Annotated in this window: 50 protein-coding genes (1 of these 50 running past the window's edge); 24 read left to right on the top strand and 26 right to left on the bottom strand. The window is 67.1% G+C overall.

The genetic code is table 11. From position 1 onward, the window contains the following. The 4 genes from BMX16_RS13035 to BMX16_RS13020 all read right to left on the bottom strand — a co-directional run. Positions 1-305: the 5' portion of a sialate O-acetylesterase gene (locus BMX16_RS13035; protein WP_089904366.1), read on the bottom strand. The gene continues 1432 nt to the left of window position 1, outside the view; only the first 305 of its 1737 coding nucleotides appear in the window; it begins with the start codon at positions 303-305; its stop codon lies off the left edge, out of view. Next, on the bottom strand, positions 305-562 hold the full coding sequence (locus BMX16_RS13030) for a spike base protein, RCAP_Rcc01079 family (RefSeq protein WP_089904363.1): 258 nt from the start codon (positions 560-562) through the stop codon (positions 305-307). Before BMX16_RS13030 ends, BMX16_RS13035 begins: the two co-directional genes overlap by 1 nt. Before the next feature lie 258 nt (positions 563-820). Continuing rightward, the gene (locus BMX16_RS13025) at positions 821-2872 is read right to left on the bottom strand and encodes a hypothetical protein (RefSeq protein WP_089904360.1); all 2052 of its coding nucleotides are present in this window, start codon (positions 2870-2872) and stop codon (positions 821-823) included. Between the two features lie 455 nt (positions 2873-3327). Continuing rightward, positions 3328-4614 carry a response regulator gene (locus BMX16_RS13020; RefSeq protein ID WP_089904358.1) on the bottom strand — a complete coding sequence of 429 codons (1287 nt, stop codon included), beginning with the start codon at positions 4612-4614 and terminating at the stop codon, positions 3328-3330. 321 nt (positions 4615-4935) lie between these two features. On the opposite strand from BMX16_RS13020, the gene BMX16_RS13015 reads away from it, so the two are divergent. The 6 genes from BMX16_RS13015 (at position 4936) to BMX16_RS12995 (ending at position 9791) form a co-directional block, all read left to right on the top strand. Continuing rightward, a complete protein-coding gene (locus tag BMX16_RS13015) occupies positions 4936-5691 on the top strand; it encodes an amino acid ABC transporter substrate-binding protein (RefSeq protein ID WP_089904355.1) in 756 nt (251 codons plus the stop codon). 6 nt (positions 5692-5697) lie between these two features. Further along, positions 5698-6372 carry an amino acid ABC transporter permease gene (locus BMX16_RS13010; RefSeq protein WP_089904352.1) on the top strand — a complete coding sequence of 225 codons (675 nt, stop codon included), beginning with the start codon at positions 5698-5700 and terminating at the stop codon, positions 6370-6372. Further along, positions 6369-7121 (top strand): amino acid ABC transporter ATP-binding protein, encoded by a 753-nt coding sequence (locus BMX16_RS13005; protein ID WP_089904348.1) that lies wholly within the window; start codon positions 6369-6371, stop codon positions 7119-7121. The genes BMX16_RS13010 and BMX16_RS13005 overlap by 4 nt, the downstream gene beginning before the upstream one ends. A 66-nt stretch (positions 7122-7187) precedes the next feature. Continuing rightward, positions 7188-8150: a zinc metalloprotease HtpX gene (htpX, locus tag BMX16_RS13000; protein WP_089904345.1), complete on the top strand. Its 963-nt coding sequence runs from the start codon at positions 7188-7190 to the stop codon at positions 8148-8150. Positions 8151-8505: 355 nt separating this feature from the next. Continuing rightward, positions 8506-8628, top strand: a complete 123-nt coding sequence (locus BMX16_RS18210) for a hypothetical protein (RefSeq protein ID WP_281242598.1) — start codon at positions 8506-8508, stop codon at positions 8626-8628. Continuing rightward, positions 8625-9791, top strand: a complete 1167-nt coding sequence (locus BMX16_RS12995) for a nucleotide sugar dehydrogenase (RefSeq protein WP_089904342.1) — start codon at positions 8625-8627, stop codon at positions 9789-9791. The genes BMX16_RS18210 and BMX16_RS12995 overlap by 4 nt, the downstream gene beginning before the upstream one ends. Before the next feature lie 39 nt (positions 9792-9830). Here the strand turns inward: BMX16_RS12995 and BMX16_RS12990 are convergent, their stop codons facing one another. From BMX16_RS12990 to BMX16_RS12945, 10 genes are all read right to left on the bottom strand, one after another. Continuing rightward, on the bottom strand, positions 9831-11018 hold the full coding sequence (locus BMX16_RS12990; RefSeq protein ID WP_089904339.1) for an ABC transporter ATP-binding protein: 1188 nt from the start codon (positions 11016-11018) through the stop codon (positions 9831-9833). 121 nt (positions 11019-11139) lie between these two features. Next, positions 11140-12357, bottom strand: a complete 1218-nt coding sequence (locus BMX16_RS12985; RefSeq protein ID WP_218139885.1) for an extracellular solute-binding protein — start codon at positions 12355-12357, stop codon at positions 11140-11142. A 29-nt stretch (positions 12358-12386) separates the two neighbouring features. Continuing rightward, a complete protein-coding gene (locus tag BMX16_RS12980) occupies positions 12387-13325 on the bottom strand; it encodes a carbohydrate ABC transporter permease (RefSeq protein WP_245731543.1) in 939 nt (312 codons plus the stop codon). Positions 13326-13333: 8 nt separating this feature from the next. After that, entirely contained in the window at positions 13334-14221 is an 888-nt protein-coding gene (locus BMX16_RS12975; RefSeq protein WP_089904336.1) for a carbohydrate ABC transporter permease, read from the bottom strand. After that, positions 14218-15381 (bottom strand): Gfo/Idh/MocA family protein, encoded by a 1164-nt coding sequence (locus tag BMX16_RS12970; RefSeq protein ID WP_089904334.1) that lies wholly within the window; start codon positions 15379-15381, stop codon positions 14218-14220. Before BMX16_RS12970 ends, BMX16_RS12975 begins: the two co-directional genes overlap by 4 nt. A 174-nt stretch (positions 15382-15555) precedes the next feature. After that, positions 15556-16473 (bottom strand): ROK family protein, encoded by a 918-nt coding sequence (locus tag BMX16_RS12965; protein WP_089904331.1) that lies wholly within the window; start codon positions 16471-16473, stop codon positions 15556-15558. Further along, complete coding sequence (nagA, locus tag BMX16_RS12960; RefSeq protein ID WP_089904328.1) at positions 16470-17609, bottom strand: N-acetylglucosamine-6-phosphate deacetylase; 1140 nt, start codon at positions 17607-17609, stop codon at positions 16470-16472. Before nagA ends, BMX16_RS12965 begins: the two co-directional genes overlap by 4 nt. A gap of 9 nt (positions 17610-17618) precedes the next feature. Beyond that, positions 17619-18722, bottom strand: a complete 1104-nt coding sequence (locus BMX16_RS12955) for a D-TA family PLP-dependent enzyme (RefSeq protein ID WP_089904325.1) — start codon at positions 18720-18722, stop codon at positions 17619-17621. Then, positions 18719-20260, bottom strand: a complete 1542-nt coding sequence (locus tag BMX16_RS12950; protein ID WP_245731542.1) for a M81 family metallopeptidase — start codon at positions 20258-20260, stop codon at positions 18719-18721. Before BMX16_RS12950 ends, BMX16_RS12955 begins: the two co-directional genes overlap by 4 nt. Positions 20261-20263: 3 nt before the next feature. Further along, positions 20264-20770: a hypothetical protein gene (locus BMX16_RS12945; protein WP_089904322.1), complete on the bottom strand. Its 507-nt coding sequence runs from the start codon at positions 20768-20770 to the stop codon at positions 20264-20266. A 145-nt stretch (positions 20771-20915) separates the two neighbouring features. Here BMX16_RS12945 and BMX16_RS12940 point away from each other — a divergent pair, with 145 nt between their 5' ends. From BMX16_RS12940 to BMX16_RS12915, 6 genes are read left to right on the top strand one after another with little or no spacing between them, the layout of a single operon-like run. Continuing rightward, positions 20916-21830: a MurR/RpiR family transcriptional regulator gene (locus BMX16_RS12940; RefSeq protein ID WP_245731540.1), complete on the top strand. Its 915-nt coding sequence runs from the start codon at positions 20916-20918 to the stop codon at positions 21828-21830. A 36-nt stretch (positions 21831-21866) separates the two neighbouring features. Then, the gene (locus tag BMX16_RS12935; RefSeq protein WP_089904319.1) at positions 21867-22643 is read left to right on the top strand and encodes an SDR family oxidoreductase; all 777 of its coding nucleotides are present in this window, start codon (positions 21867-21869) and stop codon (positions 22641-22643) included. Positions 22644-22654: 11 nt separating this feature from the next. Continuing rightward, positions 22655-24556, top strand: a complete 1902-nt coding sequence (locus BMX16_RS12930) for a beta-N-acetylhexosaminidase (RefSeq protein ID WP_089904316.1) — start codon at positions 22655-22657, stop codon at positions 24554-24556. Between the two features lie 57 nt (positions 24557-24613). Next, entirely contained in the window at positions 24614-26047 is a 1434-nt protein-coding gene (locus tag BMX16_RS12925) for a M81 family metallopeptidase (protein WP_089904313.1), read from the top strand. Positions 26048-26050: 3 nt separating this feature from the next. Beyond that, positions 26051-27244 carry an MFS transporter gene (locus BMX16_RS12920; RefSeq protein WP_089904310.1) on the top strand — a complete coding sequence of 398 codons (1194 nt, stop codon included), beginning with the start codon at positions 26051-26053 and terminating at the stop codon, positions 27242-27244. Further along, positions 27241-28002, top strand: coding sequence for a copper homeostasis protein CutC (locus BMX16_RS12915; protein ID WP_089904307.1), 762 nt, complete (start codon positions 27241-27243; stop codon positions 28000-28002). Before BMX16_RS12920 ends, BMX16_RS12915 begins: the two co-directional genes overlap by 4 nt. On the opposite strand, the gene nagB is transcribed toward BMX16_RS12915, so the two are convergent. Then, on the bottom strand, positions 27948-28739 hold the full coding sequence (gene nagB / locus BMX16_RS12910) for a glucosamine-6-phosphate deaminase (RefSeq protein ID WP_089904303.1): 792 nt from the start codon (positions 28737-28739) through the stop codon (positions 27948-27950). The two genes, BMX16_RS12915 and nagB, sit on opposite strands and share 55 nt — an antisense overlap. Positions 28740-28743: 4 nt before the next feature. Next, positions 28744-29142: a RidA family protein gene (locus BMX16_RS12905; RefSeq protein ID WP_089904300.1), complete on the bottom strand. Its 399-nt coding sequence runs from the start codon at positions 29140-29142 to the stop codon at positions 28744-28746. A 197-nt stretch (positions 29143-29339) separates the two neighbouring features. Here BMX16_RS12905 and BMX16_RS12900 point away from each other — a divergent pair, with 197 nt between their 5' ends. Further along, a complete protein-coding gene (locus BMX16_RS12900; RefSeq protein ID WP_089904297.1) occupies positions 29340-30098 on the top strand; it encodes a DUF2793 domain-containing protein in 759 nt (252 codons plus the stop codon). A 77-nt stretch (positions 30099-30175) separates the two neighbouring features. Here BMX16_RS12900 and BMX16_RS12895 read toward each other — a convergent pair whose 3' ends face one another. Further along, positions 30176-31192, bottom strand: coding sequence for a replication initiator protein A (locus tag BMX16_RS12895; RefSeq protein ID WP_089904294.1), 1017 nt, complete (start codon positions 31190-31192; stop codon positions 30176-30178). A gap of 438 nt (positions 31193-31630) precedes the next feature. Here BMX16_RS12895 and BMX16_RS12890 point away from each other — a divergent pair, with 438 nt between their 5' ends. Beyond that, positions 31631-33016, top strand: coding sequence for an AAA family ATPase (locus BMX16_RS12890; protein ID WP_089904291.1), 1386 nt, complete (start codon positions 31631-31633; stop codon positions 33014-33016). Positions 33017-33106: 90 nt separating this feature from the next. Continuing rightward, a complete protein-coding gene (locus BMX16_RS12885; RefSeq protein WP_089904288.1) occupies positions 33107-34195 on the top strand; it encodes a ParB/RepB/Spo0J family partition protein in 1089 nt (362 codons plus the stop codon). Between the two features lie 112 nt (positions 34196-34307). Here BMX16_RS12885 and BMX16_RS12880 read toward each other — a convergent pair whose 3' ends face one another. Genes BMX16_RS12880 through BMX16_RS12865 form a run of 4 tightly spaced genes read right to left on the bottom strand, consistent with a single transcriptional unit; the run spans position 34308 to position 38552 of the window. Further along, positions 34308-34976: an ABC transporter ATP-binding protein gene (locus BMX16_RS12880; RefSeq protein WP_089904285.1), complete on the bottom strand. Its 669-nt coding sequence runs from the start codon at positions 34974-34976 to the stop codon at positions 34308-34310. Positions 34977-34986: 10 nt separating this feature from the next. Continuing rightward, complete coding sequence (locus BMX16_RS12875) at positions 34987-36348, bottom strand: KpsE/RkpR family capsule polysaccharide export protein (protein WP_245731538.1); 1362 nt, start codon at positions 36346-36348, stop codon at positions 34987-34989. 28 nt (positions 36349-36376) lie between these two features. Next, positions 36377-37381, bottom strand: coding sequence for a glycosyltransferase (locus BMX16_RS12870; protein ID WP_177174661.1), 1005 nt, complete (start codon positions 37379-37381; stop codon positions 36377-36379). A gap of 22 nt (positions 37382-37403) precedes the next feature. Next, the gene (locus tag BMX16_RS12865; RefSeq protein WP_089904279.1) at positions 37404-38552 is read right to left on the bottom strand and encodes a UDP-galactopyranose/dTDP-fucopyranose mutase family protein; all 1149 of its coding nucleotides are present in this window, start codon (positions 38550-38552) and stop codon (positions 37404-37406) included. A 227-nt stretch (positions 38553-38779) separates the two neighbouring features. Here BMX16_RS12865 and BMX16_RS12860 point away from each other — a divergent pair, with 227 nt between their 5' ends. The 4 genes from BMX16_RS12860 to BMX16_RS12845 all read left to right on the top strand — a co-directional run bounded on the left by BMX16_RS12860 (position 38780) and on the right by BMX16_RS12845 (position 43251). Continuing rightward, complete coding sequence (locus BMX16_RS12860; RefSeq protein ID WP_089904276.1) at positions 38780-39925, top strand: polysaccharide biosynthesis/export family protein; 1146 nt, start codon at positions 38780-38782, stop codon at positions 39923-39925. A gap of 266 nt (positions 39926-40191) precedes the next feature. Then, the gene (locus BMX16_RS12855; protein WP_177174660.1) at positions 40192-41769 is read left to right on the top strand and encodes a CAP domain-containing protein; all 1578 of its coding nucleotides are present in this window, start codon (positions 40192-40194) and stop codon (positions 41767-41769) included. Positions 41770-41842: 73 nt separating this feature from the next. Continuing rightward, positions 41843-42640, top strand: a complete 798-nt coding sequence (locus BMX16_RS12850; RefSeq protein WP_177174659.1) for an NAD-dependent epimerase/dehydratase family protein — start codon at positions 41843-41845, stop codon at positions 42638-42640. Further along, positions 42637-43251: a sugar transferase gene (locus BMX16_RS12845; protein WP_089904265.1), complete on the top strand. Its 615-nt coding sequence runs from the start codon at positions 42637-42639 to the stop codon at positions 43249-43251. Before BMX16_RS12850 ends, BMX16_RS12845 begins: the two co-directional genes overlap by 4 nt. Before the next feature lie 27 nt (positions 43252-43278). On the opposite strand, the gene BMX16_RS18205 is transcribed toward BMX16_RS12845, so the two are convergent. After that, on the bottom strand, positions 43279-46494 hold the full coding sequence (locus BMX16_RS18205) for a calcium-binding protein (RefSeq protein ID WP_089904262.1): 3216 nt from the start codon (positions 46492-46494) through the stop codon (positions 43279-43281). 253 nt (positions 46495-46747) lie between these two features. On the opposite strand from BMX16_RS18205, the gene BMX16_RS12835 reads away from it, so the two are divergent. Continuing rightward, entirely contained in the window at positions 46748-48652 is a 1905-nt protein-coding gene (locus BMX16_RS12835) for a polysaccharide biosynthesis protein (RefSeq protein ID WP_089904259.1), read from the top strand. Between the two features lie 20 nt (positions 48653-48672). Here the strand turns inward: BMX16_RS12835 and BMX16_RS12830 are convergent, their stop codons facing one another. After that, complete coding sequence (locus BMX16_RS12830; protein ID WP_089904257.1) at positions 48673-48948, bottom strand: hypothetical protein; 276 nt, start codon at positions 48946-48948, stop codon at positions 48673-48675. Between the two features lie 137 nt (positions 48949-49085). Here BMX16_RS12830 and BMX16_RS12825 point away from each other — a divergent pair, with 137 nt between their 5' ends. Further along, positions 49086-50462, top strand: coding sequence for a phosphohexomutase domain-containing protein (locus tag BMX16_RS12825; protein ID WP_089904254.1), 1377 nt, complete (start codon positions 49086-49088; stop codon positions 50460-50462). A gap of 61 nt (positions 50463-50523) precedes the next feature. Here BMX16_RS12825 and BMX16_RS12820 read toward each other — a convergent pair whose 3' ends face one another. The 3 genes from BMX16_RS12820 to BMX16_RS12810 all read right to left on the bottom strand — a co-directional run bounded on the left by BMX16_RS12820 (position 50524) and on the right by BMX16_RS12810 (position 54399). Then, positions 50524-51390 carry an ABC transporter permease gene (locus tag BMX16_RS12820; protein ID WP_089904251.1) on the bottom strand — a complete coding sequence of 289 codons (867 nt, stop codon included), beginning with the start codon at positions 51388-51390 and terminating at the stop codon, positions 50524-50526. A gap of 133 nt (positions 51391-51523) precedes the next feature. Next, positions 51524-52198, bottom strand: a complete 675-nt coding sequence (locus BMX16_RS12815; protein ID WP_218139883.1) for a YjbF family lipoprotein — start codon at positions 52196-52198, stop codon at positions 51524-51526. After that, positions 52195-54399 (bottom strand): YjbH domain-containing protein, encoded by a 2205-nt coding sequence (locus tag BMX16_RS12810; protein ID WP_089904245.1) that lies wholly within the window; start codon positions 54397-54399, stop codon positions 52195-52197. The genes BMX16_RS12815 and BMX16_RS12810 overlap by 4 nt, the downstream gene beginning before the upstream one ends. A gap of 278 nt (positions 54400-54677) precedes the next feature. On the opposite strand from BMX16_RS12810, the gene BMX16_RS12805 reads away from it, so the two are divergent. From BMX16_RS12805 to BMX16_RS12795, 3 genes are all read left to right on the top strand, one after another. Beyond that, positions 54678-55682 carry a glycosyltransferase gene (locus tag BMX16_RS12805; RefSeq protein ID WP_089904242.1) on the top strand — a complete coding sequence of 335 codons (1005 nt, stop codon included), beginning with the start codon at positions 54678-54680 and terminating at the stop codon, positions 55680-55682. Next, positions 55591-56982, top strand: coding sequence for a glycosyltransferase family 2 protein (locus BMX16_RS12800; protein ID WP_177174658.1), 1392 nt, complete (start codon positions 55591-55593; stop codon positions 56980-56982). Before BMX16_RS12805 ends, BMX16_RS12800 begins: the two co-directional genes overlap by 92 nt. Next, positions 56979-57671: glycosyltransferase family 2 protein (locus BMX16_RS12795; RefSeq protein ID WP_143058028.1), on the top strand; the 693-nt coding region annotated here is incomplete at its 3' end. The genes BMX16_RS12800 and BMX16_RS12795, both read left to right, overlap by 4 nt.

Below are 57671 nucleotides of genomic sequence, written 5' to 3'. Positions count from 1 at the left end.
CCAGTCACGACGCTCAGCAGGGCCTGCGCCAGACGGAACGACCGCGCAGGACAGTTCTGACCGGTGCCCGGCCAGACAAGGGGCTGCACGGCGGCATCGTCGCGGGCCGCCGTCGGGTTCCAGACGCGGATGCGCCCGCTGGCGTCCTGATCCAGCACAGGGTCGATGAAACTGCCGCTGGTCAGCGTGCTGCCCGCCTCGTTCGACTGGCCGTAGGCCAGGATCACCAGATGCTGCAGCCCGGGCGGACCGACGGGTCCCCGCATCTGGCGCAGCACCACGTCCACCGGACCCAGACCCAGCATCACAGCCAGCCGAACAGCGTGGCCGTGGTGCCGGCCGCCAGCACCCGCACGGGGGACAGCGGCAGGATCTGCCCCTGCACCAGCGCATAGCTCAGCGTGACGCCCGCCTCGCAGCGCAGCACCGCGGTGCCGGCCGTCTGGCAATAGATCACCCGCGGGCGCCGGGGCAGGTCGGCGCCGTCGCTGGGCTGGATCGCAAAGTGCTGGCCCGCCGGGCTGGACAGGCCGCGGGCATGGGTGGAAAAGGCATGTGACATGACGGGGCATCCTGTGCTGGGGCTGGCCCCCCGCGCCGGACCGGCACCGTCCGCGCTGACGCGGTCATGGTATGGCCTCGGGCGGGCGGACCCTGCCGCGACCCTGCCGCGGAAATGCTTACCAACGTGCATGACCGACGCACGCCTGGTCCGCAGGCCACGCAACACCCCTATGTCGGATAGGTTCCGCAGGACGGTGGCATGTCGGTCGTCAAGACCTATCCCGACGCAGCCCAACCGGGTCTGCCGGTGACATGGTCAGACCAAGGGTTCCTTGGCCGTATGGAAGGGGGGGGCCGGTTCCTGCGAGGCGGTCCTTGGTACTGCGTCCGCTGACCCACCACTGCCCCTGCGTACGGCGAATAGCGATTTCGCCGTTTGCGTCATCTCCAGCACGGGCAGAATGACATGCTTCAGGATCGGAAAGTGGCGGGATATGACACCCTCACGCCAGAATGCGCCCTTCAGGGTCGTGAGGATCTCCAGCTTCGACAGACCGGTGGTCGCAGAGTTGAGATCGACCTTGTCATCCCTGCCGAAATCGATGGATCGGGATCCCACGGACAGGATCCGCAGATCGTTTGCATCGGGACGTAGAATGGCCTTGCGCAAGCGGACCCAGGCGGGCCCCGCATCGGCCATGGCCTGGGCGCCGCCCGCCACGGCTGGCAGGTCGTCGATGTAGGACAGGGCGCCGCGCATCAAGGCGCCGAACATATCCTCCGCATTGCCATCGGGGTGCTTGCTGTTCGTCGAGACAAGCCCGTCGGTGCTTTTGGAAAAGTGCCGGACCGACGGGAGGTCGGGCTCGAAGACGGATTCGATCAGATGCCAGAACCGCAGGACGACCGTGGGGGCATCGAACGGATTGTAGCCATGCCCTTCGACGAAGAGGCCCGTCAGCCTTGGAAAGTGAGACGTGCTCTGGCGCTTGTAGTTGACCCGTGCAATCTGCAGACCTTCGAAGCGCTTGTCCGGAAACCCGTCCGACAGAAGCCGCAGCGTGCTTCCGTACAGTCCAGTATCGCACAGGATAACGCGATGCGCACCGGCGCAGACATCGTCCAGATGGCGCGCAAAGAGTGCGTCCTGCTGCATGATGTCGTCCAGGATGTCGTCACCTGTGGGAGAGTTCAGCAGGTCGAGGAATGTGGGGCCGTCGAAAGGCTGCGACCATGCGTCTGGCAGAGTGTAGGACCGTCCGCCGAGTGCGCGCGCAACCATGCTCATCGGCTGATCGCGAAACTCGTAGCCAATTTCCGCAAGTGCGGATGGACTCTCCTGCAGGATGGCACTTCGGGCCGCGATCAGCCGCGAGACATAGAGCAGACGGGTCGTGACATCCTGCGGCAGTGCCAGTCTGGCAACGGTCCGGTCAAAGGCCAGACGCATGCCCATGCCGCCGCGCATGCAAAACAGCAACGGCGCTTGTCCGGAGCGTTGGGCTTCGACTCCATAAAGCCAGATCAGCAGCGACATCTCGGCCATGATGGGCCCGAACACCGCGCGGCCAAAGGCGTGGGCACTGTCCGCAATCTCCATCGGTACGGACACGGACGGCCCTGTCCGCACGGCAGGACGGTTGCGCGCCGCCTTGCGGCGCAGCATGACCGCGGCTGCATTCAGTTTGCGGACATAGGCCAGGGCCCGGGGCCGGGGCACGTGACACGTGGCGATGCCAAGGGTCGCCGGAACTGCGACATCGGCCCTTGGATCGTCGCCGATGTGGAACATGTCGCCTGCCGCCACTCCCTCGGCGGCGGCCACGACATCGAAAAACTCACCGCGATGCTTCGTGCAGCCATGATCCGCGCTCGCATAGACTGCATCGACCAGATCACCGTGGAAGTGACGGATCAAGGTGGCGACCTGTTCCGTGGACAGGGTCGTGTCGCTGACGGCAACGATGCGGCGCCCCTTCTGCCGCTCTTGGCGCAGACGATCTGCCAAGGTGCGATTGGCCGACAGGGACTGCATCTCGACCTCGACCTCCATGCGCAATCGCATATCGGCAAAGCCGGCAGGCAAACCTAGAATAGCCAACTGCCGCGCAACGATGTCGGCCAGTCGCACCTCCTGCGGGATGGTACTGCGTCCCATGGCCAGAAACGCCAGCTTCTGTGCAGAGCGGCGCGCCCGGATCAGCAGGTCACTGGACACGTCATGACCGTGGTCCCGCAGGGACCGGGAAAACATCCGTTCTGCGATGTCGATCCGCGATGTTTCCGACCGGATGCTGCGCAACAAGAGCGTGTCGAAGACATCGGTCGTGATGAGGACAGTCTTATCGGGAACGACAATATTCGTCATGTTTCATTATCCGCGGTTTGGGTCGACCAATAAAAGCGACGCTATACGCTTGGACGTAGGTAATACTGCCTCGTGGACCGCGATAATAAGGTGTGCGCCAACGCAGATCTTGAAGTGCATGATTACATATTTTCCACCCTTTCACACATCACATGTTACAGGAACACCTGATTTTCTCAGACTTGAGCATATAGCCATGCATCCGGCAAACCCACAGGACGACACACTGGCGCCCCGGCAGGACTGGATCAGGTTTTCCTTTCGGTCATAGGTGCGCCAATTAAGGCTCTTGGGGAACCTAGCCAAAAGGCAGGTGGATACCGTCGATCGGGATGGACGAAATTACCGGGTCTGGCGCGCCCGGCGGTATCCTCGTCGGCACCCGCCATCATAGGATCGCAGGATCCGGTGAGTTGCGGACACACCGGGCGCGGCGCTTCGGGTGGCCCGCTACGTTACGTTCCCGATACCCGGGGCAGATGGGTAGTCGTATTTTCGTCATTTTGCAGCGCTGCTGCATCGACCAGGGTGATAGCCCGTGCGATTGCCATGCGGGCGCGCTCAGACCTTTCTCCACGCAGGGCGACGGCAGATCCAATGAAGACCCGGAGGCCGATCGCATCACCGGACGGATCCATCGGCGCTGCGAACCGGACGGCGTCCGCGATCCCCTCGATCCGTCCGGACCCCACCGGCGCGTCGGTCACCACGATCAGGTCGCTGTCGCCGGTATAGGCCATTACCGTCCGCCCGGATGGGGACAGCGTGGCCAGATTGCGGGACACCGCGCCTGCGATATCTTCCAGCAGGGCTGCGATCCGCGTGGGGGCATGACGGGCCTGCAGCGTCGCGATCCCGTCGATCCGGATGGCGAAGACGCGGACATCGGCCATATCCTCGGGTGCCAGCCGCATGATGTAGTGCGACAGGGACAGCCGGTCGATCAGGGCCGGCACATGGCCGCTGCGATAGTCCTGTGCAACGGCCGCACCCTGCGCCTGTGCCGCCTGCAGATCGACACCGGTCCTGAACACGTCATAGGCCATCTGCAACCGCTGGCGCAGGTCGTCCACGTCGAAGGGCTTGGTCGCATAGTCGCTGGCACCGGCCTGGAACGCCGCAGAGATGTGCTGCATGTCCCGTCGCGCGGTCAGCATCACGATGGGGACGTCACGGCAGGACGGGATCTGCCGGATCGCACGACACAGCGCGATGCCGTCCATGTCCGGCATGCTGACGTCGAGCAGAAAGTAATCGATGGTCCGGGACGGGTCGGACAGGATCCGCAGTGCCGCAGCGCCGGACGTGGCGGTGACGATCCGCAGATGCCCGGCATCCGCACCGACGATCCGCACGAGGTCGAGGATGAAGCGTTCGTCGTCGACGGCCATGACGGTCATCACGGGCCGGGTCGTGCCGTCGGCCTGCCGCACGACGGGCGGCGGGCGGCGCAAGGCACCTGCCCCCGCCTGCAGGGGTGCGCGACGGGCGATCCTCTGCCACGACAGGTGAAGCAGCGACAGCGCGAACATGCCGGTGACGCCGACGAGCGTGTAGACCCCCAGGATCGACCACCACGAGGCCCCCATCGCAAAGGCTGCGGCCCCCGCCACGAAGCCGGCGGCGACGCTGAGGAAAAGATATCCGACGATCATCGATCCGTATCCATCGTTGATAGACCTTTCGCGCAGCGACTCCGGCAGGGGATCCATCAGGACACCGACGTGCCGCCCACGTGCCATGCCAGATCCATTCAAGCGATCTTAATGATCGAGAGGTCGAAGAGATGGCCGAACTGTGGTCGAAATGCGAAGCCGTGCCGCGGCGGACGGCGGACGCGTCTTTGGCAAGCGTCCCGGCCCGGATGGCGGATCAGTCCCCCGACACGTGGCGGACGCCGTTCCGGCGATGGCGTCCGTCCCGGAACGCCTGTCCGGCAGGCGACCCCTGCCCCGCACATCGGTTCCTGACTGTCCCGCACCCCATTGCAGCCCCGCACGACCGCGTTACCTGATGGGAACGAACGGCCTTTTCCACCCAACCTGCCCAGATCGGACCATCCCATGACCCGCACCACGCTTGCCACCGCCCTGTCCCTGATCGTAGCCACGGCGGCGGCCCAGGCCGAGACGCTGCGGGTCGGCATGTCGGGGGGCTATTTCCCCTTCACCTTCGTGCAGCTGGACGAGCTGCAGGGGTTCGAGGTCGATGTGATGAACGCGGTCGCGGAGCGGACCGGCGACGAGGTGGAATTCGTCACCATGTCGTTTTCCGGCCTGATCGGTGCGCTGGGGGCGAACCGCATCGACACCATCGCCAACCAGATCACCATCACGCCCGAACGCGAAGCGCAGTTCGCCTTCTCGCAGCCCTACGTCTTCGACGGCGCGCAGGTTGTGGTGAAGGCCGGCAACGAGTCCACGATCACCGGCCCCGCGGATCTGTCCGGCAAGACCGTCGCCGTGAACCTCGGATCGAACTTCGAGGAACTGCTGGCCGACCTGCCCAACGCCGCCGAAATCGACGTGCGGACGTATGAGAGCAACATCGCGCAGGACACCGCCCTTGGCCGCGTCGATGCCTTCGTCATGGACCGGGTGTCCTCGGTGCAGCTGATCGCCGAGAGCCCGCTGCCGCTGGCGCTGGCGGGGGCACCCTTCAGCGAGATCCGCAACGCCCTGCCGTTCCGCAACGACGAGGCCGGCCTTGCCCTGCGCGACAAGGTCGATGCGGCGCTGACGGAATTGCGCAACGATGGCACGCTGGCCGAGATCTCGGACAAGTGGTTCGACACCGACATCACCGTCGTCGCGGACTGACGCGCGATGCAGCCGCTCGACCTGGGTTACATGTGGGCGCTGCTGCCGGTCCTGCTGGCCTATGTGCCGCTGACCCTGTTCATGGCCGCCGTGGCCATGGTCTGCGCACTGGTGCTGGCGATGTTCCTGGCGGTGGAACGGGTGGTGCGCGTCCCCGTGCTCGACTGGGTCGTGCGGCTCTTCATCAGCTTCTTTCGGGGCACGCCGCTGCTGGTGCAGCTGTTCCTCTTCTACTACGGCCTGCCGCAGGTGCTGACGTTCATGGGCGGCATCGACGGCGTCACAGCCACGATCATGGGCCTGACCCTGCATTTCGCCGCCTACATGGCCGAAAGCATCCGCGCCGCGATCCTCGGCGTGGACCGCAGCCAGTGGGAAGCGGCGCAATCCATCGGCATGACGCGCACCCAGGTCATGACCCGCATCGTGCTGCCGCAGGCGGCGCGCGTCGCCGCACCCACGCTGGTCAACTACTTCATCGACATGATCAAGGGCACCTCGCTGGCCTTCACCCTCGGCGTCACGGAACTGATGGGATCGGCGCAAAAGGAAGCGGCCGGCAGCTTCCTCTATTTCGAGGCGTTCCTCGTGGTCGCCGCGATCTACTGGGTGATGGTCGAGGTGCTGGCCTTCGGTCAGCGCCACCTCGAGGTCTGGCTGAACAAGGCGGTGGTGCGATGAGCGGTGCGACCAAGGCGGGCATTTCCGTCACCGGCCTGTCCAAGGGGTTCGGTGGCACGCCGGTGCTGCGCGACATCGACCTGACCATCGCGCCCGGCGAGCGGGTCGTGGTGATCGGCCCGTCGGGCACCGGCAAATCGACGCTGCTGCGCTGCCTGAACTTCCTCGACCGCCCCGATGCGGGCACCGTGCGCGTGGGCGATCTGAACGTCGATGTGGGGACAGCGACCACCGCCCAGATCCTCGCCCTGCGGCGGCGCACGTCCTTCGTGTTCCAGAACTACGCGCTGTTTGCCAACCGCACCGCGCGCGACAACATCACCGAAGGGCTGATCACCGTGAAGGGCCAGCCAAAGGCGCAGGCCCGCGCCCGCGCCGATGCGATCCTGAGCGAGATCGGCCTGGCGGACCGAGGCGACGCCTATCCCAGTGCCCTGTCGGGGGGCCAGCAGCAGCGGGTCGGCATCGGGCGCGCCATGGCGCTGGACGCGGACCTGATGCTGTTCGACGAACCCACATCGGCGCTGGACCCCGAATGGGTGGGCGAGGTCTTGGACCTGATGCGCCGCGTGGCGGGACGCGGCCAGACCATGCTGATCGTGACGCACGAGATGCAGTTCGCCCGCGAGATCGCCGACCGCATCGTGTTCATGGACGGTGGCCGCATCGTCGAACAGGGCCCGCCAGCCGACCTGTTGGGCAACCCTCAGGACCCGCGCACGCGCGATTTCCTGCGCCGGGTGGTGTGACCGCCGGTCTTTGAAATGGGACGACATGCCACCATATGACGGGGGGCAGATGCGCGGAGGGACGAGATGGGATACGCGAAGACGGCCATGCTAATGGCGGCGATGACGGCGCTGTTTCTGGGCGTGGGGTATCTGATCGCCGGCACGGGCGGCATCGCGGTGGCCTTTGCCGTGGCCGTGGCGATGAACGCCTTCACCTGGTGGAATTCCGACAAGATGGTGCTGCGGATGCATGGCGCCCAGCCGGTCAGCCCCGGCGACCGGGCCGGTTTGCACGCGATGGTGGCTGATCTGGCCCGCAGGGCCGACATGCCGGTGCCCGCCGTCTATCTGATCGACACAGCGCAGCCCAATGCCTTTGCCACCGGGCGCAATCCCGACAACGCCGCCGTGGCGGTCACGGCGGGCCTGCTGCGCACGCTGGACCGCGATCAGGTCGCCGCCGTGGTGGCGCACGAGCTGGCGCATATCCGCAACCACGACACGGCGATCATGACCGTCACCGCGACGTTCGCCGGTGCGATCTCCATGCTGGCGAACTTCGCGATGTTCTTCGGCGGATCGCGCGAACGGCTGGGACTGGTCGGCACGCTGGCGATGATGATCCTGGCGCCCCTGGCCGCAGCCCTGGTGCAGATGGCGATCAGCCGGTCGCGGGAATACGAGGCCGACCGCGTGGGCGCCGAGATCTGCGGCAACCCGATGTGGCTGGCAGGTGCGCTCGAGCGGATCCAGGCGGGGGCCGCGCGGATCGACAACCACGCGGCCGAGCGTCATCCCGCCACGGCGCACATGTTCATCATCAACCCATTGCATGCGCATGCCCACGACAAGCTGTTCTCGACCCACCCCAGCACCGCCAACCGCGTGGCGGCCCTGCGCGCCATGGCGGGCCGTCAGCATCCGGCGGCTCCCGTCACCATACCCGGCAGGGGCATGGGCATGGGCATGGGCACGCCCCCAGGCCCGACGCCCACAGGCTCCAGCCGCGTGCCCACCGTCCGCCGCAAGGACGGCCGCGGCCCCTAGCGCTGAGGCGCTGAGGCGCCGGGGCGCATAACAGCCGCGTCACGGCGACCGTTCGGCCATGCCGACGAGCCCCGGCAGCATCTGTCCACCGGCTTGTGTCCACCGGCAGGCGGTCCCCGCGCCCCGACGGCGCCTGCGCGATCACGGCGCGTCGGCTGCGACAGGGCTATCCGACGCCGTTCGACCCGGGATCAGCGGACCCTGACCGCATGGGGCGGTGCGGCCTTGCGCAGGTGGGCCGGCGGATGCCCGCCCGGGCCCGAAGACGGCGGGACGCCGCCGATCACGGGCTTTGCAAATCCGGTCCAGTCGAGGCACAGAAGGCCCGACGCAGGCGGACGACAGGAGACACGTCATGGCACGATACCAGCGCAGCATGAACGCCGTTGCGGTCGCAGGGGCGGGTGACCGGGCATCCGTCGGCGGACCGACGGGCCGCGCGATGCGCAACGCGCCGACGCAGGCGGTGTCCGCATGAAGATCGCGGTCGTAGGCCTCGGCTATGTCGGCATGTCGAACGCCGTGCTTCTGGCGCAGCACAACGCGGTCGTGGCCGTCGATCTGGACCCTGCCCGCGTCGATGCGGTGAACGCGAAGGTCAGTCCGATCGAGGATGCTGAGCTGTCCGAGTATCTCGCGACGCGGCCCCTCGACCTGAGCGCCACCACCGATCTGGCCGCCGCCGTGGCGGGTGCGGATTACGCCATCGTGGCCACCCCCACCGATTACGACCCGAAGGAGAACTTCTTCGATACTGGCTCCGTCGATACGGTTATCCGTCAGGTGCTGGCGGCGAACCCGACCGTCACAGTAGTGGTGAAATCCACGATCCCCGTGGGCTACGTCCAGCGGATGCGCGCCGCACTGCAGACCGACCGCATCCTCTTCTCGCCAGAATTCCTGCGCGAGGGCCACGCGCTGCACGACAACCTGCATCCCAGCCGGATCATCGTCGGCTGCACCACGCCCGCCGCCCGCCGCTTTGCCGACCTGCTGGTGCAGGGCGCTGTCCGCAAGGACGCCCCGATCCTCTTTACCGGCCCGGACGAGGCCGAGGCGATCAAGCTCTTTTCCAACACCTACCTCGCCATGCGGGTCGCCTATTTCAACGAACTCGACAGCTATGCCATGGCCGGCGGCATGGACACGCGGCAGATCATCGACGGCGTCGGCCTCGATCCGCGGATCGGGGCGCATTACAACAACCCGTCCTTCGGCTATGGCGGCTATTGTTTGCCCAAGGACACCAAGCAGCTCTTGGCGAACTACGCCGCCGTGCCGCAGAACATGATGCAGGCGATCGTGGACGCGAACCGCACCCGCAAGGATTTCCTGGCGGACCGCATCGTCGCGCTGAACCCGCGCGTCGTCGGCATCCACCGCCTGGTGATGAAGGCGGGGTCCGACAACTTCCGCCAGTCCTCGGTGCAGGGGATCATGAAGCGGATCAAGGCCAAGGGCATCACCGTCGTGGTCTTTGAACCGGAACTGGCCGACGACAGCTTCTTTGGATCGAGCGTGGTGCGCGACCTGGGCGCGTTCAAGGCCCAGTGCGACGTGATCGTGGCCAACCGCCTGACCGCCGATCTGGCCGACGTGGCCGATCGGGTGTTCACCCGCGATCTGTTCGGCGGCGACTGACGCCGCAGGGCGCGCACCGCCAACCCATCGGGCGGGTCTTCAGCCGCCTGTCGCAGGGTCGGCCATCGGCGGCAGCGTCAGCCCGGCCATGTCGATGCGGCGGGCAAAGGCGCGGCCCTGCGCGTCGAACAGGTGGCAGTCGTCCGTGGCGAAGGCCAGCGCGACGGGCAGATCGGGGCGGATGCTCTGCGTGCCGGGCAGCACGAAGCAGAAGCTGACCGCCTCGCCGCCGTCGCCCGCCACCGCGGTGTCGTCGGTGGCGTAACCGATGGTCTGCTGGCCCAGATGCTCGATCACCGAAGGCGTCACGCGCAGATGCGCCGTGCCATCCGCCGCTGCACCCTGCGCCAGTGCGATGTGTTCCGGCCGGATGCCCAAGCTCAGGCGCTGGCCGGGCAGACCCGCGCGGGCGGCGGCGGGCACGGTCACGGGGACATGCAGGTGCTGCCCCTCCAGATCGACGGTCACGCCCGTTGCGTCCACGCCCACGCAGGTGACCGGCAGCACGTTCATGCGCGGATTGCCGATGAACCCCGCGACGAACAGGGTCTGGGGAGTGTGATAGAGTTCCAGCGGAGCACCCACCTGCGCGATGTAGCCATCGTGCAGCACCACGATGCGGTCGGCCATGGTCATCGCCTCGATCTGGTCGTGGGTGACGTAGATCATCGTCGCACCCAGCTGCTTGTGCAGACGCGTCAGCTCGATGCGCATGTCGGCGCGCAGGGCGGCGTCGAGGTTCGACAGCGGCTCGTCGAAGAGGAATATTTCCGGCGCGCGCACGATGGCGCGCCCGATGGCCACGCGCTGGCGCTGGCCGCCGGACAGGTTGCCGGGCTTCTGCTGCAGGCGGTCCTCGAGGTGCAGGATGCGGGCGGCGGCACCGACCTTGTCGCGCACCTGCGCCTCGGCCAGCCCCTCGACCCGCAGGGGAAAGGCGATGTTCTCGAACACGGTCATGTGGGGATAGAGGGCATAGGACTGGAACACCATGGCGATGCCCCGGTCCACCGGGGCCATGTCGTTCACCCGCACCCCGTCGATCACGATGTCGCCCGCGGTGGTGTGTTCCAGCCCCGCGATCATGCGCAGGAGCGTGGATTTCCCGCAGCCCGAGGGGCCGACGAAGACCATGAACTCGCCCTCGACCACGTCGAGGCTGACGCCCTTGACCACGTCGATGGTGCCGAAGGATTTGGTGACGGTCTGAAGCGACAACTGGCCCAAGGCGGCGGACCTTTCTTCTGATCTGGATGAAAAGGCCCCCCGGCTGGCAGGATTGACCCGCAGGCCGGGGGGAGGTCACCCGGACCCCTGCGCATGCGAAGGGTCCGGGCGGGGAGGAAGGTTACTTGTAGTCCTCGATCTCGGCGGCCGCCGTCGTCAGCGCCTCCTGCGGCTCGGCCGCACCCGTGACGACGGACTGCACCATCTCGATCATCGCGTTCTGGAAGCCCTTGTAGTCGGTGAACAGCGGCTCGGGTCCGCCGAACGCGATCCCGTCCACGAAGGGCTGCCAGTAGGGCGCGCCTTCCAGCATCATGTCCACGGCGGGTCCGGGGCGCAGCGGCGTCAGGCTGGCGGCACCGGCGCCCTCGTAGGCTTCCTGCACTTCGGAGGAGGTGATGTATTTGGCGAACTCCGCAGCCTTCTCCTCGACCCCGGTGCCCGCGAAGATCGCGAGGCTGTCGGTGATCAGGAGCGTGCCGGGGCCCTGCGCCTGCGGTCCCAGCGGCAGGTCGGCCACGCCCCAGTTGATGTCCGTCTCTTCCAGCAGGAAGGCGGCACCGACCGAGGTCTGGATCATGCCCACGCCGCCGTCGAGGAAGATCGCCCGGATCTCGTTCTGCTCGTAGGCGGTGGCGCCTTCGACGGAATAGGGCGTGATGTCCTTGTAGGCCTGCAGCGCCTCCAGCACCTGGGGGCTGTCCATGGTGATGGTGCCGTCCGCGTCGATGATCTGGCCGTTGTTGGTGTACACCCAGTGCAGGAACTGGTGCATCGTGTTGTCGAACGTCTTGGCGGGCAGGCCGTAACCGGCCGCATCGGTGTTCTCGGTGATCAGCTTCGCGAAATCGATGGTCTCGGCCCATGTCGCGGGCGGCACTTCGGGATCGAGGCCGGCTTCCTCGAACAGGTCCTTGTTCCAGTAGAACGCCTTGGTTGAGAACGCGATCGGCACGCCCCACTGGGTGCCTTCGAAGGTCACCGTGTCGACGATGTTGGGATAGTAGCTGGCGGCCTCCTCTTCCGTCATCGGCACCGGCACGATCAATTCGTTCAGCGCGAATTCCTTCAGCGTGCGCGAGCCGACATAGGCCATGCCCACGGGGCTGCCGGCGGCGGCCAGCGTGGTGGCCTTGTCCTGGCACTGGGCCCAGCCCACGACCTCGGGCGTCACGGTCCAGCCTTCGTTTGCGGCCTCCCACTCGCCGATGTAGCGTTCGTGCACCGGGTCAATCTTGTCACCGCAATAGATCCAGCTGATGTCCTGGGCCATGGCGGGCAGGGCCGTCGTGCCGGCCAGCATCAGGCCGATCAGGCTTTTCGTCGCAAGGGTGGTCATGGGCGCGTCTCCTTGTTGATGGTGTGTTTTTATTTCACCGCACCGGCGGTCAGACCGCCGACGAGATGGCGTTGCAGGACAAAGATGATGACCAGCGCGGGGGCGATCCCCACGAAGCTGGCGGCCATCAGCTCGTTCCAGATGACTTCCTGCTTGCCGAAGAAGGCGAAGAGCCCCACCGGCAGCGGCATGTATTCGGTCTTGGAATTGAAGGTCAGCGCAAAGATGAACTGCTGCGCATAGGCCCCGATGAAGGTCATGATCGCGACCACGACGATGCCCGGCCGCGCGATGGGCAGGATCACCCGGCGGAAGGTGTAGAACTGCGACGCCCCGTCCATGTAGGCGGCCTCGTTCAGCTCCGGCGGGATGCGCATCATGTAGGTGCGCAAGAGCCAGATCGCCGACGGGATCAGGAACGCCGCACCGGGGATGATCATCGCCCAGTAGGTGTTGAGCAGACCCAACGTGCGCATCAGCCGGAACAGCGGAATGAGCAGCACCGCCCCGGAAAACATCGACACCGCCAGGAACGCCCCCAGCACCAGCGCCATGCCGCGGAACCTGAATCGGGCAAAGGCATAGGCGGCAGGCACCACGAGGATCAGCACGATCACCGTGGACACGGTGGCGATCAGCAGCGAGTTGAAGATGTAGAGCCCGAAATAGGGGATGCGCACCCACATGGTGCGATAGGCCTCGAACGACCCGCCCTCTGGCCAGAAGCTGTAGGGCGTGGAGAAGAGCTGCGACAGCGGCTTCAGGCTGACGAGGAAACCCTCAACGAAGGGCGCCAGCATGAAGAACAGGAAGAGTGCTATCCCCGCGTAGATCATGACGTATTCGGTCACGCTGTAGCGGTCGATCATGGCGCGGGTGCTGGCGCGGCGGGCGCGCGGGGCGACCTGTGTCTTGGTCTTGGCCGGTTTGGCGGGCACGTATGTGCCTGTGATCGCGGGGTCCGACATGGGGCCTCCTATGCCTTGTCCGCCGCAGTCCCCAGACGGCGGGTCATGCGGAAATAGGCGATGCAGAACAGCGACAGGAAGATGCAGATGACCACGGCGCGGGCGGCGCCTTCGCCGTATTTCTTGGACCCGATGGCGGTCTGGTAAGTGTCGATGATCATCGTGGTGGTGGACCCGGACGGCCCGCCCTGCGTCAGGATCCAGATGATGTCGAAGCTGTTGAAGGTGGCGATCAGCGACAGCATCGACATGGTGATGATCGCGGGCGCCATCAGCGGCAGGGTGATGCGGCGGAACCGGTACCAGCGGCTGGCGCCGTCGGTCCATGCGGCCTCGTACAGATCGCGCGGGATCGCCTGGATGGCGGCAAGGAAATAGATCGTCACCATCGGCACGCCGATCCACACGTCGGTGATGATCGTCGCCCAATAGGCGCTGTTGCCGTAGGCGAGGAACGCCACCGGCCCGTCGACCAGTCCGAAGCGCTGCAGCAGGCCCGAGATCATGCCGAACTGTCCGTTGTACATCCAGCCCCACATGAAGATGCCGATCGCCATCGGCACGATCCACGGCGGCATGGTCAGGATGCGGAACAGGTTGCGACCGGGCACGGCGCAGTTCAGCAGCACCGCCCCGCAGGTCCCGATCACCATCTTCAGCGCGACCGAACAGAAGGTCCATGTGAAGGTGCGCAGGATGATCTCGAGGAAGTCGCGGTCGAAGATCTTGGCGTAGTTGTCCCAGCCGACGTAATCGGCGGTCGGCCGCAGCGACGCATTGGTGACCGACAGCCGGAAGGTTTCCACGAGCGGCCAGGCCACGATCACCATGACATAGAGGATCGCCGGGGCCAGCAGCGCCCAGGCAAAAACCCATGCGGCGCGCGACTGGGTCATGCGACGGCACCGCGTTTCGTCAGCGCCGCGTCGTAGCGGTCCCAGATGGGCCGCAGATCGACCACCTGACGGCTGCGGCGCGCATCGTCCATCGACAGCGCCAAAATCCCCGCCTCCAGCGCATCCAGCGGCGACACGGGCAATGGGCCTGCGTGCATCACATGGGCCACCACCTCGGCGGCCATCGTCTCGTCCGCGCCGTAGTGCTGCGACAGGGCGGTGGCCTGATAGGTCTTGTCGATGCTCACAGCCTCGCTCAGCACATCCGTCACCTTGAACTGGGCGCGGATGAAATCGCCCTCGGCCTGCCCGCGTGTGCCGAACACGGCAAAGCGGCGGAACTGGTCGGGCGCGTTCAGGTTGGTGTGAAAGTTCAGGCCGACGCCGTTCGCGTATTCGACGATCGCCACCTGATAGTCGATGATGTCGCCGTCGCCGTCGAACACGCGGTCGGATCCGTTCCAGCCCGTGGGCTTGCGGTGGAACAGGCTCAGGTCGTTCACGCCGTCGTGGCGCGGGTCGTTTTCGGGGACGAAGGTCTTGCGCCCACCAAAGCTCGCCACCCGTTCGGGCCGCGCGCCGATCAGACCGTTATACAGGTCGAGGTCGTGGCAGCACTTTTCCAGCATGAAGCTGCCGGACCATTTTTCATATCTGCGCCAGTCGCGCATGAAGAACGCGCCGTGGTAGGGATAGATGTGTTCTGCCGCCTCGACGCTGACGATCTTGCCCAGAAGGCCGTCGTCACGCGCCGCGATCAGGTCGCGGTAAAGCGGCGCATAGCGCAGCACGAGGCCGACCAGCAGCCGGTCTGGGCCATGTTCCGCGATGAGTTTCGCAAGCTGATAGGTCTGCGCGATGGAGGAGACGATGGGCTTTTCCGAGAAGATCTTGTTGCCAGCCTCGAGCCCCAGACGGATGTGGTCGAGGTGCAGGTGATTGGGCGATCCGATCATCAGCAGGTCGTAGCCACCCGCCTTTACCAGCGCCTCGGGGCTGTCCCAGACGGTGCCGGGGTCGATGCCGTGTTCGGTCAGCGTGGCCAGACCCGCAGGGGCGGGATCGTAATAGCCGGTGATCCGGAAATCCGGGTCCATCTGGTCGAAGACATGGCCCAGATAGCCCAGACGATACCCCAGACCAATGATCGCGACCTTCATGCCCAGCCCCCGGATACGAAATTCATTTTCTGATGGTGGGCGAGGGTGGGGCGTTACGTCAAGGAATTTCGTTATAAATTCACATAAACACAACAATCATGTAATTCATTTTCAGGTTTGACCGATAAATCAGCGGGTCCGGCCCGGATGTTTTCAAGGCGTTCCGGGCGGGGCCTACCCGGCGTGCACCGGCAGCCGTGCCAGACCCAGGATCGCCGCACCGATCAGCCCCGGTTCCACCGCGCACCGGGCCGGCACCACGAGGGGGGCATCGAATCGCTGCAGGATGCGGGCACGCACGGCGACGTCGAGCGCGCTCACCAGCGGGGTCGCATTGGACAGCCCGCCGCCCACCGCGATCACCCCCGCGCCCAGCACGTTCTGCACCATGGCGAGCGGTCCGGCCAGCAGCGCCAGCCAGACGGCGATGGTCCGGGCGGCCGCGGGATCATGCGCCAGCCAGCCGCCCACGATGGCGCGGCTGTCGCGGGCGTCGCCGTGCAGATGCATGTGCAACCGCTCCATCCCGCGGGCGGAACACACCGCATCGAGGCATCCGGTCTGCCCGCAGCCGCAGGCAAACGCGGGCAGCGTCACGGGTGGATCGTCGAGGATGCGCTGCGCCACGGGGCCATGCCCGATCTCTCCCGCGAAACCCGCGCCGTTGATGAGCTGCCCGCGCACCACCACCCCGCCACCGACCCCGGTGCCGAGAATCAGGCCCAGCACCACGTCGTGCCCGCGCCCCGCGCCGATCGCGGCCTCGGCCAGCGCAAAGCAGTCGGCGTCGTTGGCCAGCACCACGGGCAGATGCAGGGCCGCTTCCAGCTCCGCGCGCAGCAGACGGCCCGACAGGCAGGGAATGTTGGCGATCAGCGCGCGGCCCGTGATCCCGTCGACGGCCCCCGCGATGGAGAACGCCAGCACGGCAGGGCGCGTGCTGGCGCCCGCGATGGCACCCCGCAGCACGGCCACGAAGGCGTCGAAATCATGGGCCGGCGTGGGCACGCGGCCCCTCACCACGATGGCGTCGGGGCCGGTCGCCTCCGCCACCTTGATCGCGGTGCCGCCGATATCAAAACACAGGATCATTGCCGCACACCGCCGATCCAGACCGCATCCGCGGTGATCCCCGGCCCGAGCGCAAAGAAGTCCGCCCGTGCGCCGGGGTTCAGGTGGCCCCGGTCGGACAGGCCCATGGCGGCGGCGGGGGCCGTGGTCGCCAGCGCCAATGCGTCGCCCAGATCGAGGCCCAGCGTCACATGCAGCCAGCGCACCGCGTCGATCAGCGCGATGTCCGCGCCCGCCAGCGTGCCACAGGCCAGCGTCAGGCGCCCCCCCTGCCGCAGGATGCGCCGCCCGTTCAGGTGAAGCTCATGCAGGCCAGTGCCCACGGTGGACATGGCGTCCGACACGGCGAAGAGGCCCGCAGGCCCCGCCTTGGCCCGCAAGGCGATGCGCAGGCTCGCCGCATCGACGTGGAACCCGTCGGCGATGATCCCGGCCCACAGTCGCCCGTCGTCCAGCGCCGCCCCCACCAGACCGGGCGCGCGGTGACCGAGCGGCGACATCGCATTGAAGAGATGCGTCACCATCCGGGCACCAGCCTCCACGCAGGCGAGTGCTGTGGCATGGTCCGCATCCGTATGCCCCAGACTGACGGTGACACCGGCCTGGGCCAAGGCTGCGATCTGGTCCGGCGTCACCGATTCCGGCGCCACCGTGCACACCAGATGGGCGAGGCCGGTGGTGGTCAGGGCCGCGAGGTCCGCGTCCTCCATCGCCCGGATCAGCGCCGGGTCGTGGGTGCCCTTGCGTGCCACCGCCAGATGCGGCCCCTCGAGGTGCAGGCCGAGAAAGCCGGGCACGTCGCCGGCCCCCCCCTCTTGCACATGCCGGCCTGCCGCGATGGCGCGGGCCGTCACGTCTGGGGTGTCGGTGATCAGCGTGACCAGCGTGGCGGTGGTCCCGAACCGGGCATGGGCGGCACAGATGGATTTGATCCCGTCCACATCCGTGGCGTCGTTGAACAGCACCCCGCCGCCGCCGTTCACCTGCAGATCGACCAGACCGGGCACCAGCGGCAGGTCCAGCACCTGACCCGCAGGTGCCGCCGCCCACGGCACGATGCCCGCCACGCGACCGTCTTGCACCAACAGCGCCGCGCCATCGTGCCAGCGGTGACCATCGAAGATGCGCGGCGCGTGAAGGGCTGTGACGGGGGCCATGAATCAGCGTTACCAGACGGTCCCGCGCGCCGCCACAGCCAGCACGCGGGTGACGCGGCCCCCGCGATGGAACACCATCCGGTCGCACAGGTTCGACACGACGCAGGTGTGGTTCGGCACCACCGCGATCTGGTCACCGACCTGCGGCAGGGGGCCGGTGCAGCCGGTCAGATCGACCACGCCATGCTCCTCTGACAGGGTGACGATCCGGGCCCCCGGCAGGGCCGGGATCAGGCCGTGGTCGGCGAACCCCAAGAGGTCCGATGTCAGCGCCTTGGACCCCGCATCCAGCACCATGCGGTCTGCCGTGGGGCGCGAGACGACCGTGGTCAGCACCTGCATCGCCAGATCGTCAGGGCCGCAGGCGCCCGCCCGCAGCATCGCGCGGTCGTTGTAGACGTAGGTGCCAGCGCGATGCTCGGTCGCACTGGGGACGAGGTGTGCGGAAAAGAGGTCCGGACTGCCGCCGTTCGACCGCACCGGACAGGGCAGCCCCAGATCCGCCATCCGCGCCATGGCGTCCTGCAGGAACGCCTCGACCGCCACGGCCCCGCCCACGGGGGGATAGGTCAGCAGCCCGTCGCAGCGCAGGCCGGGATGGGCCGCGATGCTTTGCGCCAGCGCCACTGCAGCCGCAGGCGTCTGCACGCCGCAGCGCGCAGCACCCGTGTCGCACTCCACCAGCACCCCCAGCGGGCGTACGGGGTCGGTAAAGGTCGCGGCCAGACCCGCCACCGTCACGGCACTGTCCGCCACCACGCGCAAGGTGGCGACCCGTGCGTGCAGCACCGCCAGCCGTGCCAGACGCACAGGGCCGAGGATGTTGTAGGTGATCAGGATGTCGGTGAATCCGGCATCGGCGAACACCTCCGCCTCGCTGATCTTCTGACAGTTGAGGCCGACCGCCCCCGCAGCTGTCTGCTGATGTGCGATGTCGGGGATCTTGTGGGACTTGATATGAGGGCGGAACGCCAGACCGTGGGCGTTCATGTAACTTTGCGTGCGCGCGATGTTGGCACTCAGCCGGTCCTCGTCGATCACCGCCATGGGGGTGATGATGTCGGACAGGGACGTGCCGGGGGCGGGCCACGGGAAATGGGGGGGGACACTCATTGCGCGGCCTCCACGGCGCCGAAGGGGTCGGCCACGCGCGGCCAGATGTCGGCGCGCACGTGGACGTAAGGCGTCGTTGCCGGATCGTTGGGATAGGGTTTGCCTGCCGCACAATAGATGATGTCGGCGGCGATCGGGTGGAATGCCGCATGGAAATGGTTGGTGGACTTGATCACCAGCAGGCGGCAGGCCAGCGGGTCGATCCCCATGACGGTAAAGAGCGAGGGATCGTAGCTTTGCGCGCGGACGGTGTTCAGGATCACCTCGATCCCCGTCTCGGCCCCCTGCGCGTCCAGCAGGGCGATCCGCGCGGCGGGCCCAAAAGGCACCACGCTTTCGCCGAACACCATCGCGGCATTCGCCACCAGTGCCTCGACGCGGACCAGCGCATCCACCGGATCGCCGGTCTGGGGTGCCGATTTCGCACCGAAACGCAGCGGGATCACGCCGCCCGTGCCCGCCGCCTCGCACAGGGTCACGGCGATGGGGTCCCAGATCGTGCCGAAGGCCACGCCGCGCAGCCCGCGCGCCATCGCGGCCTTCAGCAGCACCGTGGCATCCCCGGCGGTGCCGCCGCCGGGATTGTCCCACATGTCGGCGATCACCACCGGGCCCGTGACGCCACCGGGGGCGGTCACCGCCACGGCCAGATCCAGCGCCGCATCCTCGTCGAGGCTCGGCATCATGTGGCGGCCGCGGTTGGCGAACAGCTCCTGCCCCAAGCGCTGCGCCAGCGCCGCGCCACAGGCTGCATCGCCATCGGTCACGGCGATCATGTGGGTCCCCATCTCCGGCACGTCGCCGGCCATGAAGCCGTGGATCGCCGACAGCGACAGCACGCGCGGATCATCCGCCTCGATCGCGATCATCCGATCGACGAAACCCCGCATCGGCTCGCGCGAGGTCGGGAACACGTCGATCATCCGGCAATCATAAGTGGACATCACCGGACGCACGCGGCCTTGCAGCGTATCGACCACGATGGCCCACAGGTTGCGGGCGCAATCGACGAAATCCGTGTGCGGAAACTCCTTGAACGCGACGAAAAAATCCGCGGCCTGCACCCGCTGTGCCGTCAGGTGGCTGTGCGGATCGAGGCTGGCGCAGACCAGCACGTCGGGGCCCACCATGGTGCGGATGCGCGCCAGCAGATCGCCTTCGGGGTCGATGCAGCCTTGTGCCACCATCGCGCCATGCAGCCCCAGCACCACCGCATCGACGGGCAGCGCCGCCTGCAACTGCGCCAGGATCTCGTCGCGCAGCCCCTCGTGGGCCGCCTGCGCCACCAGACCCGCCGGATCGGCCCATGCGGCGGTGCCTTCGATCAGGGTCCAGCCGAGGGCCGCACAGACGCCGCGCCCCACGGGGATGGGGGCGGTGCACAGCGTCGCCGTGTCGGGATGCGTGCCAGGGGGGGCATAGAAGGAGTCGAGGAACGCCCGCCGGTCGATCACGATGGGCGAAAAGGTGTTCGTCTCGGTCGCCATGGCGGCCACGAAGATGCGCCTGTGCCCCGCCGTTTCCGTGTCCCGCATCATCCCTCAGGCGTCCTTGATATGCGGCAGGTAGCCTATGAACCCCGCGATCTTCCACTGCCCCCCCACCTTGCGGCACCAGTAGAGGGTCTGCCAGTTCATCCGCTCGTCCGGGCCATCGGTGCGGGGTAGATGGCCGTCGAACTTCTTGCGCACCAGCGCGGTATCCCCGGTGATCTCGATCTCTTCCAGCCGGGTGGCGGCATGGATGCCGCTGCGCGGATCGCCCGCATAGGCGCCCGCGTCGCGCTGACGGGCGAAATCCTGCGCCTGCGCCAGCCAGTCGGTGCGATAAGCGTCAAGGTTCGGATAGGCGAGGGTGTAGCCCTGCGGGTCGGGCTGGAAATGCCCGCTGATCCCGGTGAAGTTGTCCGCCAGAAAGTCGTCCGCCACCGCCGCCCAGTCGGCAGCCACAAAGGCGTCGATGTCGCGCGGCACCAGCATGGTCCAGATCGCACGGCGGTCAGCATCGTGGCTGGGAAACGGGCAGGCGAAGGGATCGCGAGAGGTCATGGGAGGGGTGGCCTTTCCTGCGGTCGTGAAATTCATTTAGAGGATTGCACATGAACTCTGGAAAAATCCAGATGAATGTGGCTGAATAAGCATCATAGGCGAAAATGAATTTCGTCCATGGTCCGAAAACCAGCACAGGACGGTCATGACCCAGTCGCCAGATCCCATCGCCACCCCAGCCAACGCCAATGGTCCCGCCGACCTGATCATGGCGCTGACCGACGAGGAGGGGCGCCTGTCGCCGCTGGAGAAGAAGCTGGCGGACTTCGTGCTGGCGGACGCGCATTACGCGACCAACGCCTCGATCACCGACATCGCCACCGGGGCGGGCGTGTCGCCGCCCACGGTGACGCGGTTCTGCCGCAGGCTGGGGTGTGCGTCGTTCTCCGACTTCAAGGTGCAGCTGGCGAAAAGCGCCTATGTCGGCCTGCGCTATCTGCGGCCCGACATCGTCACCGCGACGCCGCAGGAGGTGGCCGAGGACATCGTGACCAAGGCGCAGAACGCCCTGTTCGAGATGCACCGCACCCTCGATCTGGAGCGCGTGCAGGCGGCGGTCGATCTGCTGGTGGGGGCACGGATGATCCATGCCTTCGGCTCTGGCGGCAACTCCTCGATGATCGCGGCCGAGATGCAGAACCGCCTGTTCCGTCTGGGCCTGCGCATCGCGTCGTCCAGCGATCATGGCATGAACCTGATGCTGGCGGCGGCGGCGGAGCCCGGCACCGTGGTCTTCGGGTCGTCCTTCACCGGGCGCAACCGGGAACTGATCCACTGTTTCCAGCTGTTGCGCGACCGCGGCGTGCCGACCATCGCGCTGACCCAAGGCGCGTCACCACTGGCCGATGTGGCCCAGGTGGTGATCGCCGTCGATCTGCCCGAGGGGCGCAACATCTTTCGCGCGACCTCGACCCGCTATGCCTCGCTCGCGGTGGTCGACATCGTCGCCAACCTGGTGGCCTACGCCGACCGCCAGCGGTCGGCCCGCACCCTGCGCCGGATCAAGGAGGCGCTGATCACCCACCGCGACGGCGACGACAGCCAGATCCTGGGCGACTGACGCCATGACAGCCCATCAGACACCGAGGACCCCATCATGACTGCACGACTGGCGATCGTCACGGGCGGTGCTGGCGACATCGGACGCGCCATCGCATCGCGTCTGGCGCGCGACCACGACCACGTCATCCTCGCCGATCTGGACGAGGCGGCGGCCCGCCGGGCGGCGCGCGCGCTGGGGGACGGCTTTACCGCCCTGCCCGTCGACGTGACCGATGCGGACAGTTGCGCCGTGCTGGCGGCGACGGTCGCCACCTTTGGCGACCTCGCGACGCTGGTGAACAATGCGGGGGCTGCCCGGGCGGGCAGCCTCGCGGCCACCAGCGTCGCGGACTGGCAGGCGGACCGGGCGCTGAACCTCGATGCGGCATTCGTGATGTTCCACGCGGTGGCGGGCCAGCTGATCGCCGCGCGCGGGTCGGTGGTGAACGTGGCCTCGGTCAACGGGATGGGCGTCTATGGCCACCCGGCCTATGCGGCGGCCAAGGCGGGGATGATCCACCTCACGCGCCTGATCGCAGTGGAATACGGGCAATACGGCGTGCGGGCCAACGCCGTGGCCCCCGGCACCGTGGCGACCCAAGGCTGGTCGGCCCGCGCCACAGCCAACCCCGCGGTGTTCGAGGAGGCCGCCCGTCACTATGCCCTGGGGCGGATCGTGCAGCCCGTGGACGTAGCCGAGGCGGTGGGCTTTCTCGCCTCGCCACTCGCCGCGGCCATCACCGGCGTGTGCCTGCCGGTCGATTGCGGCCTGACGGCGGGCATCCCGGCGCTGGCCGCCACCTTCAGCCAATCCCCCGACTACACCGCCTGAGGAGCCGACAGATGACCCTGTTTCTTGAAAACGCATGGCTGCCGGACCCCGCGCCCGCCGGCACGTGGCAGCTCACGCTGACCAACCTGTCGGATGCGCCGCTGGCGGATTTCACCCTGTCGCTGACCTCGATCACGCGGATCATGCCGGATCACGACGTGCAGGGGGCGAGTTTCCTGCAGCGGGACGCGAACTTTCATCAGTTCGCACCGCTGGACGACGCCCCGCTCGCCCCCGGCCAGGCATGGACGTTCCGCATCACCGGGCTGAACCGACAGCCGTTCCACCGCAACGACGCGGCCAAGACGGCGTGGGTCACGACGGCGGACGGCGTGCATCATGCCGTCATGGTGGGCGACCTGACCCGTGGCGGCACAGCCCCCGTCCTGCCGCAACCGCGTCTGCCGGACGGAAAGCTCACCCTGCCCTTCGCCCTGCTGCCGTGGCCGAACGCCATCGACGCTGTCCCCGGCGACGCGCCCGTCATCCTGCACGGCGTGGATGCTGACGTGGACACGCTGCGCCTGATGCTGGACGTGGATGCGCTGCACGCCCGCCTGTTCCCCGCCGCGCGAAAACTGTTCCAGCTGTCACCCACTCCCGGCAGTCGTGCGTTGCGCTTTGCCACGGACCCGGGCCTGCCCGCCGAGGGCTACACCCTCGACTTCGGCACCGACATCACGCTGACGGCGGCGACAGAGGCAGGCCGCCGCTGGGGCCTGATCGCGCTGGCGCAGATGCTGCATGGCGCCTTCGCCGATCCCGCCTTCCGCTTTCCGGCGACGGGCCGGATCGCGGATGCGCCGCGCTATGGCTGGCGCGGCTGCCATCTGGACGTGTCGCGCCACTTCTGGCCGGTGGAGGACGTGACGCGGATCATCGACATCCTGGCCTGGCACAAGCTGAACCTGTTCCACTGGCACCTGACCGACGACGAAGGCTGGCGGGCCGAGATCAAGGCCTTTCCTGCGCTGACCGCCGCTGGCGCCACCCGCAGCGCCGCCCTGCCCGCCATGCTGCCGCAACTGGGCGACGGGCCTGAGGCCGCACACCAGTTCTACACCCAAGGTCAGATGCGCGCCGTGGTCGCCCATGCCGCACGCGTGGGCGTCGAGGTGATGCCAGAGATCGAGACGCCCGGCCATGCGGCCTGCGTGCTGGCGGCCCTGCCCGACCTCGCCGATCCCAGCGAGCGGCCCGACAGCTACTATTCGGTGCAGGGGTTCTTCAACAACGCACTGAACCCCGCGATGCCGGGCGTCTATGCGATGCTCGAGACGGTCTTCGACGAGATCACAGCGATCTTCCCCTCGCGTTACCTGCACATCGGCGGCGACGAGGTCGCGGCGAACGCCTGGATGGCCTCGCCCCGCGCCCAGCAGCTGATGGAACAGGAGGGGCTGGCGGGGACGTTTGAGCTGCAGAGCCACTTCATGCGCCGGATCAAGGCGATGCTGACCGCGCGCGGCCGCGTCATGGTGGGCTGGAACGAGATCGCCCACGGCGGTGGCGTGCCGCCCGAAGACACGCTGGTGATGGCGTGGGAAAATCCGGCGGTCGGCATCGCGCTGGCCCGCGAAGGCTATGACGTGGTGATGACGCCGGGACAGGCCTACTACCTCGACATGGTGCAGTCCGGCGACTGGCTGGACAACGGCGCGGGCTGGGCGGGGCCGGTGCCGCCCGCGCAGTCCTATGCCTTTGAGGCGGAGGGGGATTTCCCCGAAGAGTTGCGCCAACACATGCGCGGTGTGCAGGCCTGCATCTGGTGCGAACACTATACCACCCGCGCGTGGTTCAACGATCTGGTGTTCCCGCGTCTGGAGGCGGTGGCCGAGGCGGCGTGGACCCACACCGCGCACAAGGACTGGCTGCGCTTTACCGCACAGGTCCGCCTGCACCCCACCCTGTAACACCCACCGGGGGTGCGGATCGCGCACCCCCGCCGCCACCATCCGAAAGACAGGCCCATGCGCATCGCCACCGGCGGCATCCACACGGAATGCTCCACCTCCTCCCCCGTCCTGATGCAGCCCGCCGATTTCCGCGTGCTGCGCGGCGACGCCCTGATCGCCGATCCGCATTTCGCCTTTCTGCAGGGCGATGCCGCCGATGTGGTGCCGCTGCTGCACGCCCGTGCGGTCCCCGGCGGGCCGCTGGCGCGGGCCACCTATGACGCGCTGAAGGCGGAGTTCATGGAGCGTCTGGCAGCGGCATTGCCCGTCGATGCGGTCTATCTGGCGCTGCACGGCGCCATGCATGTGGACGGGATGTGGGACGCGGAGGGCGACTGGATCGCGTCCGTGCGCGATATGGTCGGTCCCGACATGCTGATTGGGTGCAGCTTTGATCTGCACGGCAACGTCTCTCAATCCATCGTGGACCGCATCGACATCTTCGCCGCCTATCGCACGGCACCCCACATCGACGTGGCCGACACGATGGCCGCCACATGGGCCATGCTGCGCCGGGCGCTGCACGACGGCATCCGCCCCGGCGTGGTCCGCGTGCCCGTGCCGCTGCTGCTGCCGGGCGAGCGGTCGTCGACCGAAGACGAGCCCGCCCGCAGCCTCTATGCCGCCTTGCCGGCGCTAGAGGGGCCGGACGTGTGGCGCACCGATCTGATGATCGGCTACGTCTGGGCCGACGAGCCGCGCGCCACCGCCTGCGCCGTGGTGACGGGCACCGACCGCGACGCGGCGATGGCGGCAGGCAAGGCCATCGCGCAGGCGTTCTGGGACGCGCGCGACGATTTCGCCTTCGGTCCCGTCACGGGGCCGCTGGAGGAGATGCTGGCGATTGCGGCACAAGCCACCACGCGGCCCGTGATCCTCGCGGACAGCGGCGACAACCCCACGGGCGGCGGCGTGGGCGACCGCGCCGACGTGCTGTCAGCACTGATCGCAGCCAACTGGCAGGACGCGCTGGTGGCGGGCATCACCGACGCGCCGGCGGTCGCAGCCTGCATGGCCGCGGGCGTGGGTGCCGTCCTGAAGCTGACCATCGGCGCCAGCCTCGATCCCGCTGGCATCCAGGTGCAGGCGGAGGCCACAGTGATCTCGCTGCATCCGGGTGGGGCCCCAGCCATGGCGCAGGCGGTGGTGCGGATCGGTGGCATCACGCTGGTGCTGGCCGCCCGCCGCCGCCCCTATCACGACATCGCGGATTTCACCGCACTGGGGCTGGACCCCGCAGGGGTGGCGCTGCTGGTGGTGAAGTCGGGGTATCTGTCGCCGCAGCTTGCGCCCTTGGCTGACCCCAACCTGATGGCGCTGACCGAAGGTGTGGTCAATCAGGACATCCCCCGCCTGCCCAACCGGCACCGCGCCCCCGGCACCCTGCCGTTCGAGGCCAATCCCGATTACCGCCCCGACCCGCAGCCCTCGGCCCGGTTCACTGCGTAACCCATGGGAGGATGGATCGCCCTGCTGCGCGGACACGCGATCCTGCGCACATCGGCGCTGGCGATCTTCCTCTATGGCTTCGCCGGCGCTGCGACCTCGCCCTATCAGGCGGTCATAGGCATCCGCGAACTGGGCCTGTCGGACGCCGCCTATGCCGCCATCAGTCTGATCGCCGCGGTGGCCAACGTCGCCATCGCGGTGGCGAGCGGCTTTCTGTCGGACCGCCACCAGCGCTACCGCGCGCCGCTGACCTTCGTCGCGGCCTTCGGCCTGCTGGGCTATGGGGCGGTCTGGCTGCACCCAACGCAACTGACCTTCGCTTTCGCCATGGTGGGGCCGCTGGCGCTGTTCCATGCCACGAACTCCATGCTGTTCGGCAACCTGCGCAGCCGCACCACGGATTTCACGGCCCCCCAGACCGCCATCGCCACGGCGTTGATGCGGATGATGATCTCGCTGTCCTGGGTGCTGGTGCCGGGCATCGTGGGCGTGCTGCTGCTGGGCCGCGACAGCCTGATCGGCGCCTACGGGATCGCCGCCCTGTTCGCCACGCTGTGTCTGGCCACGATCCTGACGCTGCCTCGTGACGCAAACCCCCTGCCCCGCACCGGCCCGCGACCGGGTGCGCTGAGCGATCTGTGGGGCGTGCTGTCGCGGGGCATGGCGGCGCGGATCATGGGCGTCGCCCTCATCACGCAGGTGCTGACCGTGAACGCCACGGTGCTGCCGCTGATCGTCACGGGCCGCGCAGGCGGGACGGCCGCCGACATCGGGATCCTCGTGGGGATGGTCGCCCTGATCGAGGTGGTGTTCATGGTCCTTTGGGCTATGGCGATCACACGAATACGGATCACCATGGCGCTATTCATCAATGCAGCACTCTATTTTGCCTATCTCGCGGCCCTTGCCGTGGCCACGGCGCCGTGGCACGTCTATGTGGCAAGCGTGGTGGGCGGCATCGGGGCGGCGGGGATCATCTCGCTCCCCATCAGCTACCTGCTCGACCTGATCCGCGACCGCCCGGGCCTGTCGGCGTCGCTCATCGCGGTGAACATGTTCCTGGGGGCCGCACTGGGGTCGGCGGTCTTCGCGCTGGGGACGCACGTGGCGGGCTATGGCACGGCGTCCGTGCTGGGCGGTGTGGCAGGGATCGCGGGGGCGGCGCTCTTGGTGATGCTGGAAAGGGACAGGACATGATCCTGCTGGAGATATGCGTCGACGATATCGCGGGGCTCAACGCGGCCCTTGCGGGCGGGGCCGACCGGATCGAGCTTTGCGCCGCACTCGCGCTTGGCGGCCTCACCCCGCCCCCCGGCCTGATGCAGCACGCGGGGCGTGGGCCACTGCCAGCATTCGCGATGATCCGTCCGCGTGCGGGTGATTTCGTCTGGGATGCGGCAGAGGTCGCGGCCCAGATCGCTGACATCGCAGCCGCCCGTGCGGCGGGGCTTGCGGGTGTGGTGATCGGGGCCTCGCACCCCGACGGCAGCCTCGATGCGGGCGTGCTGGCGCAACTGGTGGAGGCGGCCCGCGGCCTCGACATCACGCTGCACCGCGCCATCGACCTGACACCGGACGTGGGTCGCGCACTGGCGGTCTGCCGGGATCTGGGGATCGGCCGCGTGCTGTCGTCGGGGGGTGCGCTGACCGCGCTGGACGGCGGGGCGCGCCTTGCGGCGATGCAGGCGGCGGGCGGCGTCACGGTGATGCCCGGCGGCGGGATCACCGCGCAGAACGTCGCACGGCTCGCCCATCACCTGCATCTGGCCGAGGTGCATGCCTCCTGCAGCGCCCCCCTGCCCGCCCCCACGGACGTGCGCATCGCGGATTTCGGCTTTCAGCCGCCCGGTGCGCGCGGCACCGATGCCACCCGCGTGCGCGCCCTGCGACTGGCGCTGGATCAGCTGGGGGCCGGGTTCGACGGGGCCGGCACCACCGGGTGCACCAGCTCGTAGTAATCCCGCAGGGCCAGCGCACCCGCCGCATCCGCGTCCAGCACCACCGTGACCTTGGGGTGCATCTGCAGCACCGACGCCGGGCAGGCCGCCGTCACCGGCCCCTCGATCATCCGCGCGACCACATCCGCCTTGGCCGCCCCGAAGGCCAGCAAGACGATCTCCTGCGCCCGCAGGATCGTCCCGATCCCCATGGTGATCGCGAGGCGCGGCACGTCGTCCACATCGTCGAAGTAGCGCGCATTTGCGTCGCGGGTCGAGGCGGTCAGCGTCTTGATCCGGGTGAGCGAGGCAAGGCTCGACGTCGGTTCGTTGAACCCGATATGCCCGTTCGCCCCCAGCCCCAGCAATTGCAGCCCGATGTCGCCGGCGGCCCTGATCGCGGCCTCATACCGCTCGGCCTCCGCCTCTGCGTCGGCGACATCGCCGCGCGGCAGATGCGCCCGGGCGGGGTCCATGTCCACGTAACCGAACAGCTTTTCGCGCATGTAGGCCCAGTAGGAGCAGGGGTGATCCGGTGACAGGCCGACATATTCGTCGAGGTTGAAGCTGTGCGCGCCGGCAAAGCTGACGGCCCCCGACTGGTATCGCGCGATCAGCGCGGCATAGACCGCCTCCATCGTGCCACCCGTGGCCAGCCCCAGCACGGCGTCCGGTTGCCGCGCCAAATGGCCTACCACCAGATCGGCCACGCAGGCGGTGGCGGTGTCGCGGGTCTGGTGGATCAGCACCTTCATCGCATCACCCCTCCAGCGGCTTCCAGGCCAGCACGTCGATCTCGACCTTCGCATCGACCATCAGGCGCGATTCCACCGTGGACCGGGCGGGCGGATGCGCGCCGAAATGCTTGGCGAAGACCGCGTTGAAGGACGAGAAGTCGCGCGCATCGTCGAGCCAGCAGTTCACCTTGACGATGTCCTCGAACCCCGCACCCGCCAGGGCCAGCACGTCGCGGATGTTGGCGATCACCTGTTCGGTCTGCGCCACGATGCCTCCCGCGACGACCTCGCCGTCCACGGTGGGCACCTGACCCGAGACGTGGATGTAGTCGCCCGCGCGCACGGCGCGTGCGAAGGGGCGCCTTTGCCCCCCCGCCTGCGCGTCGGCGGTATCATAGCGGATCAGGGTCTGGCGGGGCATGGCAGGGGTCCGGAGCTGGAGATTTGGTTCGCGTCAGCCTGTCACGCCGCATGGGGGCGTTCAACAGCAACCACCCCGGATGCCGCACGGGTGCGTTGCGCAGGCGCACCTGTGGGCGGGCGCACCGGCAAGGGTCCGTTCACCGGACCCTGCACAGATCGCGGGCAGCCCCACCCGCCCCAATGAGGAGTGCCCCCATGACGACCCTGACCCCGCGCCTTGGCCTGCCGTTCATCGCGGCCGCACAGGCGCAAAAGCATGTGACCCACAACGACGCCCTCGAACGGCTGGATACGGTGGTGCAACTGGCCGTGCAGGCCTTCGGTGCCACGACGCCCCCCGCCAGTCCGTTCGAAGGCGACGTCTGGGCGCTGGGGGCCACGCCCACCGGGGTCTGGGCCGGACTGGGATGGCGCATCGCCACGTTTGCGGCGGGCGGCTGGACCCATCAGAGCCCGCGCCCGGGCTGGCGTGCCTGGGGTCTGGGCGACGGCGTGCTGCGGGTCTGGACCGGCAGCGCCTGGGACGCGGTGGGCGGGATGCCGGGCAGCGTGCCGCTGCTGGGGATCGGTGCCACGGCGGACGCCACCAACCGCCTCAGCGTGGCGGCGCCCGCCACGCTGTTCACCCACGCAGGCGGCGGCCATCAGATCAAGGTGAACAAGGCCGCGACCACCGACACGGGCAGCCTGCTGTATCAGACCGGGTTTTCGGGTCGCGCCGAGCTGGGTCTGGCGGGTACCGACGACCTGACCCTCAAGGTCAGCGCCGACGGAGCCACCTGGCGCACGGCGCTGACCGCACAGGGGGCGACGGGGGGTGTGATGCTGCACCAGTTCGCGCGGCTGGTGCCGGGGGCTGTGCCGGCGGTGCCCCTGCGCGGGATGGTGTATTACGACGACGCGACCAACAGGCTGCGCTGCTGGGATGGCACGGTCTGGCGCGACCTGTTCTGAGGGCCTACGTCGGAGGGGGCGCTGCCCCCCGGCTGCGCCGTCCCCCGGGATATTTTCGACCAGAAGAAGCCGGGGGGTCAGCGCGTAACGCGACCCTTGAGCCAGCCGAGGAAGGCGGCATCGGCGCTGCGCAGGACGGGACGGCCGGAGGTGACCCAGAAGCCGCGCCATTCCGCCTCGAGCGCGTGCACGTCCATGCCGGGGGCCATGCGGCGGGCGTCGTCCAGCGTGTCGGATCTCAGCGGTGCCAGGCCCGCCTGATCGGGGCCCATGCCGCGGCGGGTGACGCAAATGATGTCGCCCGTCTCCTCAGACAGCACGTAGTCCGGCAGGCCGTTCGTCTGAATCATCCGGCGCAGCGCGGCGCGGAACACCCGCAAGGGGGCGTCGGAGCCCGCCTTCTCGTGCAGGGTGGCGACGGAGGCGCGCCACAGGCGCTGCTGGCCGCAATGCTTGCGCGCGATCTCGTAGATGCGCCGCTCCAGCGGCTTGCGCAGGGTGAAGTAGTCGCGGCTCAAGGTCAGCACCGATTTCGCCTGCACCGCCCGGAACAGCCAGTCCGACAGGGTCACGCTGACGCTGACCATGCGGCCCGCCGGACCGCCCCTGGTGGCGCGTGACTTACGCACGATCTCCCACGCCTCGATCAGACCGAAGCCGCTGGTCGTCTCTTGATCGCCCGTGACGATGTTGGTGGTGATGCGTGTGCCGGCCAGCCGCTCGAAGGCCTCGACCAGCCGCACGTAGCTGTCGCCGCCCGTGTCGCGCCGGGTGGCGATCAGCAGGTCGTGGGCGGTCAGCGTCAGCTTGCGCGCGATGGTGCGGCCCGCGTTCAGCGCCGCCATCAGCTGGCTGATGCAGTAGATCAGGATGTCCTTGTCGTGGATGGTCGCCCGGCCCCGCACGCTCGGCGTCACGGTGATGCGAGTGTCGCCACGGGCATAGTGGCGGATCGTCCGGTCGGGCCGCGTGGACAGCGAGAACATCGGATGCTCCATGCCGCCCATGTCGGTCTTGGGTGCGGCATCGAAGATGTCGCACACGAAAAAATCCGCGGGATGGCCCCCGTGGGTGCCCTGTGCCAGTGCCGTCATGCCCGTGCCCGTATCTGTGCCCCATTCTGCGGGGGCCTGCTGCCCTGTCCGGTCGTTGCCGGACGCACCCGAAGTGACTTCGTGGTTTCACTGACACCCTAGAGTTATCCACAGGCGTCTGTAAAGAGCGCCAGATCGGAGGATCGGAGTCGCAGCCTCGTGGGATCAGAGTCGCCGCTTCGGGGTATCGGAGTCGCAACGGTGTTCCACCGACGCATTTATGCAGCCCATATCAGTGCTTTGCCGACAGGGCCGTATGACATAACGATCAACTAACCGAATATAACACACGCTCTATTTTTGCAGCCCTTCGCACACAGGCGCCGCATCCAGCAAAACCCCCATAAAATGCTGAGAAAAGCAGGTGATGTGCAGCTTTTCGTTTCATGTGCTGTGTTTTGTGGTATCTTGTAAAAAAGACCGCACAAGAGGCAGGCCATGAGCAACGCGATCCCCCTTCCCCCCTATTTCCGCATCATCCCCGATGCGGCGATGGCCGACCTCGACGATGCGGTGACGACCGCCGGATTCGCCGACATCGCGACGCGCGCACGGGCCGGTCGCGACGATCTGGCAGGGCGCGGTCTGGCCGAGGATGGCCGACGGCACCTGCGCCTCTTTTCCACGTGGGAGATCACGCGCTATCTGATCCCCGTCGCACAGGCCCATTTCCGTCGCGTGCTGAAGCAGCATCCCGACTGGCCGCAGGGCGCGAGCGAGACGGAGGGCGGTGCCAAGTGGTTTACCCTGGACGAGGTGCTGGTGCTGCGTGCGCGCTTCGGCGCCGAAGGGTCCAAGGCCAAGGAATACCAGCCGTGGCGGCCCAAGGGGCTGCCCGCGAAAATGGTCGCCGTCGCCAACTTCAAGGGCGGCGTCGGCAAGACCTCGACCGCCGCCCATCTGGCGATGTCGGCGGCGCTGGACGGCTACCGCGTGCTGGTGATCGACCTCGACAGTCAGGCGAGCATGACATCCGTGTTCGGCGGCACCGTGGCCGACGAATGGCAGACCGTGTTCCCGCTGCTCGCGCGCCACTATGCCCGCCACCTGCAATCGGACAACCAGCGCCGCCTTGACCGTGGCGACGCGCCCGTGCCGCTGGACGACACCCTGACCGAGGCGCTGGGGGTCACGGCGCAATCCTTGGTGCAGAAGACGCACTGGCCCAATATCGACCTGATCGGGGCGCAGCTGAACCTCTACTGGGCAGAGTTTCAGGTTCCCGTCTGGCGGATGCAGGGCCGCGGCTGGAAGCTGTGGGATGCGCTGACCGACACGCTGGAAGCGGACGGCATCTTGGATGCCTACGATGTCGTCTTCATCGACACGCCACCGGCGCTCGGCTACCTCACGATCAATGGCCTCGCCGCCGCCGACATCCTGCTGGTCCCGGTGGGCGCGAGCTTTCTGGAATTCGACAGCACGGGGCGCTTCTTCGACATGCTGGCGACCACGTTCCAGTCCATCGAGGACGGCGAGAACCTGGCGGCCCGCGCGCTGGGGCGACCCGAGATGGCGTTCCAGTGGGACGCGGTCCGCGCAGTGGTCACCCGCTATGACGGCAACCAGCAGGCGGAACTGGCGGGGCTGATGCAGGCCTACCTCGGGCGCACCCTGTCGCCCCACCGTCAGGACTTCACCGCACTGATCGGTCAGGCGGGCGAACAGGTGCAGGGCATCTACGAAGCGGACTACCGCGACTTCAACCGCGAGACCTACGCCCGCGGACGCGAGACGTTCGATGCGACCTATGCCGCCTTCAAGACCCTGCTTCTGGGCGCATGGCGGCGGGACGAGCTGGCGCAGCAGGCGGCGGCGGAATGATGGATGTATTACATAATATGTTTCGCGTGCGAAACCTGCGGGGTGTCGTCTGTGCGGCGTCAGTGCTCTGCGTTGTGAAAGGATCGAGCCATGGCCAAGCGTAAGCGTCTGATGCCGATCACGCTCGGCACCGAAGCGGTCGACGGGGGGACAGCACCGGAGGTGAGGTCGACAGCGCCGACCACGGCACAACCGGGTCTGACCAGGGGGTTCGGGTCTGTCAGACCCCCCATTGCGGACGTCGCCCATGACGCTGCCAGCAGTAATGCGCTGGCCGAGGTGACCCAGACCCTGACCGCCGCCCGCACCGAAGGGCGGCTGATCCAGCGCCTGCCGCTGCATCTGATCGACGAAAACCATCTAGTCCGCGACCGGATGGCGACCGACCCGGATGAAATGGCCGTCCTGCGCGAAAGCCTGCGCCAGCGGGGCCAGCAGACCGCGATCGAGGTGGTGGCACTGGACGGCGGACGCTACGGCCTGATCTCTGGCTGGCGGCGGTTGGGGGCGTTGCGAGGGCTTCAGTCAGAGTCTGAAAGCCCTGTATTTGACACTGTTCTGGCGTTGGTACGTACGCCTGCCGATGCGGCCGCAGCCTATGTCGCGATGGTCGAAGAAAACGAGATTCGTGTCGGCCTGTCGTTCTATGAACGCGCCCGCATTGTCGCCCGCTCCGTGGACCGTGGCGTGTTCCGCAGCGACCGGCTGGCCCTGACGCATCTCTTCGCCGCCGTGTCCCGCTCCAAACGCTCCAAGATCAATGCCTTCATCACATTGGTACGGCAGCTCGACGATGTGCTGCGCCACCCCACAGCGCTGACCGAACGCAGCGGTCTGGCCCTTGTGCAGGCTCTGGATGCAGATGCGGCGTTGACGGTAAGGCTGGCCATGGCACTGGCGGTAGAACCTGACAGGGACGCCGCACGCGAAGGTCAGATCATTCAGGGGTGCATGGCCGGTCCGGTGGCCACAGGCGATGCGGTAACCCCGTCGCAGGTTGACCCTGTTGTGGCCCCGCGCCCTACACCGATGCGATCCGCTCCTGTTTCAGAGCCTGAACCCCTGTGTCAGGGTCTGTTGCTGCGGATCGAACGGGATGGCAGTCTGCGTCTGACCGGCCCTGCCCTGCAGGACCAGGATTTCGTCGCACGCCTGACGGCTGCGCTGCGGGATCTATGACGATATAGAGCCTATTCAGGACATATAGTGTCTGAAAAATGCTGTGGCATCCATTTTATTTAACATAATATGTTTCGCATGCGAAACATGAGCAGCAGCGACAGGGCGAACATCAGTCCTCTTCGCCGGTGCCCATGTTGCGGTGATGTGCCTCGATCGCTTCCTCGATGTCGTCGAAGAACGTCAGGCGCCCATGTTCCAGGACGGCGCCCGCGTTGCACATCTGACGGATCTGACCCATGGAGTGCGACACCATCACGGCACCCGCCGTCATCATGCGGTGCATGAACACCAGCCGGCTCTTGCGCTTGAAGATGGCATCACCGACGGCCGTCACCTCGTCCACCAGATAGGTGTCGAAGGGGATGCCCACCGACACACCGAAGGCCAACCGCGATTTCATGCCCGAGGAATAGTTGCGGATGGGTTCGTGAAAATGCCCGCCGAGTTCGGCAAAATCCTCGACGAAGGCCAGCAGGTCATCGCTGTCCACGCCGTAGACCCGTGCAATGAACCGGGTATTCTGGGCGCCGGTCATGTCCCGGTGGAACCCACCCGACAGGCCGACGGGCCAGGACACGGTGCCGGTCGTGCGCACACGTCCGCGGTCGGGGTTCATCGTCCCACCGATCATGTTCATCATCGTCGATTTGCCCGCGCCGTTGCGACCCAGAAGGCCGACGATGCGCCCGGTGGGAAACGTCACGTTGATGTTGTCGGCGACGACCTTGCGCGTGTTGCCGGTGCGAAAGCTCTTGGTGACGTTCTGGAACTGGATCACCGGTCAGCCCTCAGCGCCGTTCGCGCAGTGCGTAATAGACCAAACTGCTGACGATCCAGATCAGCAGCGCGAACAGCGCTACGGTTCCGGTAAGGACCAGACGGCGTGGGTATTCCGCCTGCTGGGCCAGTGTCGGCGTGATGTAGGCGGCCAGATAGCGGCTTTGGCGGTTGGCCTCGGCCTTGGCGGTGTCGAACGCTGATAGTGCGGACGCATAGGCCAGTTCCGCGAATTCGCGGTCCACGCTCAGGCTTTCGAACTGGGCCACGGTATTGGCATAGCTTTCGCCGCTGGGGCCTGCACCGCCCGCACCGAACTTGCGGCGTTCCTCGGCGATGCGCTGCTCGATCACCGCCAGACGCCGCTGTGCCTGATCCAGCCGCGGATCGTCCGGGCGGGCGCTGTCGGTCAGCAGGTCGAGCTCGATCAGAGCCTCGGTTTGCTGGGTCTGCAGACCCGCCAGCAGACCCATCTGGCTCTGGATGTCGGCGTCCACGTCGACGATCTCGTTCTCCAGTCGGAACTGGGTCAGGGCCTCTCGCGCGGACTTGAGGCGTGCGACGGCGGTGTCGAGATCCTCCTGTGCATAGCGGGTACCGTCGATGCGGGCGATGTCCGACAGCTCGTTGATCATCCGGCTGCTCTCGGCAAAGATCGTCTCGGCGATGGTGCGCGCGTCCTCGGGGGTGAAGGCACGCGTCGTCACCTCCATCAGGCGCGAGGTGCTGTCGTAGGAGATCGTGACCATCCGGGTCCAGTAACCGGTCAGATCCTCGATCGTGCCGTCGGGATCGAAGGCAAAGACCGGATCCGTGTCCAGATGCACGCCGTAGACCTGCGGCAGGTCGACCTGTGTCAGGACCCTGCGCACCATGTCGGGGCTGTGCATGAATTCGTACAGGATGTCCGCATCGGTCCCCGTGGATCCGCCGACGCCGCCGGCCAGTCCCGCACCGATCCCGCCCAGCAGGTCCGCCGCAGAGGATGACACATCCTCGGACCGGACGGTAAAAGCCATGGTCGACGCATATTGATCCGCGGCGATCGCGTAGAGATACCCCGCGCAAAGGCCGATGGGCAGCAGGACGATCCCCGCAAAACTGGCCACCAAGCCATAGTGCCGCTTGCGCATCCTCACGGGGCGCGCGACTGGACGGACAACGGCCAGACTGTCCTTGAGGGTCTGGTCTGCCTCTGACACTTCATGTTTGAGGCGTTTAATTTCCTTCAGGTTTTCATAGTACGAGACGCGGAATTTCTCGATATGCTTCTTCTGCTTCTCGATGATGTCCTGCGCGGCCGCGAGCGAGTCATGCGACTTGTCGGACGTCTCGTTCTTGGCCATCTCGAAAGGGTCGAGGTCTTTCGACATACATTTTCCTCAAAGCGTTCGGCGCAATCTACGCCTTTGGTGCGGGTGCTGCCAGTGCCTGCGCCAGATCGTGAACCGCCGGGGCCCGGCCACGGCGACCCATCAGCCCGTCGCGCAGGCCCATCCGCATGAGGCGATAGTAGAGACGCCGTTCATCCCCGGTGCAGTGTCGCCCGCGCCGCCACCAGATCAGCGTGTAATAGACGAGTGCTGCGGGAAAGATCAGCGGGCCCGCCGCCTGTCGCGCGATGTCCACGCCGTTGCGGCAGTGGTAGTAGATCTTCCATAACGGCCGATAGACAAAGCCGTCGCCCATGGTGCCGCAGTCGTGCACGAAGCGGATCGCCGGCGTAAAGGCCATGGCGAACCCCGCCCGGCGCAGGCGCAGGGAATAGAGCACGTCGTCGCCGTAGATGAACAGCCCGCCTTCGGGCAGGCCGGCCTTTTCCCATGCCCGGGCGTTGACGAAATAGCCCACGAAGGACGCCACGTCGATCGGGATGGCAGGCGCGTCGGGGGCGAAGTCCGCATCGGTCAGATGGAACCCCGACCGCGTCCCGCGCAGCAGGGTGCGGGCGAACAGACGCGGGTGCCAGAACGGATTGCGTGACGGACGGTTCATCTCGCACAGGGTGCCATTGGGATAGAACACGCTGGCGACGACCACGCCGAGGTCGGGAAAACCAGTCTCTAATGTGGGCAGATCGTCTCTGAACCGGGCCATCGCACCAGCCTCTGGCCGGGCGTCGTCGTCCATCAGCACGACCCAGTCGGGCGAAAGATGGTCGCGGGCGTAAGCCATCCCCGCCTCGAACCCGCCGGCACCGCCGGTATTGGTGGGCAGGCTCAGCACATGGACGCGGGCGCAGGTCTGATCCGCCAGCCACCGGGGCGTGGCATCGGTGCTGGCGTTGTCCACCACGACGATATGGTCCACCGCCTGATCGCGCAGGGCGGGCAGGGTGATCTGCAACTGGTGCAGCCGGTTGTAGGTGACGACGATGGCCACGAGCGTGATGGGCTTGTGCGTCACGCAGCGGGATCCGTCGCAGCATTCACAGGGGGGCGGCCGAAAAGCGGGGTGGGGTTTCGCCATCAGCACGGGCGGCGACATAGGCGTCCGCCAGATCAAGCGCCTCTCGGATGGTCACGTCCATGTCGAGGTAGCGATAGGTGCCCAACCGCCCGACGAATGTGACGCCCGATGCCTGTTCCGCCAGCGCCACGTAATCCGCCAGCAAGGACTTCTCCTCGGCCAGGCGGATCGGGTAATAGGGGATGTCGTCGGGTCCGCAGGCGCGGGGGAACTCGCGGTACAGGACCGAGCCTGCGTGGCTTTCCCACGGCGCGAAGTGCTTGTGTTCGCTGATGCGGGTATAGGGCACGTCCGCATCGGGATGGTTCATCACCGCACAACCCTGCCAGTCGCCGTCCGCACGGAACGTCTCGAAGTCGAGGGTGCGGTAGCCGAGGCGGCCCAGTTTGTAATCAAAAAACCCGTCCAGCGGTCCGGCCCAGAACACGTGGTCCCACTGGTCCGTCTCGGCGGGATCGAAGACCGTGTTCAGGTGCACGGTGATGCCCGGATGATCCAGCATGGCGGCCACCAGCGCGGTATAGCCGTCCTCCGGCATCCCCTGATGGCGGTGAAAGAAGTAGTTGTCGTCGTAGTTGAACCGCAGCGGCAGGCGTTTCAGGATCGATGCGGGCAGGTTGGACGGATCGGTGCCCCACTGCTTGCGGGTATAACCCTCGAAGAAGGCGGCATAGAGGTCGGGCCCGACAAAGGCCAGCGCCTGCTCTTCGAAGGTCTGAGGATCGGGGATGTCGGCGGTGCGCGCCGCCACATAGGCGCGCGCCTCCTCCGGCCGCAGGGCGGTGCCGTAGAACTGGTTGATCGTGTGCAGGTTGACGGGCAGGGAATAGACGCGGCCCTCGACCGTGGTCTTCACCTGGTTCTTGTAGGGCCTGAAGGTCGCGAAACGCTGCACGTAGTCCCACACGCCGTCGTCGTCGGTGTGAAAGATGTGCGGCCCATAGGTGTGCACCATGACGCCGGTCTGCGCATCGCGCGCGGTGTGGCAGTTGCCGGCGATGTGGTCGCGCGCATCCACCACGGTGACACTGTGCCCCGCCTCGGCCAGTTGCCGCGCCAGTACGGCGCCCGACAGCCCCGCCCCCACCATCATCAGCCTGTCGCCCATCGCATCCGTCCTTGCATCTGTTCCGGGCATCTGTCCCGTGCATCCGTTCCGCGTGGGCCATAGCCTATAACCGCGTAAGGGCAAAGGGGGCAGGGGTATCCCGGCCCCTCGCGGGCTTGCACAGGAGGGGTCCGACCGGGTATGCGCAAGGGTGAAGATCTGGCGAACAGGCACCGAATCTTGTTGGTGACCGATCCGCCCGACACCGGATGTCCGGGGGGAACCGAATGATTGCACCTGTCCGCCGCCTTGTCCTGTTGGGCCTCTGTCTGGCTCTGGCCGCCTGCAACGCGCCACGGGGGGCCGGCTTTCGCAACGAGGTGCTGGCGGCCCGCACCCAGAGCGGCGCACCGGTCGCGGATTTCGCCGTCTTTGCCGTCAACCGCGCCAGCCTGCCGCTGCTGACCGCCTGGCCTGCGACGGGGGATGCACCGACCGGCTGGCCCACCCGCGTCGATCAGCCGTCCAGCCTGATGATCGCCCCCGGCGACGTGCTGAACATCAGCATCTGGGACGCCGAGGCGAATTCGTTGCTGATCGCACCGGGCCAGCGGGTGGCGAACCTGCAGGACGTACAGGTGGGCGCCGACGGGCGCATCTTCCTGCCGTTCGTGGGCAGCCTGCAGGTGTCCGGCCTGTCGCCCGACACCGCCCGCGCCCGCATCCAGGACGAGTTGCTGAACACCGTGCCGTCCGCGCAGGTGCAGGTCAGCGTCGCACCGGGGCGGTCCAACACCGCCACCGTGGTCTCGGGCGTGCGGCAGCCGGGCGTGTTTCCGCTGGCGGACCGCAACGTCAGCCTGCTGTCGCTGATCGGCGCCGGCGGTGGCGTGATCCCCGAGTTGTCCAATCCGCAGGTCCGCCTGTTCCGGGGATCGCAGGCCTATGGCATCGGTCTGGACCGGCTGTTCGAAGATCCCGCCCTCGACACCGTGGTGCAGGGCGGCGACCGTATCGTCGTCACGGCGGATGACCGCTACTTCCTCAGCCTCGGTGCCGCCGCGAACGAGGCGCTGCACCCATTTCCCAAGGCCAGCGTGACGGCGCTGGATGCCATGTCGATCGTGGGCGGCGTGGCTGAGGCGCGTGGCAATCCGCAGGCCATCCTGATCCTGCGCGAGTATCCGGCCAGCGCCGTGCGCGCGGTGGCCCCCGCCGACGGGCAGACCGGCCCCGTGTTCAGCAGTGCAGGTCCGCCGCAGGAGCGTGTCGTGTTCACCATCGACCTGACCAAGGCCGACGGTCTGTTCAGCGCCGGCACGTTCCAGATCCAGCCCGGCGATCTGGTCTATGTGACCGAAAGCCCGCTGGGCGCCGCCAACACCGTAGTCGGCCTGTTCGGCAACCTGATCCTCGCAAGCAACCGCCTGTAATCGCGGGACAGACGGCAGGGCCGGCCGCACCGGCCCGCCGGCCGTCCTGTCACCCGCAGACCTGATCGCTGCGGCGGTGGCGGATGATTGTCGCGATATCCACAACGCTGTGTTGTGACAAAACGCGCTCTATGCCGCGTCCCGGACCGTTACGTGCCACGGTGCCGACCCATTTGCGCCCAATCGTCGATCTTGACCGCACCATCCCCGTCCCGGCGCTGCACCGCAGGACGGAGGATGTGCACAGATCGACAACAGAGGCTGCCATGACTCTCACTGCCGGTGAACAATATCTGCTCGAACTCATCAACCGCGCGCGTCTCGACCCCGCCGCGGAGGCCGCCCGCTATCGCGTCGGTCTGAACGACGGGCTGGCGTCGGGCACCATCGACACCAAGGCCAAGCAGGTGCTGGCCCCGGATGCGGATCTGGAACAGGCCGCCGATGCCCACAGCCGCTGGATGCTGGATGCGGACACGTTCTCGCACACCGGGCAGGGCGGATCGAACGCGGGCGCGCGGATGCAGGGGGCGGGCTACCGCTTTGAAGGCAGTTGGGGGTGGCGCGAAAATCTGGCCTGGATCGGCAGCACCGGCAAGGTCGACATGGCCGCCGCGATCGAGGACCACCACGAGGGCCTTTATCGGTCGTCAGGGCACCGGGTGAACACCTTTGCCGCCGCGATGGAACAGATCGGCATCGGTCAGGTCGCCGGATCCTTCACCCATGGCGGCAAGACCTACAATTCGTCCATGCTGACCGAGAAGTTCGCCATGTCCGGGTCGAAGTCCCATGTGACGGGCGTCGCCTACCGCGATTCTGACCGCGACAACTTCTATTCCATCGGCGAGGGGCAGCGCGACGTCTGGGTCCGGTCCGGCAGCACGAGGGATACGACCGAAGCGGCCGGCGGCTATGGCATTGCGGTCAATCCGGACGACGCCGTGGCGGTCGCAGTCGGGCGTGGCGGCACGACGCTGGCCCAGGTCATGGTGGATCTGACCGACGGCAACGTGAAACTTGACGTGGTGACGCAGAGGGACGGCGCGCTGCGGCTGGATCTGTCCGGCGACACCCGGCTGGTGTCCGGCGTCGCCAGTGCCCGCCTGCTGGGTGTCGGCGATCTGGAACTGCATGGATCGGCAGCCGGAAACACGCTGACCGGCAATGCGGGACGCAACCGGATGGACGGCGGGGGTGGCAACGACCGGATGTTCGGCGGATCTGCAGCCGACAAGCTGTGGGGCAACACGGGCAACGACAAGCTTTGGGGCGATTCCGGCAACGATGCGCTTTCCGGAGGATCGGGCAATGATGCGCTTGCAGGCGGATCGGGCAACGACATGCTATGGGGTGGCAGCGGAAGCGACGATCTTTATGGCGGTAGCGGGAACGACCGCCTGTATGGCGACTCGGACAACGACAGGATCTGGGGCAGTAGCGGCAACGACAATCTCTATGGCGGCAGCGGGAACGACCGCCTGTATGGCGACTCGGACAACGACAGGATCTGGGGCAGCAGTGGCGACGACCAACTCTTTGGTGGCAGCGGGAACGACCGCTTAAACGGCGAAAGTGGCAATGATAGGCTGTGGGGCGGTACGGGGTCTGATCTGTTCGTTTTTACCGCGGGCCGTGACCTCGTGGTAGATTTCCAGAACAACGTCGATACCATCGGCATCGCCCGCAGCTTGGGTGGCGGCGACATGACCGTGAACCGCGCCATGGCGCTCGGTGAGATCGTAAAAGGAGATGCGGTCTTCGATTTCGGCGGCGGTCATGTGCTGACGGTCGAAAACGTGAACAGTCTGAGTCTGCTGGCCAACGACCTGATTATCGTCTAACGCCGCGTCCACCTGCGACGCTCGCAGGAGGGGCCGGAGGTGGTGGACTACGATGCATGATCCGGCCCCACAGATGGTTCGCGGTCCCCTGATCCTCGGGGCATCTGGTCGCCTCGGGCGCGCGCTGCGCCGCGTCTGGCCGGCCGATGCGCCACAACCCCTGTGGCAGACCCGGGACGGGGCAGGGGACACGTGGGCGTGGGACATCCTGAATGCCGCTCCTTCTCACCTGCCCCCCATCGACGGCATCGTCGTGCTGGCGGGCGTCACCCATGGCGATGCGACCGCCCTTGCGCTGAACACCGCCCTTGCCCGTGCCTGTGCCGACCTTGGCGCGGCCCTTGGGGTGCGGGTGCTGGTCGCCTCGAGCCAGGCCGTCTATGGCCCGCAACAGGGTCTGTTGCGAGAGGACACGCCCCCCGCCCCCGCCAGCCCATATGGGGCCGCCAAGCTGGCGATGGAGCGGGCGGTGACGGGCGCCCATGTGACGCATCTGCGGATCGGCAACGTCGCGGGCTGCGATGCGCTGGCCGAGGGCATCGCCCGTGGCGACGTCGTCCTCGATCGCTTTGCGGACGGGCAGGGCCCGTGCCGCGCCATGCTGACACCCGCCGATCTGGCACATGTCGTGCGCTGTCTGCTGGCGGCACCCACGCTGCCGCCCATTGTGAACGTGGCGCGGCCCGGGTCCACCGCGATGGCCGACGTGCTGCGGGCGGCGGACGTGCCCTTTGTCTGGCGCGATTCGGGTCCGGGGGCCTTGCCCGATCTGGCGCTGGATGTGACCCTGTTGCAGGACATCTGCCCATTGCCGTCCGGCGATGCGGCCGCCATGGCAGAGGCTCTGATCCAGCGGACGCGCCCCGCATGACCCTCGGAAAACGCCTGCTCGACGTTACGCTGGCGCTGCTGCTGGGGACCCTGCTGCTGCCACTGTTGGCGGTATTGCTTGTGGTCATGGCGGTAGCCGAAGGGCGGCCCCTGTTCTATGTCAGCGAACGGATGCGCAGCCCGACCCGCGCCTTCGGCCTGATCAAGCTGCGCACCATGCCGGTCGGCGCCGACCGGGTGGGCGGCGTCACGGGCGGCGACAAGCAGGCCCGGATGCGCCTCCTGCACCGTCTGCTGCGGCGCAGCCGTGCCGACGAGATCCCGCAGCTGTGGAACGTGCTGCGCGGCGACATGAGCCTCGTGGGTCCGCGCCCGCCACTGCGTCGCTATGTCGAGGATTACCCCGACATCTACGGTCCCGTGCTGCAAAGCCGTCCGGGGATCACCGGGCTCGCCAGCCTGACCTATCACGCCCACGAAGAGCGTCTGCTGGCTGCCTGCACCACGCCGGAGGCGACCGATGCGGTCTATCGCCGCCGCTGCGTGCCGGCCAAGGCGCGGCTCGACCTGATCTATGCACGTCATCGCAACCTGTGCTGGGATCTGCTGCTGATCGGGCGCACGGCAGCCCGGCCGTTCCGGCGGAAATAGGCTCTAAACTTAATATTATAGTATATCCTACATATAACCGATTCGATCTGCCAGAAGGTCCCAATCGATGATCCCGGTCAGGGTCAGCACGTCGCCGTTGCCGAAGTCGAGCACCGTCGACCCGTCCACCCGCGTGCCGTAGAGGAACAGGACATCCGCCGGGATCAGGTCGCCGTCCCATAGGTCGGTATCCAGTGTCAGGCGGTCTGCCCCGGTGTCGAAATCTGAGATACGGTCGAGGCCATCGCCGAAGACGAAGGTATCGGCCCCAAGCCCGCCCGTCATGACATCGTCACCTGCGCCGCCGTCCAGCGTATCGTCGCCAATACCACCGTCCAACCGATCGTTTCCACCGCCCCCCATCAGGGTATCGCGGCCTGCAGACCCTGCCAGTGTATCGTTGCCCGCTTCACCCAAGAGCGTGTCGTCGCCGTCGTCGCCGGTCACGGTGTCGTTCCCTTCTCCGCCCTGAAGGACGTCGTTATCCGCACCACCCTGCAACAGGTCGTGGCCGGCCCCCCCTTCAACCCGGTCCCGTCCAGCCCCGCCATAGAGCCTGTCCGCGTCGTCGCCGCCCCGCAGAGTGTCGTTGCCGTCGCCTCCGTCCAGCATGTCGGCGCCGCTGTTGCCATCGATCACGTCGTCGCCGGCCCCACCCCACAGCCTGTCGCTGCCGCTTCCCGTGCCGCCATAGATCTCGTCATTGCCGTCGTCGCCATAAACGGTGTCATCGCCTTCGCCGCCGTACATCCGGTCGCCGTCCAGCCCACCATAGAGCAGGTCGCGCCCGTCCTTGCCCATCACCTCGTCGCGTCCGGCGTCGCCATACAGGATGTCGTCGCCATCATTGCCGCTTAAGCGGTCGTTGCCGTCGCGGCCCCACAGCCGATCGTTGTCGGTACCGCCGTCAAGGCTGTCGTTTCCGGTGCCGCCCCACAGGCTGTCGGACCCCGCTTCGCCGAAGATCACGTCATCACCGGCGTCGCCGGCCAGTTGATCGTTGCCGGTTCGACCATACAGGATGTCGCGTCCTTCCCCGCCCCAGACCTTGTCGTCGCCATCACCGCCATAGAGCCGATCGTCGCCGTCCTCGCCCACGAGCCGGTCGTTGCCAGCCTTGGCCGCGAGGATGTCGTTGCCCGCGCCACCATAGAGACTGTCGGATGCGATTCCGCCGGTCAGGATGTCATGACCATCTCCACCATAGAGCCGGTTCAGGCCGCTGGGATCGGTCAGCCGGTCGCGGCCGGTGCCGCCCACCAGATGGTCGTCGCCGGACCCGCCGTCGATGACGTCGTCGCCATCGCCGCCATACAGGCGGTCTCGGCCAGCGGCACCGATCAGGCGGTCCTGACCCGTGCCGCCATAGAGGCGGTCGTCACCCTCCTCGCCGAACAGGGCGTCGTCGCCCGCCTCTCCGGCGATGGCGTCGTTGCCGGTGTCGCCATACAGGATGTCGGTGCCGCCCTTCCCCCAGATGCTGTCGGACCCGCCGCGTCCGTCGATCTTGTCGTTGCGATCGCTCGCAACGATGCGCTCGCTGCCGGTGGTACCGACGCGGAACAGGCCGTCACGTGTGCCCATGCGGTGAGTGAGGAACGTGATGCCGCCGATGACCAGCACGCCTGCCAGCACGGGCGGTGCACCCGGAGTGGCGCCCGCATCCGGAAGGCTGCCACCCGCCCCCTGGGTCACGGTCGCGCGGGGAAACACCGGTCCCGCGAACCCCGGCAGGATGACCTGCGGGATGCGGGCGCCGCCCATCAGGTCGGCGGTGGTCAGGGTGCGGTGGTCGATGGTGCGCCCGTCGGCGGCGTTCACCACCAGCACTTCGGTGCCATAGCCGATGGTGAACCCGGTGGCGGTCAGCGCCAGCGTCAGCTGGTCGCGCGACCGCAGCATCGGCCAGGCGGACAGGTCGATGCGGTCCACACCGACCTGAAAATCGGTGATCGTGTCGCGCACCCCGTCGCTGGCCAGCACGAAGATGTCGGCCCCGGTCCCCCCCGTCAGCGTGTCGCTGCCGCCGCCGTCGCGCAGGATGTCGTCGCCCGCCCCCCCCGCCAGCCGGTCGGGCCCCACGCCGCCGATCACCACGTCGCCCCCCGCCGTGCCGCTCAGGGTCTGGCCCGCGGCGGCGGCGACCAGCGTCTGCCCGGCAGGCCCCATGTCGTAGCGCAGCCGCGTCAGGCCATGTTCCGACGATGACGCGACGAAGATGTCCAGCCCGTCGCCACGCCCCAGGGCCGCGATGGCCGACACGTTGGCCAGCGTCGTATCGCGTCCATCCGCGAGCGTGGCACGCGTCACGAGCTGCCCGTCGGGCAGCAGTTGCAGCACGGTGATCCCGTCGTCGGCGCCGCCCGCGATGACATGCACGGTGCCCGCGTGTTCCACCACCGCCAGCGCCGCGACCCCGCCGAAGCGGGTGTCGCGGGTGTCGAGCAGGTGGTCCACGATGGTCAGCGTGCCGTCCGCCTCCGGGCGCAGGACGGTCAGGCTGTGGGTGCCCGCACTGGCCAGCACCAGATGGTCGCGTCCGGCCAGACGCACACCCTCCAGCGCGGTGGGGCTGGCGATCCACAGCCCGTCGGGGTTGCCCGTGGCCTGCACCGCCGTCAGCGCGCCATTGGCGGCCACCCGGTAGCTGGTGATCCCGTGTTCGGTCCCGGACGCCGCATAAAGCCAGGTTTGACCGCCGACCACGGCGCTGGCGGTGCCGGTGACGCGGGCCGCATAGGTCGTGGTCTGGTCTGCCACCGTCTGCTGCGACACCAGCGACCCGCCGGCATTGAAGGTCAGCTGCCCCAGCCCGTTCAGCCCCCCCAGCCCGCCATAGACCACGTGGCTGCCGTTCGAGAGGGTGACCGTCGTGGCGTGCTGCAGGGTCGCGATGCTGCCCGTGGTGCCCGCCAGCACGGTGCCGTCCGGCAGATCGCCCGCCGCGGTGGGCGCGCGCAGCACCAGCGCCCCTGTGCTGCCGCCCCCCCCCGTCAGCAGGCGCGTCCCCGCATCCAGATCCAGCACGGCGATCCCGCCGTCGCTGCCCGCGCGCAGGGGACCTGCATGATCCACGCTGTCGCGCAGCGACAGGCCGGATCCCGTGATGGTCCAGCTGTCCAGTCGCCCGTCAGCCCGCGTCGTGGCATAAAGCCGCCCCGCCACGAGGGTCAGGTCGGTCACGTGGGACAGGGCGGTGGCGCCGGGGGGCACCACGCTGGCGATGCGTGTCAGATCTCCCATCGGGGGCGGGCCTTGCGGTCAGGACTGGGTGGGTCCGGTCTTGGCGCGGCGGGCAGGCAGGGGGGCGGGCGGAATTGCGACGCCTGCGTGGTCCTTGGCGCGGATTAGACGCGAGTTCGTGGCAAATGCGCCGGATCGATGCCGCACCAAGGGCACACTGGAACAGGGATTGCGGGGAAAACCGGACCGTTGCCTTGAATTTTTGCGCTGTCCGGCGCACAAGGACGGATCACGCCAAAGGACCGGACCCGCGATGTACCGAACGATCAGCGCCCTGTCGCGCCGTGCCAAGCGGGTCGTCCTGCTGGCCGTCGATGTCGTGCTGATCCCGGCCGCCCTTCTGGGGGCCATCGCCCTGCAGGGTCTGCCCGCAGACGGGGCAGGACTGGGGGCCACCATCGTCGGTCACTGGCTGGCGCTGCCGCTGCTGATGGCGATCGGCGGATTGCTGTCGTCGGTGCTGGGCCTGCCGCTGATCCAGCTGAAATCCTACGAAAGCCATGCGGTCGCCCTGACCGGCCTGCATGCGGTGCTGCTGGGTCTGGCGGCGGCGGTGCTCGATGACATGGCGGGCTTCGGCACGCCGCTGGCCAGCTTCATCAATTTCGCGATCGTCTATTTCCTGCTGGCGGTGGCGGCGCGCATGGGGATGCTGCAACTGCTGCTGGGCATCTACCGGCGCGGTCAGGACCAGACGCGGGTGCTGATCTATGGCGCCGGCGCCACGGGCCGGCAACTGGCCGCGGCGCTGCGCACGGACGAGCGGATCTTTCCCGTGGCCTTCGTCGACGACAACGTGGCGACCCAGGGCACCATCGTGCAGGGCCTGACGGTCTATGGCCCGATGGCGGTCGAGGATCTGATCCGCAGCCACCACATCGACCGGGTCCTGCTGGCGATGCCGTCCGCATCGCGCCCCCAGCAGGCGCAGCTGTCCCGCAGGCTCGAGGATCTGGGCGTGGAGGTGCAGGCGGTGCCGTCCTTCGCTCAGCTGACGGGGCGCGTGCCGCTGCTGGATCAGTTGCAGCCCGTGGTGCCGGGGCGGTTCCTGGGACGCGAGGCGCTGGATGCGGCGCTGCCCGACGGCGGGACCACCTATGCGGGGCGCGTGATCCTGATCACCGGGGCCGGCGGGTCGATCGGCTCAGAACTCTGCCGTCAGCTCTTGGGGCGCAATCCCGCGAAACTGGTGCTGTGCGAGATCAGCGAACTGGCGCTCTATACCATCGACATGGAACTGCGCGCGCTGCTGCGGCGCCAGCAGACCGACATCGTCCCGGTGCTGGGGTCGATCACCGACGCGGGCCTGATGGCGCGGATCATGGCAGACCACGGCGTGCAGGTCGTCCTGCACGCCGCCGCCTACAAGCATGTGCCGCTGGTCGAGAGCAACCCGGTCGTCGGCATGTCCAACAACGTGCTGGGCACCCAGGTGCTGGCACAGGCGGCGGCGAATGCCCGCGTCGAACGCTTCATCCTGATCTCGAGCGACAAGGCGGTGCGGCCGCAGAACATGATGGGCGCGTCCAAGCGGATGGCCGAACTGGTGGTGCAGGATCTGGCCAGCCGCAGCGCCGTGACCGCGACCGGGCGGCGCAGCGTGTTCACCATGGTGCGGTTCGGCAACGTCATGGGCTCATCCGGGTCGGTGATCCCGCTGTTCCAGGACCAGATCGCCAAGGGCGGTCCCGTGACCCTGACCCACCGCGAGGTGACGCGCTATTTCATGACGATTCCCGAGGCGGCCAAGCTGGTGCTGGTGGCGGGGTCGTTCGCGTCCGGCGGCGATGTCTTCGTGCTCGACATGGGCGAGCCGATGCCGATCTACGACCTTGCGCGCCAGATGATCGCCGCCGCAGGCTATAGCGTGCGCGATGCGGCCGATCCGGACGGCGACATCGAGATCCGCATCACCGGCTTGCGTCCCGGCGAGAAGATCCACGAGGAACTGCTGATCGGTGAGGGTCAACTGACCACGCCGCACCCCAAGATCCTGCAGGCTAACGAGGCCGCCCTGTCGGAGCTGGAGATGGCATCGGCCATCAAGGCCCTGCGCCGCGCCATCGAGACCGCCGACGAGGTGGCCCTGCGCGCCGTCGTCGCCCGCTGGGTCGAGGGTGGCGCGCATTTCGCGCAGGGTGTCGAAGGACAGAGCTGAGATGCGTTAGCCTGCGGCGATCATCCGAACAGGCTGACGCAGGCAGGCGCAGAGATCGAAAACGATCCCAAGACGAAGATCAGCATGACTTCGGCGGCGCCGATCACGAAGAACAGCAGCAAAAAGATGTCCCGTTGCGCCGGATCGTCGTCCCAGTGGAGCAGGGCGATCACCTTCTGCCCAAACAGGATCATGATGAAGTCCCCCGTCGCGGATGCCCCCACCCTGATCATGATCGTGACGGCCAGATTGACGATCTGGAAGAGGATCAATCTGCGGGCCTGATCCGGTGTCATCGTGATATCGGTTCACCCGATCCGGCCGTTTGACACAAGGCGCATGACATCCGTGGCAGACCGGTCGCCACCAGTGTTTGCCGAGGGTCGGTGCGTCCGCTAAGACGGCGGAGATGTCTGGTGAAAGGACCCGCCCCATGCCCCCACAGTTCGGCACCTCCGGCCTGCGCGGCCTCGTCGTGGATCTGACCCCCGATCTGGTGGCGGATCATGTCCGCGCCTTCGCCGCCGCCTGCCCGATGGGCACGGGGCTGTTCGTGGCCCGCGACCTGCGGCCCTCGTCGCCCGCCATCGCGGACATGGTGATCGCGGCCGCCCGGGCCTGTGGGCTGGACGTCACCGATTGCGGCGACGTGCCCACGCCGGCGCTGGCGCTGGCGGCGATGGGGGCGGGGGCCGCGGCCATCATGGTGACCGGCAGCCACATCCCCGCTGACCGCAACGGGTTGAAGTTCTACGTCCCTCACGGCGAGATCGGCAAGGCGGACGAGGTGGCGATCCTGGCCAACCTCGGGCGTACGCCGGGGCAGGGGACCGGATCGCTGCACACGGACACCACCGCCGGGGCCGCTTACGTGGCGCGCACGCTGGACGCCTACGGGCCTGCGCTGGCGGGACGGCGGATCGGCGTCTACAGCCATTCCGCCGTGGGCCGCGACCTGCTTCTGGCGATCGTGGCGGGGCTGGGGGCGGATGTGGTCGAACTGGGCCGCTCTGCCACCTTCATCCCGGTCGATACCGAGGCGGTGGATCCCGCCGTGCGCGACCAGCTGACGGTCTGGGCGAAGACGCATACCCTCGATGCCATCGTGTCCACCGACGGCGACGGCGACCGGCCGCTGCTGGCGGATGCGCATGGCCGCGTCGTGCCGGGCGATGTGCTGGGGCAGATCACCGGGACGGCGCTGGGGGCGGATGTCGCCGTGACGCCGGTGTCGTCCAACACCGGGGCCGAGGCGCTGTTCGCCCGCGTGCGGCGCACCCGGATCGGCTCTCCCTTCGTGATCGCCGGCATGGCGGAGGAGGGGGGCCGCGTCGTGGGATACGAGGCGAACGGCGGCTTCCTGCTGGGCTTCGACGCGCAGGGCCCGGTGGGCCCGCTGTCCGCACTGGCGACCCGCGATGCGGTGCTGCCGCTTGTGGCGCCGCTGGTGGCGGCCTTCGATCAGGACGGGCCGGGGGGACTTGCGGCGCTGGTGGCGGGGCAACCCGCCCGCTTTACCGCCACCGACCGTCTGGTGGGGGTGCCCACGGCCACGTCGCAGGCGCTGGTGGCGCAGTTTGACGCGGATGCGGCGGCGCGCGCCGCGTTCCTTGTGGCCTGCGATGGAACCGAGGCGGGCGTGGACCGCACCGACGGTCTGCGGATCACCCTGACCGACGGGCGCATCGTGCACCTGCGCCCGTCCGGCAACGCGCCGGAACTGCGGTTCTATGCCGAGGCGGCGACCGAGGCTGCGGCGCAGGCGACGCTGGCTGCGGGGCTTGCCGCGCTGGCGCAGGCCCTGGTCTGATACGGGTCTGATACGGGTCTGATATGGGGCGGCAGCGGTGGCGCGCTGCTGCCGCGGTTGCCTACTGCTGCAGCACCGTCTTGTAATGGGCCCGCAGGAACAGCAGGCCCGCCGCGCACAGCCCCAGCCCGATGCCGAACCCGAAGACCAGCGACACGTAAGGGGCGTCGTAGGTCGGGAACAGACCCTTGCGCACCAGTCCGATCCCATGGACCAGCGGGTTCCACAACAGGATGCTGGTGATGTTAGGCGGCATCTTCTCTGGCACGAAGAGGACGGCGGACGCGAGGAACAGCGGTCGTGACAGGATCCCCCAGATGATCCCCCACACCGGATAGAGCCCGATCAGGACCGCATTCAGCATGCCAACGCCAATGCCGATGAACATGATCATCAGCAGTCCCACCAGTACCGGTCCGATGTCGAACTGCGCGCGCGTCTCGTAGAGGGCCATGATCCCGAAGATCACGATGAAGAACACGATGATCTGCGTCAGCCCGTTCAAGACCGCCCGCGCGATGACCGCGTCGATCCACGTCACCCGGGGATACGACAGCATGGGGCGCGAGTAGCTCAGCGCACCGCTGATCTTGGACGACATCGTCATGTAGATGTCGAAGGGCAGGAACCCCGTGGCGTAGAAGAAGATGAAGCTGACGCCCAGGGGTGGCTGGTGCACGATCATGGAAAATGCGACCGACAGGATCACGATCATGCCCATCGGTTTCAGGATCGCCCAGATATAGCCGCCGGGCTGGCGGCCATAGGTCGATTCCATCTCGCGCAGGGTCAGGGCGGTGATGCTGCGCAGGGACTTGAAGCGGGGCGGCTTCAGCGTCTGCGGCAGGGGCGCGTGGCGCCGCGCGCCCGGGGTCGCGGTATCCGTGTCACCGGAACGCGGCAGATCGTCGAGGGGAGTGGCCGGCATGCTCATGCGGTGATCAGAACCACAGCCTCTGCACCGGGGCAAGGGCAAGGGCTGTGTCGCGCATCAGGCCTGCGTGACACGGGGGCCACCCCCGCGCCATCCGTTCCAGGGCCGGTCGCGCTGCCAGAGGCCCTCAGGGCCGGTCGAGCTGGATGTAGCCCGAATCCGGCGCGATCGCCTGCAGGCTGCGCACCATGACCCCCGTGTCGTCGATCCAGTACTTGTTGTCGAAGGCCAGCATGTCCGACCGGCACGCCTCGCCGAAGCGTTCGGTGGGGATCTGGCGCCCGAGGATGCCGATCGTCTCGCGCCCCTGCGACGCCAGCGTGCAGGTAAAGCTCTGCGTCTGCACCTGATCGGTGTCCGACAGCACCTCGTGCACGCGGGTGGTGGTGCCGCCGCTGGCGATCAGCGCCTGCATCACGCCATTCACGTCGGCGGCCATCAGGTCGCGGGGAAAGCCGCGGGTGGCCACCATCACGCCGTTCTGCGTCGTCACCGACAGGCCCTGCGGCGACAGCCATGTGATGCGGTCGCCGTTGCTGCCGCCCTGGGCCAGGGCCGCGACCAGACTGCCGCCATAGGCGTTCATCACCAGGAAATTGCCCGGTGCCGCATCGACCTGCGCACGGGTCAGCACCGGGGCCACCGGGGCGGGCGCTGCCGCATCGCCACCGGCAAAGCGGGTCTGCAGGGCGGTCGCGGCGCCCTTGGCCACGCTGTTCTCGTTCAGCGGGCCGCAGGCGGTGAGGGTCAGCGCCCCCAGGGTGGCCAGCAGCGCCAGCCGCATGTTCAGTCGCAGGATCATCGCCAGAACCGTCCCCATGTATCGCTCAGATCGTTCAGCTGTCCGTTGCGGACCACGTCGTACAAGCGGCCCTGCACGTCCAGCGTGGCGCCGCCGTCGCGGGACAGGGACTGCACCGTGGTGCTGACCGATTTGCGCGACGGTGTGCCGATGAAATAGTCGTAGGGGATCGTGATGCGGATGCCCTTGTCGAAGCTGCCCTCGCCGAAGTCGTCGAAGGGCATGTCGGTCAGCGTGAAATAGCCACCCACCGACCAGCCGTTCTCGTAGGTGCGGTCCAGCGCGAAGGTGGCGCCCACGTCGCCGGCCAGATACTTGCCCACGCCGAGCGAGGCTTCGAAACCGCGCCCGATGTCGTAATAGCCGGTCAGCATGGCCGTGGTCACGCTGTAGTCGCCGACCTCGACCCGGTCGCCGTCCGCGTTCTTTTCAAACAGCGCAAAGCCGAACCCCATGTCCTGGTCGCGCAGCATGGCATAGTTGACCTCGGCCCCCACGGCCAGACGGGTCGCCTGCGGCTTCCACAGCACCTCGGTGGACACGCCGCCATACATCCGCTCCAGATAGCCCGCGGTGACGCGGCCATACACGTCCGGCGTCAGCCGGGTGTAGTAGGTGGCGGTCAGGTATTCGAGGGTCGGTGTCCCCTCGCGCCCGAAGAAGGCGGTGTCGGTGCGCACGTTGACGTAGTCGTTGGGGTTGTCGAAGAAATCCAGCGGCTCCTGCGCGCCCATCACGGTCTGCTGTACGCGGCCCGCGAAGGTCAGGTTGCGGCTGACGTCGTATTCCAGATCCAGCGCCAGCCCGGTATCGAAATCCAGCGGCTCGTTCTTGTTGAACAGGATCAGCGCGAAATAGGGGGCGATGCCCCATTTGAAGGCGGGTTCGGTGCTGGGCTGCAGCACCAGTCCCGCATCGGGCCCGGCCGGCGCCACGGCGCTCGCCTCCAGCAGTGCGTCGGCGCCGCCGATGCGGTTCTCGTACTGCTCGATGCCGGCGCGCGGAATGCTGACGGCGGACAGGGGCAGGCCGTTCTGCACCGGTTCCATGACAAAGGTCTGCACCGAGGGCGGGATGATCTGCGTCATCATCCGCGCCGCACGGCCCATCGCCTGCGCCTCCGAGCGGAAGCGGGTGTTCTGATAGCGCAGGCGCGCGGTGCGATCGGTGATTTCCAGACCGATCAGATCGATGCCCTCCACGGCCAGCAGGTCGGTCAGCCCCTTGCGCACGGCGGGTTCGGGCTGGCGCATCTGGTCCCAGGTCTGGGCCGCGCGCTGGTCGGCGGTGCGCACGCGCACGGGCGCGGGTGCCGGATCGAGGCCGGTGGCGTTCTGCCGGTCGGTCGGGTTCAGGATATAGGTGCCGCGCAGGCTGAGTTCGGTGCCGTACATCCACGCCGCCCCCAGCTCGATGTTGGGGCGGATGCGGTAGGAGGCGCCGAAATTGAACGGCGAGCTGTAGTCGATGGCGGGGATGAAGGTGCCTTCGGGGTAGTTGATCGACGAATATTCCGCCTTGAACCCCAGCGTGTCGCTGTACTGATACTCGACGCCGGCAAAGAAGGCCGCATCGCCGCGGAAGAACTGATTGGTCGACAGCTGCCCGCCGTTGCCGTCGCCATCGGCGTTCTCTGCGGCGAACTCGCGGTCGACAAAGGCGGGGCGGGTGTCGAAATAGTCGCCCAGGACCCCCAGCGGGTTGGAAAACCCGTTCTGCTGGCCCATCCGGCCCCAGCCGATGCCGGCGGTGGCGATGAAATCGGGGCCGAAGGATTTGGACGCCACGACGTATTCGGAACTGAACCGCCCAGTACCGAGGAAGTCGCGCAGACCGACCGCGATGGCGGGCAGATAGCGGCCTTCGTCGGTTAGGCGGAACTGCAGGTCGAAACTGCGGTCGAACGTCTCGAAGGTGCCGCGGTCGCCGTTCGCATCGGCCTGGGTGTATTGCTCGAAACTGCCATAGCGGAAACTGCCGGACAGGCGCGGCGTCACCTGATAGGTGAAGGTGGTGCGCACCCCGCCCGTGTCGGACCGTGCGATGGTTGAGGCGATGTCGTCGGGGGCGGCACTTTCGGCGGTGGGCATCTCGAGCAGGCCGGTGGTGCCGAAGACCGTGTAGGACGGCCCGTTGTCCTGGGCCGCGGCCTGACCCGCCAGCATGGCCAGCATGGCCGCATGGCCAACAAGATTACGCATCACAACCCCCAGAGCATTCGCTTTCTGCTTAGCGTTTCCGTGGGGCGATTGGAAACGTCAATTTGCGAATGGCGCGGCGTGCTGCCGATGGGCGGATCCGCCTCGTAACGACCCTATCCCATCACCGATCCTGCCCGGTATCGCCCGTGGCGGCATATGCGGCGCATGCTCGCTTTGCGTGAAGGTTTTCGTATCGATTTAAGTCAATCCTAACGATTCTGGTTTCGATTGAATGTATCGGGACCAATCCCGCGCACCAGTCCTGCAAGAGGGGTTCCATGCCTGATCTGTCCGTCATTGTGCCGATCTATGATGTCAAAGCCTATCTGCCAGCCTGTCTGTCCAGCATCGCCGCAGCCCTACCCGACACAATCACGGCAGAAGTGGTATGTATCGACGATGGCAGCCGCGACGGATCAGGGCTGATCGCGGCAGATGTCGCGCGCCAAGATGGCCGGTTCCGTGTCATCGCCCAACCCAACGGTGGCTATGGCAAGGCGATCAACACCGGTCTGCATGCCGCGCGGGGCCGTTATGTCACCATCGTCGAATCCGACGATCTGATCGTGTCGGGGGTGTATCGGACGCTGCTCGATCTGCTGGATCGCGATCCAGGTCTGGATTTCGTCAAGACGGCCTACCAACCCTTTACCGACGCAGGACCGCTGCCGGTGATGGCAGTCCCAGCAGACAAACAGTCGGCAGCTGATCTGATGGCGCTGTCGCGGGATGTGCTGCGGCACCGTACCTTTGCCGGCGACACGGCGATTTTCCAGGCGCCGGCGATCTGGGCCGGGGTTTACCGCAAGGCGGCGTTGGACCGCTACCGGATCGTGTTGCCGGAGACGCCGGGGGCGGGGTATCAGGACACCTGCTTTTCTGCGATGTGTTTCCTGAATGGCATGACCTATCACTGGGTCAGCGATACCTATTATATGTATCGCGTGGACCGCGATGCAGCCTCGCGCCATGTACGCAACCGCCGCAGCGAGATCGTGACTCTCTTCGGGCATGTGCGGGACAATCTGGATGCCAACGGCGGGTTGTGCGATTGCACGGCGACCTATTTCTATGCGGTCTATTTCCGTCGTCTGATCTGGTTCATGCAGCGCGTGCGCCCAGACCACCGGTTTGCCCTGTTCATCGATGCCTATCGGGCTTTCGAGGGAGCGTGGCGCGATCCTGGTTTGCGTGGCGCTGTGCAAGCGCTGTTGCCCGGACAGGAGGCCGTGCAATTCGACCAGTTCTGGCAGGGACGCGCGGGTGCATTGTATGCCGCGTGATGTGATGTACCATGACGCGGCGCTTGAAGGCGTATGCCGCGTTTGCGACACACGACAAATGCGCCTCTCCATCGTGATTCCGTCCCGCAACCCCGAAGCACTGTTCTTGTGCCGGGTGGCGGCGCTGTGTGCAGACCAACCCGACTGGCAGGTGATCGTCGTTGACGATGCCTCTGACATCGACCTGCAGACCCTGCTGCCGCAGGCGGGCAATCTGATCGTGCACCGCAATGCGCGACAGGTTGGTGCCGGAGCTGCGCGCAACGTGGGACTTAAGGCTGTGCGCGGCATTTATACCGTGTTCCTAGATGATGACGACGTCATGGACTGGAACGTGGTGACCAACCTGATGGCATCGATGGACGCGCAGCCTGACATCGATATGGTGGTGTCGTCCTACCGCTTTTTGCGCGATGGCCGCATCCAGCCGCCGCATGCCAGCGACCAGCGGATCATCGACGCCATTCTGCGGGGACAAGACAGGCGTGTGGTTGAATTGGACGGCCACGAGGATCTGCTGCGTGTGACGAACTTTCCTTGGACCAAGCTCTATCGCAGCGATTTCATCCGGCGGATCGGATTGCGGTTTTCGGACACTGTCGTGCAGAACGATGTCCTTGCCCACTGGCATTCCCTCCTGCAGGCCACACGGGTCATGGTAACTGGGAGCATCCAGTGCACCCAGACGTTCGATACCCGCAGCGGCCGGATCAACGGCATCACGGATGATCGGCGGTTGCAGGCCTATGACGCCCTGCGCGAGACTTACGATCTGGTACAAGCAAAGGGGCAGCCGCAGGTCGAACTGACGTTCTGGCGCTTTTACCATGACCTTGTGCGATGGATGATGGACCGGTCCGCGCCGGCACAACGCCCCGCCCTGATGCGCCAACATGTCAGGTTCGCGGGCATGATGCCTCCAGACGTGTCTGCTGCAGGTGCAGGGTTCAGACAGTGGGAGATTTGGGACATGACGCATCTGACCGACCGCGTATCAGAGATGACGTCCGCATGGGATGCCGTGCAGCAGGACATCTGCCTGACAGAGATGTCGCGGCTGAAGCACCTGGCGGTGGCGCTGCGCGCTGACAATGACCGCCTGAACGGCGAATTGCGCCAGCGTCAGGTCGCTTTGGAGGCCGCGCGCAAGGAGAGTGCCCAACGCGATCTCCGCATGGCCGATATGGATGCGCAAATCGTGAAGCTGCAGCGTCACGTGAACTCCAAAGCTGCGCAGATGGCGTTTCGCCTGCGTAAGATCTATCGCAGCATCCTGCCGCCCCGTGGCCCGAGACGATGACGGCATCCACAACGGTACACCGGCCGGAAGAGGTCATCGCGGGTCTGCGTGCCGCGCTCTTGCGAGCCGAGCGCAACGGGCCCGACGCAGCGCGGCTGTTTGCACACGAGGCCGAATATCTGGCTGCCCCCGACGGGATCAGCATCGTCGTGCCGGTCCATAATGGTGCAGCAGAGATGGGCCCTCTGCTGCTGTCGCTGCGCAACCAGTCGCTTGCCCGTAATCGTTTCGAGGTCGTGTTCGCGCTGAATGGCTGTACCGACGGCAGCCGGGCCATGGTCGACGACTTTGCCGCGATCAGTGGCGTGGCGACCGTGGTGCTGGATGATCCTGTGCCCAGTGTGGCCCGCGCCCGCAATGCCGCCCTACAGCGGGTGCGGTTCCGTCAAACCACCTTCGTCGATCACGACGACCACCTGTCGCGCGATTATCTGGCGGAATGCGTCGTACTCGGCGACTGCCGGTCGGTGGTGGTGGCCAACATCGTCAAGCTCGAGGGAGGAAATCTGGTCGAGGATTATGCCCAGACCGTAGTGGCCCACGGGTTCGAGACATCGCATGTGCATGGTCCCCACGACATCGATCTGTGCTACCGCACGGCTCTGTTGCACAAATCCGAGAGGGATTCATGTTGTGAATCCAGTGTGGTAGCTGGCCCGCATGAGCAAACCGACATCACTTACCTACAA

This window comes from Loktanella fryxellensis, assembly GCF_900110065.1.
Taxonomy (GTDB): Bacteria; Pseudomonadota; Alphaproteobacteria; order Rhodobacterales; family Rhodobacteraceae; genus Loktanella; species Loktanella fryxellensis.
Note: the sequence above shows the minus strand (reverse complement) of the source record. Positions and strands in the feature narration are given on the sequence as shown.

Coding starts and splice junctions, on each gene's coding strand:
- BMX16_RS13030 (WP_089904363.1), bottom strand. CDS start 562: ATGTCACATGCCTTTTCCACCCATGCCCGCGGCCTGTCCAGCCCGGCG.
- BMX16_RS13025 (WP_089904360.1), bottom strand. CDS start 2,872: ATGACGAATATTGTCGTTCCCGATAAGACTGTCCTCATCACGACCGAT.
- BMX16_RS13020 (WP_089904358.1), bottom strand. CDS start 4,614: ATGGCACGTGGGCGGCACGTCGGTGTCCTGATGGATCCCCTGCCGGAG.
- BMX16_RS13015 (WP_089904355.1), top strand. CDS start 4,936: ATGACCCGCACCACGCTTGCCACCGCCCTGTCCCTGATCGTAGCCACG.
- BMX16_RS13010 (WP_089904352.1), top strand. CDS start 5,698: ATGCAGCCGCTCGACCTGGGTTACATGTGGGCGCTGCTGCCGGTCCTG.
- BMX16_RS13005 (WP_089904348.1), top strand. CDS start 6,369: ATGAGCGGTGCGACCAAGGCGGGCATTTCCGTCACCGGCCTGTCCAAG.
- htpX (WP_089904345.1), top strand. CDS start 7,188: ATGGGATACGCGAAGACGGCCATGCTAATGGCGGCGATGACGGCGCTG.
- BMX16_RS18210 (WP_281242598.1), top strand. CDS start 8,506: ATGGCACGATACCAGCGCAGCATGAACGCCGTTGCGGTCGCAGGGGCG.
- BMX16_RS12995 (WP_089904342.1), top strand. CDS start 8,625: ATGAAGATCGCGGTCGTAGGCCTCGGCTATGTCGGCATGTCGAACGCC.
- BMX16_RS12985 (WP_218139885.1), bottom strand. CDS start 12,357: ATGACCACCCTTGCGACGAAAAGCCTGATCGGCCTGATGCTGGCCGGC.
- BMX16_RS12980 (WP_245731543.1), bottom strand. CDS start 13,325: ATGTCGGACCCCGCGATCACAGGCACATACGTGCCCGCCAAACCGGCC.
- BMX16_RS12975 (WP_089904336.1), bottom strand. CDS start 14,221: ATGACCCAGTCGCGCGCCGCATGGGTTTTTGCCTGGGCGCTGCTGGCC.
- BMX16_RS12970 (WP_089904334.1), bottom strand. CDS start 15,381: ATGAAGGTCGCGATCATTGGTCTGGGGTATCGTCTGGGCTATCTGGGC.
- BMX16_RS12965 (WP_089904331.1), bottom strand. CDS start 16,473: ATGATCCTGTGTTTTGATATCGGCGGCACCGCGATCAAGGTGGCGGAG.
- nagA (WP_089904328.1), bottom strand. CDS start 17,609: ATGGCCCCCGTCACAGCCCTTCACGCGCCGCGCATCTTCGATGGTCAC.
- BMX16_RS12955 (WP_089904325.1), bottom strand. CDS start 18,722: ATGAGTGTCCCCCCCCATTTCCCGTGGCCCGCCCCCGGCACGTCCCTG.
- BMX16_RS12950 (WP_245731542.1), bottom strand. CDS start 20,260: ATGATGCGGGACACGGAAACGGCGGGGCACAGGCGCATCTTCGTGGCC.
- BMX16_RS12945 (WP_089904322.1), bottom strand. CDS start 20,770: ATGACCTCTCGCGATCCCTTCGCCTGCCCGTTTCCCAGCCACGATGCT.
- BMX16_RS12940 (WP_245731540.1), top strand. CDS start 20,916: ATGACCCAGTCGCCAGATCCCATCGCCACCCCAGCCAACGCCAATGGT.
- BMX16_RS12935 (WP_089904319.1), top strand. CDS start 21,867: ATGACTGCACGACTGGCGATCGTCACGGGCGGTGCTGGCGACATCGGA.
- BMX16_RS12930 (WP_089904316.1), top strand. CDS start 22,655: ATGACCCTGTTTCTTGAAAACGCATGGCTGCCGGACCCCGCGCCCGCC.
- BMX16_RS12925 (WP_089904313.1), top strand. CDS start 24,614: ATGCGCATCGCCACCGGCGGCATCCACACGGAATGCTCCACCTCCTCC.
- BMX16_RS12920 (WP_089904310.1), top strand. CDS start 26,051: ATGGGAGGATGGATCGCCCTGCTGCGCGGACACGCGATCCTGCGCACA.
- BMX16_RS12915 (WP_089904307.1), top strand. CDS start 27,241: ATGATCCTGCTGGAGATATGCGTCGACGATATCGCGGGGCTCAACGCG.
- nagB (WP_089904303.1), bottom strand. CDS start 28,739: ATGAAGGTGCTGATCCACCAGACCCGCGACACCGCCACCGCCTGCGTG.
- BMX16_RS12905 (WP_089904300.1), bottom strand. CDS start 29,142: ATGCCCCGCCAGACCCTGATCCGCTATGATACCGCCGACGCGCAGGCG.
- BMX16_RS12900 (WP_089904297.1), top strand. CDS start 29,340: ATGACGACCCTGACCCCGCGCCTTGGCCTGCCGTTCATCGCGGCCGCA.
- BMX16_RS12895 (WP_089904294.1), bottom strand. CDS start 31,192: ATGACGGCACTGGCACAGGGCACCCACGGGGGCCATCCCGCGGATTTT.
- BMX16_RS12890 (WP_089904291.1), top strand. CDS start 31,631: ATGAGCAACGCGATCCCCCTTCCCCCCTATTTCCGCATCATCCCCGAT.
- BMX16_RS12885 (WP_089904288.1), top strand. CDS start 33,107: ATGGCCAAGCGTAAGCGTCTGATGCCGATCACGCTCGGCACCGAAGCG.
- BMX16_RS12875 (WP_245731538.1), bottom strand. CDS start 36,348: ATGTCGAAAGACCTCGACCCTTTCGAGATGGCCAAGAACGAGACGTCC.
- BMX16_RS12865 (WP_089904279.1), bottom strand. CDS start 38,552: ATGGGCGACAGGCTGATGATGGTGGGGGCGGGGCTGTCGGGCGCCGTA.
- BMX16_RS12860 (WP_089904276.1), top strand. CDS start 38,780: ATGATTGCACCTGTCCGCCGCCTTGTCCTGTTGGGCCTCTGTCTGGCT.
- BMX16_RS12855 (WP_177174660.1), top strand. CDS start 40,192: ATGACTCTCACTGCCGGTGAACAATATCTGCTCGAACTCATCAACCGC.
- BMX16_RS12850 (WP_177174659.1), top strand. CDS start 41,843: ATGGTTCGCGGTCCCCTGATCCTCGGGGCATCTGGTCGCCTCGGGCGC.
- BMX16_RS12845 (WP_089904265.1), top strand. CDS start 42,637: ATGACCCTCGGAAAACGCCTGCTCGACGTTACGCTGGCGCTGCTGCTG.
- BMX16_RS18205 (WP_089904262.1), bottom strand. CDS start 46,494: ATGGGAGATCTGACACGCATCGCCAGCGTGGTGCCCCCCGGCGCCACC.
- BMX16_RS12835 (WP_089904259.1), top strand. CDS start 46,748: ATGTACCGAACGATCAGCGCCCTGTCGCGCCGTGCCAAGCGGGTCGTC.
- BMX16_RS12830 (WP_089904257.1), bottom strand. CDS start 48,948: ATGACACCGGATCAGGCCCGCAGATTGATCCTCTTCCAGATCGTCAAT.
- BMX16_RS12825 (WP_089904254.1), top strand. CDS start 49,086: ATGCCCCCACAGTTCGGCACCTCCGGCCTGCGCGGCCTCGTCGTGGAT.
- BMX16_RS12820 (WP_089904251.1), bottom strand. CDS start 51,390: ATGCCGGCCACTCCCCTCGACGATCTGCCGCGTTCCGGTGACACGGAT.
- BMX16_RS12815 (WP_218139883.1), bottom strand. CDS start 52,198: ATGATCCTGCGACTGAACATGCGGCTGGCGCTGCTGGCCACCCTGGGG.
- BMX16_RS12810 (WP_089904245.1), bottom strand. CDS start 54,399: ATGCGTAATCTTGTTGGCCATGCGGCCATGCTGGCCATGCTGGCGGGT.
- BMX16_RS12805 (WP_089904242.1), top strand. CDS start 54,678: ATGCCTGATCTGTCCGTCATTGTGCCGATCTATGATGTCAAAGCCTAT.